The organism is Sphingomonas sp. P3_C6 (assembly GCF_056402595.1).
This window is the reverse complement of the sequence record NZ_JBFUHB010000001.1, coordinates 171876-228123: the sequence shown is the minus strand read 5'-3', so window position 1 is coordinate 228123 and position 56248 is coordinate 171876. Positions and strand designations below refer to the sequence as shown.

General features: G+C 65.6%; 52 protein-coding genes, 1 tRNA gene and 1 pseudogene (2 of these 54 only partly in view). 28 read left to right on the top strand and 26 right to left on the bottom strand.

Translation table 11 applies throughout. The features are described 5' to 3' along the window. Nucleotides 1-299 carry the 3' portion of a SpoIIAA family protein gene (locus tag AC1DT7_RS01020; RefSeq protein WP_478033616.1) on the top strand. Its footprint begins 118 nt before the window's first position, so 299 of the gene's 417 nt are visible here — the last part of the coding sequence; its start codon lies off the left edge, out of view; the stop codon is at nucleotides 297-299. A gap of 27 nt (nucleotides 300-326) precedes the next feature. Here the strand turns inward: AC1DT7_RS01020 and AC1DT7_RS01015 are convergent, their stop codons facing one another. Beyond that, nucleotides 327-1325, bottom strand: a complete 999-nt coding sequence (locus AC1DT7_RS01015; RefSeq protein ID WP_478033615.1) for a ligase-associated DNA damage response exonuclease — start codon at nucleotides 1323-1325, stop codon at nucleotides 327-329. A 35-nt stretch (nucleotides 1326-1360) separates the two neighbouring features. Between AC1DT7_RS01015 and AC1DT7_RS01010 the strand changes: the two genes are divergently transcribed. The 4 genes from AC1DT7_RS01010 (at nucleotide 1361) to AC1DT7_RS00995 (ending at nucleotide 7198) form a co-directional block, all read left to right on the top strand. Further along, nucleotides 1361-3769: a ligase-associated DNA damage response DEXH box helicase gene (locus AC1DT7_RS01010; RefSeq protein WP_478033614.1), complete on the top strand. Its 2409-nt coding sequence runs from the start codon at nucleotides 1361-1363 to the stop codon at nucleotides 3767-3769. 79 nt (nucleotides 3770-3848) lie between these two features. Next, nucleotides 3849-4775 carry an aspartyl protease family protein gene (locus tag AC1DT7_RS01005; RefSeq protein WP_478033613.1) on the top strand — a complete coding sequence of 309 codons (927 nt, stop codon included), beginning with the start codon at nucleotides 3849-3851 and terminating at the stop codon, nucleotides 4773-4775. Next, nucleotides 4765-5763 carry an aspartyl protease family protein gene (locus AC1DT7_RS01000; RefSeq protein WP_478033612.1) on the top strand — a complete coding sequence of 333 codons (999 nt, stop codon included), beginning with the start codon at nucleotides 4765-4767 and terminating at the stop codon, nucleotides 5761-5763. The genes AC1DT7_RS01005 and AC1DT7_RS01000 overlap by 11 nt, the downstream gene beginning before the upstream one ends. 52 nt (nucleotides 5764-5815) lie before the next feature. Continuing rightward, on the top strand, nucleotides 5816-7198 hold the full coding sequence (locus tag AC1DT7_RS00995) for a M20/M25/M40 family metallo-hydrolase (RefSeq protein ID WP_478033611.1): 1383 nt from the start codon (nucleotides 5816-5818) through the stop codon (nucleotides 7196-7198). A gap of 110 nt (nucleotides 7199-7308) precedes the next feature. On the opposite strand, the gene gltX is transcribed toward AC1DT7_RS00995, so the two are convergent. Next, a complete protein-coding gene (gene gltX / locus AC1DT7_RS00990) occupies nucleotides 7309-8634 on the bottom strand; it encodes a glutamate--tRNA ligase (RefSeq protein ID WP_478033609.1) in 1326 nt (441 codons plus the stop codon). 67 nt (nucleotides 8635-8701) lie between these two features. After that, nucleotides 8702-9232, bottom strand: coding sequence for a YcxB family protein (locus tag AC1DT7_RS00985; RefSeq protein ID WP_478033608.1), 531 nt, complete (start codon nucleotides 9230-9232; stop codon nucleotides 8702-8704). A 128-nt stretch (nucleotides 9233-9360) separates the two neighbouring features. Between AC1DT7_RS00985 and AC1DT7_RS00980 the strand changes: the two genes are divergently transcribed. Together AC1DT7_RS00980 and AC1DT7_RS00975 are read left to right on the top strand one after the other, a co-directional pair. Then, a complete protein-coding gene (locus AC1DT7_RS00980) occupies nucleotides 9361-9870 on the top strand; it encodes a hypothetical protein (protein WP_478033607.1) in 510 nt (169 codons plus the stop codon). Next, nucleotides 9867-10802 (top strand): ribose-phosphate pyrophosphokinase, encoded by a 936-nt coding sequence (locus tag AC1DT7_RS00975; RefSeq protein WP_478033606.1) that lies wholly within the window; start codon nucleotides 9867-9869, stop codon nucleotides 10800-10802. Before AC1DT7_RS00980 ends, AC1DT7_RS00975 begins: the two co-directional genes overlap by 4 nt. A 224-nt stretch (nucleotides 10803-11026) precedes the next feature. Here AC1DT7_RS00975 and AC1DT7_RS00970 read toward each other — a convergent pair whose 3' ends face one another. From AC1DT7_RS00970 to AC1DT7_RS00955, 4 genes are all read right to left on the bottom strand, one after another. Beyond that, entirely contained in the window at nucleotides 11027-11164 is a 138-nt protein-coding gene (locus AC1DT7_RS00970; RefSeq protein ID WP_478033604.1) for a hypothetical protein, read from the bottom strand. 500 nt (nucleotides 11165-11664) lie between these two features. After that, nucleotides 11665-12381, bottom strand: a complete 717-nt coding sequence (locus tag AC1DT7_RS00965) for a sulfite exporter TauE/SafE family protein (protein WP_478033603.1) — start codon at nucleotides 12379-12381, stop codon at nucleotides 11665-11667. Between the two features lie 33 nt (nucleotides 12382-12414). Next, entirely contained in the window at nucleotides 12415-12810 is a 396-nt protein-coding gene (locus AC1DT7_RS00960) for a hypothetical protein (RefSeq protein WP_478033601.1), read from the bottom strand. Then, nucleotides 12811-13323 (bottom strand): sterol desaturase family protein, encoded by a 513-nt coding sequence (locus AC1DT7_RS00955; protein ID WP_478033600.1) that lies wholly within the window; start codon nucleotides 13321-13323, stop codon nucleotides 12811-12813. Between the two features lie 289 nt (nucleotides 13324-13612). Between AC1DT7_RS00955 and sucC the strand changes: the two genes are divergently transcribed. The 4 genes from sucC (at nucleotide 13613) to AC1DT7_RS00935 (ending at nucleotide 17223) form a co-directional block, all read left to right on the top strand. Further along, a complete protein-coding gene (sucC, locus tag AC1DT7_RS00950; protein WP_478033599.1) occupies nucleotides 13613-14812 on the top strand; it encodes an ADP-forming succinate--CoA ligase subunit beta in 1200 nt (399 codons plus the stop codon). Between the two features lie 47 nt (nucleotides 14813-14859). Next, entirely contained in the window at nucleotides 14860-15606 is a 747-nt protein-coding gene (locus AC1DT7_RS00945) for an electron transfer flavoprotein subunit beta/FixA family protein (protein WP_478033598.1), read from the top strand. Beyond that, a complete protein-coding gene (locus tag AC1DT7_RS00940; RefSeq protein WP_478033596.1) occupies nucleotides 15603-16535 on the top strand; it encodes an electron transfer flavoprotein subunit alpha/FixB family protein in 933 nt (310 codons plus the stop codon). The genes AC1DT7_RS00945 and AC1DT7_RS00940 overlap by 4 nt, the downstream gene beginning before the upstream one ends. 142 nt (nucleotides 16536-16677) lie before the next feature. Then, on the top strand, nucleotides 16678-17223 hold the full coding sequence (locus AC1DT7_RS00935; protein ID WP_478033595.1) for an AAA family ATPase: 546 nt from the start codon (nucleotides 16678-16680) through the stop codon (nucleotides 17221-17223). A 57-nt stretch (nucleotides 17224-17280) separates the two neighbouring features. Here the strand turns inward: AC1DT7_RS00935 and AC1DT7_RS00930 are convergent, their stop codons facing one another. The 5 genes from AC1DT7_RS00930 to AC1DT7_RS00910 all read right to left on the bottom strand — a co-directional run bounded on the left by AC1DT7_RS00930 (nucleotide 17281) and on the right by AC1DT7_RS00910 (nucleotide 23508). Then, nucleotides 17281-18036, bottom strand: a complete 756-nt coding sequence (locus AC1DT7_RS00930; protein WP_478033594.1) for a class I SAM-dependent methyltransferase — start codon at nucleotides 18034-18036, stop codon at nucleotides 17281-17283. A 32-nt stretch (nucleotides 18037-18068) separates the two neighbouring features. Beyond that, nucleotides 18069-18818 (bottom strand): class I SAM-dependent methyltransferase, encoded by a 750-nt coding sequence (locus AC1DT7_RS00925; protein ID WP_478033592.1) that lies wholly within the window; start codon nucleotides 18816-18818, stop codon nucleotides 18069-18071. Between the two features lie 23 nt (nucleotides 18819-18841). Beyond that, nucleotides 18842-21331 (bottom strand): DNA topoisomerase (ATP-hydrolyzing) subunit B, encoded by a 2490-nt coding sequence (gene gyrB / locus AC1DT7_RS00920; protein WP_478033591.1) that lies wholly within the window; start codon nucleotides 21329-21331, stop codon nucleotides 18842-18844. A gap of 107 nt (nucleotides 21332-21438) precedes the next feature. Next, on the bottom strand, nucleotides 21439-22200 hold the full coding sequence (locus AC1DT7_RS00915; RefSeq protein ID WP_478033589.1) for an OmpA family protein: 762 nt from the start codon (nucleotides 22198-22200) through the stop codon (nucleotides 21439-21441). Between the two features lie 123 nt (nucleotides 22201-22323). Next, the gene (locus AC1DT7_RS00910; RefSeq protein ID WP_478033587.1) at nucleotides 22324-23508 is read right to left on the bottom strand and encodes a DNA replication/repair protein RecF; all 1185 of its coding nucleotides are present in this window, start codon (nucleotides 23506-23508) and stop codon (nucleotides 22324-22326) included. A 118-nt stretch (nucleotides 23509-23626) separates the two neighbouring features. On the opposite strand from AC1DT7_RS00910, the gene AC1DT7_RS00905 reads away from it, so the two are divergent. After that, entirely contained in the window at nucleotides 23627-24193 is a 567-nt protein-coding gene (locus AC1DT7_RS00905; RefSeq protein WP_478033585.1) for a carboxymuconolactone decarboxylase family protein, read from the top strand. Between the two features lie 27 nt (nucleotides 24194-24220). On the opposite strand, the gene AC1DT7_RS00900 is transcribed toward AC1DT7_RS00905, so the two are convergent. Then, complete coding sequence (locus tag AC1DT7_RS00900; protein ID WP_478033584.1) at nucleotides 24221-25012, bottom strand: Coq4 family protein; 792 nt, start codon at nucleotides 25010-25012, stop codon at nucleotides 24221-24223. A gap of 98 nt (nucleotides 25013-25110) precedes the next feature. On the opposite strand from AC1DT7_RS00900, the gene AC1DT7_RS00895 reads away from it, so the two are divergent. Then, nucleotides 25111-26772: a M20/M25/M40 family metallo-hydrolase gene (locus AC1DT7_RS00895; protein WP_478033583.1), complete on the top strand. Its 1662-nt coding sequence runs from the start codon at nucleotides 25111-25113 to the stop codon at nucleotides 26770-26772. 73 nt (nucleotides 26773-26845) lie between these two features. Here the strand turns inward: AC1DT7_RS00895 and dnaN are convergent, their stop codons facing one another. Further along, nucleotides 26846-27958, bottom strand: coding sequence for a DNA polymerase III subunit beta (gene dnaN / locus AC1DT7_RS00890; protein WP_478033581.1), 1113 nt, complete (start codon nucleotides 27956-27958; stop codon nucleotides 26846-26848). A 144-nt stretch (nucleotides 27959-28102) separates the two neighbouring features. Continuing rightward, complete coding sequence (locus AC1DT7_RS00885) at nucleotides 28103-28714, bottom strand: outer membrane protein (protein WP_478033579.1); 612 nt, start codon at nucleotides 28712-28714, stop codon at nucleotides 28103-28105. A gap of 142 nt (nucleotides 28715-28856) precedes the next feature. On the opposite strand from AC1DT7_RS00885, the gene AC1DT7_RS00880 reads away from it, so the two are divergent. Both AC1DT7_RS00880 and AC1DT7_RS00875 read left to right on the top strand, forming a co-directional pair. Beyond that, nucleotides 28857-29513, top strand: a complete 657-nt coding sequence (locus tag AC1DT7_RS00880; protein ID WP_478034233.1) for a histidine phosphatase family protein — start codon at nucleotides 28857-28859, stop codon at nucleotides 29511-29513. After that, nucleotides 29510-30001: a hypothetical protein gene (locus tag AC1DT7_RS00875; protein ID WP_478033578.1), complete on the top strand. Its 492-nt coding sequence runs from the start codon at nucleotides 29510-29512 to the stop codon at nucleotides 29999-30001. The genes AC1DT7_RS00880 and AC1DT7_RS00875 overlap by 4 nt, the downstream gene beginning before the upstream one ends. 230 nt (nucleotides 30002-30231) lie before the next feature. On the opposite strand, the pseudogene AC1DT7_RS00870 reads toward AC1DT7_RS00875, so the two are convergent. The 3 genes and pseudogenes from AC1DT7_RS00870 to AC1DT7_RS00860 form a co-directional block, all read right to left on the bottom strand. After that, nucleotides 30232-30685, bottom strand: a pseudogene (locus tag AC1DT7_RS00870) (transposase); the annotation flags it as partial. A 333-nt stretch (nucleotides 30686-31018) separates the two neighbouring features. Continuing rightward, nucleotides 31019-31636 carry an FMN-dependent NADH-azoreductase gene (locus AC1DT7_RS00865; protein ID WP_478033577.1) on the bottom strand — a complete coding sequence of 206 codons (618 nt, stop codon included), beginning with the start codon at nucleotides 31634-31636 and terminating at the stop codon, nucleotides 31019-31021. A 22-nt stretch (nucleotides 31637-31658) separates the two neighbouring features. Continuing rightward, on the bottom strand, nucleotides 31659-32453 hold the full coding sequence (locus tag AC1DT7_RS00860) for a DODA-type extradiol aromatic ring-opening family dioxygenase (protein WP_478033576.1): 795 nt from the start codon (nucleotides 32451-32453) through the stop codon (nucleotides 31659-31661). 78 nt (nucleotides 32454-32531) lie between these two features. Between AC1DT7_RS00860 and AC1DT7_RS00855 the strand changes: the two genes are divergently transcribed. After that, nucleotides 32532-33458 carry a LysR family transcriptional regulator gene (locus AC1DT7_RS00855; RefSeq protein WP_478033574.1) on the top strand — a complete coding sequence of 309 codons (927 nt, stop codon included), beginning with the start codon at nucleotides 32532-32534 and terminating at the stop codon, nucleotides 33456-33458. Nucleotides 33459-33747: 289 nt separating this feature from the next. Here the strand turns inward: AC1DT7_RS00855 and AC1DT7_RS00850 are convergent. Then, nucleotides 33748-33834: transfer RNA gene (locus AC1DT7_RS00850), tRNA-Leu, on the bottom strand. Between the two features lie 99 nt (nucleotides 33835-33933). Between AC1DT7_RS00850 and AC1DT7_RS00845 the strand changes: the two genes are divergently transcribed. The 5 genes from AC1DT7_RS00845 to gltB all read left to right on the top strand — a co-directional run bounded on the left by AC1DT7_RS00845 (nucleotide 33934) and on the right by gltB (nucleotide 42422). After that, on the top strand, nucleotides 33934-34866 hold the full coding sequence (locus tag AC1DT7_RS00845) for a complex I NDUFA9 subunit family protein (RefSeq protein WP_478033572.1): 933 nt from the start codon (nucleotides 33934-33936) through the stop codon (nucleotides 34864-34866). Nucleotides 34867-34919: 53 nt separating this feature from the next. Continuing rightward, nucleotides 34920-35723 carry an undecaprenyl-diphosphate phosphatase gene (locus AC1DT7_RS00840; protein WP_478033570.1) on the top strand — a complete coding sequence of 268 codons (804 nt, stop codon included), beginning with the start codon at nucleotides 34920-34922 and terminating at the stop codon, nucleotides 35721-35723. A gap of 162 nt (nucleotides 35724-35885) precedes the next feature. Beyond that, entirely contained in the window at nucleotides 35886-37328 is a 1443-nt protein-coding gene (locus AC1DT7_RS00835) for an NAD(P)-dependent oxidoreductase (protein ID WP_478033569.1), read from the top strand. A 170-nt stretch (nucleotides 37329-37498) separates the two neighbouring features. Beyond that, entirely contained in the window at nucleotides 37499-37915 is a 417-nt protein-coding gene (locus AC1DT7_RS00830; protein WP_478033567.1) for a DUF2059 domain-containing protein, read from the top strand. Continuing rightward, nucleotides 37905-42422: a glutamate synthase large subunit gene (gene gltB / locus AC1DT7_RS00825; RefSeq protein ID WP_478033565.1), complete on the top strand. Its 4518-nt coding sequence runs from the start codon at nucleotides 37905-37907 to the stop codon at nucleotides 42420-42422. Before AC1DT7_RS00830 ends, gltB begins: the two co-directional genes overlap by 11 nt. A 66-nt stretch (nucleotides 42423-42488) precedes the next feature. Here the strand turns inward: gltB and AC1DT7_RS00820 are convergent, their stop codons facing one another. Then, nucleotides 42489-42845 carry a hypothetical protein gene (locus AC1DT7_RS00820; protein WP_478033564.1) on the bottom strand — a complete coding sequence of 119 codons (357 nt, stop codon included), beginning with the start codon at nucleotides 42843-42845 and terminating at the stop codon, nucleotides 42489-42491. Between the two features lie 44 nt (nucleotides 42846-42889). On the opposite strand from AC1DT7_RS00820, the gene AC1DT7_RS00815 reads away from it, so the two are divergent. Both AC1DT7_RS00815 and AC1DT7_RS00810 read left to right on the top strand, forming a co-directional pair. Beyond that, a complete protein-coding gene (locus tag AC1DT7_RS00815) occupies nucleotides 42890-43567 on the top strand; it encodes a glutathione S-transferase family protein (RefSeq protein ID WP_478033563.1) in 678 nt (225 codons plus the stop codon). Between the two features lie 47 nt (nucleotides 43568-43614). Beyond that, nucleotides 43615-44358: a DUF72 domain-containing protein gene (locus tag AC1DT7_RS00810; protein WP_478033562.1), complete on the top strand. Its 744-nt coding sequence runs from the start codon at nucleotides 43615-43617 to the stop codon at nucleotides 44356-44358. Nucleotides 44359-44361: 3 nt separating this feature from the next. Here the strand turns inward: AC1DT7_RS00810 and pepN are convergent, their stop codons facing one another. Next, nucleotides 44362-46959 (bottom strand): aminopeptidase N, encoded by a 2598-nt coding sequence (gene pepN, locus AC1DT7_RS00805; RefSeq protein WP_478033561.1) that lies wholly within the window; start codon nucleotides 46957-46959, stop codon nucleotides 44362-44364. Between the two features lie 125 nt (nucleotides 46960-47084). Between pepN and AC1DT7_RS00800 the strand changes: the two genes are divergently transcribed. Both AC1DT7_RS00800 and AC1DT7_RS00795 read left to right on the top strand, forming a co-directional pair. Then, entirely contained in the window at nucleotides 47085-48737 is a 1653-nt protein-coding gene (locus AC1DT7_RS00800; RefSeq protein ID WP_478033560.1) for a M28 family metallopeptidase, read from the top strand. Further along, on the top strand, nucleotides 48734-49573 hold the full coding sequence (locus tag AC1DT7_RS00795) for a Rossmann-fold NAD(P)-binding domain-containing protein (protein WP_478034232.1): 840 nt from the start codon (nucleotides 48734-48736) through the stop codon (nucleotides 49571-49573). The genes AC1DT7_RS00800 and AC1DT7_RS00795 overlap by 4 nt, the downstream gene beginning before the upstream one ends. Here the strand turns inward: AC1DT7_RS00795 and AC1DT7_RS00790 are convergent. Both AC1DT7_RS00790 and AC1DT7_RS00785 read right to left on the bottom strand, forming a co-directional pair. After that, entirely contained in the window at nucleotides 49483-50400 is a 918-nt protein-coding gene (locus tag AC1DT7_RS00790; protein WP_478033558.1) for a DMT family transporter, read from the bottom strand. The two genes, AC1DT7_RS00795 and AC1DT7_RS00790, sit on opposite strands and share 91 nt — an antisense overlap. 71 nt (nucleotides 50401-50471) lie before the next feature. Then, nucleotides 50472-51473: a threonine aldolase family protein gene (locus tag AC1DT7_RS00785; RefSeq protein WP_478033557.1), complete on the bottom strand. Its 1002-nt coding sequence runs from the start codon at nucleotides 51471-51473 to the stop codon at nucleotides 50472-50474. A 296-nt stretch (nucleotides 51474-51769) separates the two neighbouring features. On the opposite strand from AC1DT7_RS00785, the gene AC1DT7_RS00780 reads away from it, so the two are divergent. Further along, nucleotides 51770-52225 (top strand): DUF1003 domain-containing protein, encoded by a 456-nt coding sequence (locus AC1DT7_RS00780; protein ID WP_478033555.1) that lies wholly within the window; start codon nucleotides 51770-51772, stop codon nucleotides 52223-52225. Nucleotides 52226-52235: 10 nt separating this feature from the next. On the opposite strand, the gene AC1DT7_RS00775 is transcribed toward AC1DT7_RS00780, so the two are convergent. Together AC1DT7_RS00775 and AC1DT7_RS00770 are read right to left on the bottom strand one after the other, a co-directional pair. Beyond that, the gene (locus AC1DT7_RS00775) at nucleotides 52236-52787 is read right to left on the bottom strand and encodes a WG repeat-containing protein (protein ID WP_478033553.1); all 552 of its coding nucleotides are present in this window, start codon (nucleotides 52785-52787) and stop codon (nucleotides 52236-52238) included. A 3-nt stretch (nucleotides 52788-52790) separates the two neighbouring features. Then, entirely contained in the window at nucleotides 52791-54890 is a 2100-nt protein-coding gene (locus tag AC1DT7_RS00770; protein ID WP_478033551.1) for a transglycosylase domain-containing protein, read from the bottom strand. 196 nt (nucleotides 54891-55086) lie between these two features. Here AC1DT7_RS00770 and AC1DT7_RS00765 point away from each other — a divergent pair, with 196 nt between their 5' ends. Both AC1DT7_RS00765 and AC1DT7_RS00760 read left to right on the top strand, forming a co-directional pair. After that, nucleotides 55087-55674: an NADPH-dependent FMN reductase gene (locus AC1DT7_RS00765; RefSeq protein ID WP_478033550.1), complete on the top strand. Its 588-nt coding sequence runs from the start codon at nucleotides 55087-55089 to the stop codon at nucleotides 55672-55674. Continuing rightward, nucleotides 55667-56122, top strand: coding sequence for an SRPBCC family protein (locus AC1DT7_RS00760; protein WP_478033549.1), 456 nt, complete (start codon nucleotides 55667-55669; stop codon nucleotides 56120-56122). The genes AC1DT7_RS00765 and AC1DT7_RS00760 overlap by 8 nt, the downstream gene beginning before the upstream one ends. A 31-nt stretch (nucleotides 56123-56153) precedes the next feature. Here AC1DT7_RS00760 and AC1DT7_RS00755 read toward each other — a convergent pair whose 3' ends face one another. Continuing rightward, nucleotides 56154-56248, bottom strand: the 3' portion of a protein-coding gene (locus AC1DT7_RS00755) for a 3-hydroxybutyryl-CoA dehydrogenase (protein WP_478034231.1). It continues 814 nt past the right edge of the window; 95 of the gene's 909 nt are visible here — the last part of the coding sequence; its start codon lies beyond the right edge, outside the window — the gene reads right to left on this strand; its stop codon occupies nucleotides 56154-56156.

Sequence of the window (56248 nt, the reverse complement as noted above, 5' to 3'; positions counted from 1 at the left end):
ACGCGCAACTGCGCTGTGGCCGGAACCAGCACCTGACGATCAACGACGTGACAGGCATGAAAATCCAGTCGCAGGAGATCGTCGCCGCGTTCCGCGACATGCTTTCGGCTCCCGAATATCAGTCGCGCCGGCTAGCGTTCGTCACCGGGCCGACGCTTGCGCGGTCGCAACTGATGCGGACGCTGGTGAACCGCAACGCGCAGTGCTTCGACGACTATGCGGCCGCCGAGGCGTGGCTGTTTTCCGCAGATGCGGGCGAGGTGCCCGTTTCGCCGCGCAGGGCCAGCCGGGCGGCCTGAGGCTGCCACCAGCCCTGCTTTGGGCGCTCAGTCGTCCTCGTCCTCATAGCCCAGCAGCGCCAGCGCGCGAGCCTTGATCTGGCGGGTCATGCACCAGTGCACCAGCGCCTCCTCGCGGCCATGGGTCACCCAGACCTCCTTCGGCGCGATCTCGGTCAGGGTGTCGGTCAGTTCGTCCCAGTCGGCATGGTCGGACAGGATCAGCGGCAGCTCGACATTGCGCTGGACCGCGCGCTGGCGAACGCGCATCCAGCCGGAGGCCATGGCGGTGATCGGATCGGGCAGGCGGCGCGACCAGCGATCGTTGAGCGCGCCCGGCGGCGCCATCACGATCCGCCCCTTCAGCTCGGCCTTGGGCACGCCGGTCGCCGGGCGCAGTTCGCCGAGAGCGACGCCGTGTTCGATATAGAGGTCACACAACCGCTGCAGCGCGCCATGGAGATAGATCGGATCGTCGAAGCCCCGCGCGCGCAGTTCCGCGATCACCCGTTGCGCCTTCCCCAGCGCATAGGCACCGACCAGCACGCAGCGATCGGGATTGGCGTGGAGCGCCGCGGTCAGCTTGTCGATCTCGTCGCCGGTGTCGGGGTGGCGGAACACCGGCAGGCCGAAGGTCGCCTCGGTAACGAACACATCGCAGGCGACCGGCTCGAACGGCGCGCAGGTCGGATCGGGCCGGCGCTTGTAATCGCCCGAGACCACGATGGTCTCGCCGCGATGCGCAAGCACGATCTGCGCCGAGCCGAGCACATGGCCGGCGGGCACGAAGCGGATATCGACATCGCCCATGCGCATCGCGGCGCCATAGGCGACCGGATGACCTTGCTGCGGACCGTAACGCGTTTCCATGATCGCAAGCGTCTCGGGCGTGGCCCAGACCGCATCATGGCCACCGCGCGCATGATCGGCATGGCCATGGGTGACGAGCGCCCTGGGCGATGGGCGCGAGGGATCGATCCACGCGTCCGCGGGTCTTACATAGATGCCATGGGGCTGAGGATCGATCCAGTCGCCGAGTTTCGCCATGATACCTATATGGATGGGATGACCTTGGGTTCCCAGTGACCGATCTTCCCGCCCCTCTTGCCAACTGGTTCGCGACACGCGGCTGGGCACCGCGGAGCCATCAGCTCGACATGCTCGAGGTCGGGCGCGCGGGCCGGCACGGGTTGCTCGTCGCCACCACCGGCGCAGGCAAGACGCTGGCCGGCTTCCTGCCGACCCTGACCGAGCTGATCGAGGCGCCGACCGAGGGGCTGCACACGCTCTACGTCTCGCCGCTCAAGGCACTGGCGGTCGATGTGCAGCGCAATTTGCTGACCCCGGTCGAGGAGATGGGGCTCGATATCAGGATCGAGACCCGGACGGGCGACACGTCGAGCGACCGCAAGGCGCGCCAGCGGGTGAAGCCCCCCCAGATCCTGCTGACCACGCCCGAATCGCTCAGCCTGTTGCTGTCCTATCCCGACAGCTTGCTGATGTTCGAGGGGCTGAAGACGATCGTGGTGGACGAGGTTCATGCCTTCGCCACCGGCAAGCGCGGCGACCTGCTTTCCCTGTGCATGGCGCGGCTGCAGCGGCTCGCGCCGGGGCTACGGCGGGTCGCGCTCTCGGCGACGGTCGCCGATGCCGACGGCTATCGTGCCTGGCTGGCGCCCGACGGCGATATCGACCAGGTCACCCTGGTGCAGGGCGAACCCGGCGCGGACCCCGACATCGCCATCCTGCTGCCCGAGGGCCGGGTGCCCTGGGCCGGGCATTCGGGGCGCTACGCCGCCGAGCAGGTGATGGCCGAGATCGAGACTCACCGGACGTCGATCGTCTTCTGCAACACGCGCAGCCTTGCCGAGCTGATCTTCCAGGATTTGTGGAAGGTCAACGACATGCAGCTGCCGATCGGCATCCATCATGGCAGCCTGTCGCTGGAGGCGCGGCGCAAGGTCGAGGGGGCGATGGCGGCGGGCAAGCTGCGCGCGCTGGTCGCGACCGCCAGCCTCGACCTGGGGGTCGACTGGGGCGATGTCGACTGCGTGATTCAGATGGGCGCGCCCAAGGGCTCGTCGCGTCTGCTCCAGCGCATCGGGCGGTCGAACCACCGGCTGGACGAAGCATCGGAAGCGGTGATCGTGCCCGGCAACCGCTTCGAATATCTCGAAGCCCGGGCAGCGCTCGACGCCGTGGTAGCGGGCGAGCTCGACCCCGATATCTTCCGCGCCGGGGCGCTAGACGTGCTCGCCCAGCATATCATGGCCTGCGCCTGCGCCGCGCCCTTCCGGCAGGAGGAGATGCTCGACGAGGTGCGGTCCGCCTTGCCCTATTCGGCGCTGGACGCCGAAACCTTCGAGCGCGTGCTCGGCTTCATCCGCGACGGCGGTTACGCGCTGAAGGCATATGAGAAGTTCAAGCGGCTGACCCAGGACCCCGACGGCAGCTGGCGGGTGAGCCATCCGAGCTTCATCGGCCAGCACCGGCTGAACGCCGGCATCATCGTCGAGGCGACGATGCTGACCGTCCGCTTCCGCAACGGCCGAACATTGGGCAAGGTCGAAGAGGCCTTCGCTGCCTCGATGCGCCACGGCGACACCTTCTTCTTCGCCGGCATGAGCCTTGAGGTGGAGAAGATCGACACCGAGGACCTGATCGTTCGGGCGACGACCAGGCCGGCGCGTATTCCGACCTATGGCGGCGCGCGCATGCCGATCTCGACCAACCTGGCAGACCGTGTACGCAACTTCCTGGCCGATCCCGAGGAGTGGCCGCGTTTTCCGGCGGACGTGCGCGAATGGCTCGAGGTGCAGTCCTATCGCTCCAAGCTGCCGACGCCGGGCCAGCTGCTGGTCGAGACCTTCCCACGGGAGGGGCGGCATTACATGGTGGTCTACAGCTTCGAGGGATGGAACGCGCACCAGTCGCTCGGCATGCTGCTGACGCGACGGATGGAGACGCAGGGACTGAGGCCGCTCGGCTTCGTCGCGTCCGATTATTCGATCGCCTGCTATTCGCTCGATCCGGTCACCGACCCTGCCGCCCTGCTCTCGCCCGATATCCTGGAGGACGAGTTCGTCGACTGGGTGCAGAGTTCGGCCCTGCTCAAGCGCGCGTTTCGCGAGGTCGCGGTGATCGGCGGGCTGGTCGAGCGCCAGCATCCCGGCAAACGCAAGACTGGCAAGCAGGTCACCTTCTCGACCGACCTGATCTACGACGTGCTGCGTAAATATGAGCCGGGCCATTTGCTGCTCCAGGCAGCCTGGGCCGATGCCCGCGCCAAGATGACCGATGTCGGGCGCCTAGCCGGTCTGCTCGACCGCGCCGCCGAGACGATGCTGCATGTCGATCTCGACCGCGTCTCGCCCCTCGCCGTGCCGGTGCTGACCCTGATCGGGCGCGAAAGGATCGCCATGGGCCTGGCCGATGATGCGCTACTGATCGAGGCGGAATCTCTGGCTGCGGAGGCGATGCGCCTGGACTGATCCCTTGCCGGGCGACCGTCGCATTTCGCCGGTCGAAAAGTCTCTTGTTGAAGGTCCGCAACGGGCGTAACTTCGTCTCATGCGCGGAATAACCGCCTTTGCCATCATTATCGCGGCCGCCGCCCCCGGGGCGTTGCCTGCGCGGCAAGGCGAGGTTCCGCCGGCCACCACGACCGAGAACACACTTGCCTTCGACGATGCCGCATCGCGCATGACGGTGCCGGTCACCATCGGCAGTACCGGCCCCTATGCCTTCATCATCGATACCGGTGCCGAGCGCACCGTGATCTCGCGCGAGCTTGCTGCGACGCTTGGCCTGTCGCCCGGCCCCGACGTGCGGATGACGGCGATGACCGGCACCAGCAATGTCGGCACGATGGTGATCCCGTCGCTCAATGTCAGCAAGATCACCAGCAAGCCGATCGAGGCGCCGGCGCTGTTCTCGGCCAATCTCGGCGCGCCCGGCATGCTTGGTATCGACGCGCTGAGTGGCCATTCCCTGTCGATCGACTTCGAAACCAACAGCATGACCCTGCGGCCCTCGACGAAACGGGGTCGTGAGTCGATCCACACCGGCGACATCGTCGTCCGTGCGAAAAGCGTCTATGGCCAGCTCATCGTCACCCAGGCCTATTACAAGGGCCGGCGGATCAGTGTGATCATCGACACCGGAGCCTCGGTCAGCATGGGCAATTCGGCCCTGCGCGCCCGGATGCGCAGCGAGCTGAAGACACCGATGCCGATCACCCTGACCAGCGTGACGGGCGATTCGATGGTCGCCGACTATACCCAGGTCACTCAGCTCGACATTGGCGGCGTATCGTTCAAGAACCTGCCCATCGCCTTTTCGGACGTCGCACCGTTCAAACGGTTCGGCCTGGCCAAGGAACCCGCCCTGATGCTCGGCATGGATGCGCTACGCATGTTCCGGAAGGTCGATGTCGATTTCGCCAACCGCGAGGTTCGCTTCGCCCTGCCGCGGGGGTTTCGTCCCGATGCCTTCTGACCCGGACGGGGCATATCCGGGGACGCCGCGCCGGCTGATCCTCCTCTCGCTCGTCCTTGCCGCCGCCGCGGCCGCGCCGGGGGCCTCGGTCGCGCAGGATCCCGATCTGCCGCCGCCACCGTCGATCGTGCTCGACATCGGCACTGCCGACGACCGGATGACCGTTCCCGTGTCGATCGGCACCAAGGGCCCCTTCGCGTTCGTCGTCGATACAGGGGCGCAGCGCACAGTCATCTCGCGCGAGCTGGCCGGGACTCTCGGCCTCGCCGCCGGCAGGAATGTGCGGCTGACCGCAATGACCGGCACCACCAATGTCGAGACGGTGGTCATCCCGAAGATCAGCGTCAGCACGATCGGCGCATCGAGCATCGAGGCGCCTTCGCTCGAGTCGCGCAACCTAGGCGCGCCAGGTATGCTCGGGCTCGACACGCTGCAGGGCCATGCCCTGACGATCGATTTCGGCAAGCAGACGATGACCCTGACCCCGTCGGTCAAGCGGCAACACTATATAAGCCCGATGCGCGACGAGATCGTCGTCCATGGCAAGAATATCTACGGCCAGCTCATCGTGAGCGACGCAAGCTATCGCGGGCGGAGGATCCGCGTGATCCTCGATACCGGATCGGGTGTCACCATGGGCAATCTGGCGCTGAAGCAACAGGTTGCGCGCGGTACGAAGAAGGTGCGGCCGATCGCCTTATGGGGCGTTACCGGCGAATCGATGCAGGTGGAATATACCCAGATCGACCAGGTGCAGTTCGCCGGCGTCACCTTTTCGCAATTGCCGGTGGCGTTTTCCGACGCGGAGCCATTCCGCCATTTCGGCCTGACCAAGCAGCCGGCCCTGCTCCTCGGCATGGACGCGCTGCGCCTGTTCCAGCGGGTGAGGATCGATTTCCCGAATCGCGAAGTCCGGCTTATGCTCGACAAGGGCAGGGCCGGCACTCCGCCGTCCTTGCCGGCGGGGTCGATTCCGTTCGGGCACTGATCTTACCAGCAATCTTCAATCAGGGGTGAAGGCTATAATTCGAGCTCTATCCGTGTGCGCGGCGACGGCGATCGCCATCCTTCCCTTCTCCACCGCCTCGGCACAGGCGCTTCGCCCCGACCAGCAACAGTTTTTCGGGCTCTACAAGGAGCTGATCGAGACCAACACGACCCTGTCGTCGGGCAGTTGCACCCAGGCGGCGGCGCAAATCGGTGCGCGGCTGAAGGCGGCGGGCTTCGCCGATGGCGACATCACCTATTTCTCGGTGCCCGAACATCCGAAAGACGGCGGCATCGTCGCGGTGCTGGCCGGATCGGACAAAAAGGCCAAGCCGATGCTGCTGCTCGGGCATCTCGACGTGGTCGAGGCCAAGCGTGAGGACTGGGTGCGCGACCCGTTCAAGCTCGTCGAGGAAGACGGCTATTATTACGCGCGCGGCACCGTCGACGACAAGGCGATGGCGGCCGTGTGGGCCGACAGCATGATCCGCTTCAAGACCAGCGGCTACAAGCCGAAGCGCACGATCAAGCTGGCCTTGACCTGCGGCGAGGAGACGACCTTCGCGTTCAACGGCGCGCAGTGGCTGGCGGCGAACAAGCCCGACCTGATCGCGGCGGAGTTCGCGCTGAACGAGGGCGGCGGCGGCCGGTACGATCCGGCCGGCAAACCACAGCTTCTCGCCATCCAGGTCGGCGAGAAGGCGGCGCAGAACTATACCTTCGAGACGACCAATGCCGGTGGCCACAGCTCCCAGCCCACGCCCGACAACGCGATCTACGAGTTGGCCGACGCGCTCGAAGCGGTGCGCGCCTATGAATTCCCGATCAAGTTCACCGACACCACCCGCGCCTTTTTCAGCGCAACCGCCACGGCGATGCCGGTGGGCGATGCGATCACCCGGCTGCTCGCCAATCCGCAGGACAAGGCGGCCGATGCGCTGATCAGCCGCGACAAGGCGATGCATTCGACCCTGCGCACCACCTGCGTCGCCACGCTGGTCAATGCCGGCCATGCCGAGAACGCGCTGCCGCAGCGCGCGACCGCCAACGTCAATTGCCGCATCTTCCCCGGCGAGACGGTCGACGAAACCTTTGCCAAGCTGAAGGAATTGGCCGGCCCCAAGGTGAAGGTAACGATCAACCAGCCGATCCGCCCGACCGCGATCCCACCGACGCTCGACCCGAAGATCGTCGGCCCGGCCAAGACGGTCGCCGCGAAATATTTCCCCGGCCTGCCCATGCTGCCGCTGATGTCGACCGGCGCGACCGACGGCATCTTTTTCCAGGCGATCGGCATCCCGGTCTATGGCGCGCCGGGCATCTTCGTCGATTCCGACCTCAACGGCATCCATGGCCTGAACGAGCGAATCCGCACCAGATCGCTCTATGAGGGCCGAGACTATCTGTACGATCTGGTGAAGGCCTATGCCGGCTGACGGCCAGATGGAAAAACACAAGTCCGAGGTGACGATTCAAATAAGGCGAGTCGGACTCCAGATCCCACCTTCGCCGGGAAAGAAGCCAGAGCGGGTACCGTTCGAAAACCTCAGGCCCTCAGCCGTGCCACCGCCCGCTCGCGTCCGATCAGCGGCAGCAGCGCCTTCATGTCCGGCCCATGGTCGAGCCCGGTCAGTGCCCGCCGCAGCGGCAGGAACAGCGTCTTGCCGCTCCGCCCGCTCGAAGCCTTGAGCGCCGAGGTTAGCGCATGCCAGGGGTCGGCCGACCAGTCGATCGTCTCCGCCACCTGCGCCGCCTCGGCCAGGAAGTCCGCATCGGCCGGATCGGCAGCCGATTCGACCGGCCCTTCGATCACCCGCCACCAGTCGGCCGACTCGGCGACGATGGTCAGGTTCGGCCGCACCGCGTCCCATTCGGCCCGTCCCATGCCAGCGGGCAGCCGTGCAGAAACGGAGTCGAAATCGAGCTGATGCACGATGCGCGTGTTGACCGCGCTCAGCTCGGCCTCGTCGAACCGCGCCGGGGCGCGCCCGAATCGCGCGAAGTCGAAGGTCTCGATCAGCCTGCCGGTATCGACCAGCGGCTCGACCGGGTCGCTCGTCCCGATCCTTGCGAGCAGCGCGCGCACCGCTTCCGGTTCGATCCCCGCCTCGCGGAACTGGTCGACGCCGACCGACCCCAGCCGCTTCGACAACTTGCCCTCGCTGCCGACCAGCAAAGCCTCATGCGCAAAGGCCGGCGGCGTGCTGCCGAGTGCGGCGAACATCTGGAGCTGGAGCGCGGTGTTGGACACATGGTCCTCCCCGCGCACCACATGGGTCACGCCCATCTCGGCATCGTCGATCGCCGAGGGCAGCATATAGAGCCAGGAGCCGTCGGCGCGGCGGATCACCGGATCGCTCATCGTGGCCGGGTCGAACCGCTGATGCCCGCGGATCAGATCGTCCCATTCGATCGCGGCGCCGTGATCGAGCCTGAAGCGCCAGTGCGGCGTACGCCCCTCCGCCTCGAACGCAGCCCGATCGGCCTCGCTCAGCCTGAGCGCCGCGCGGTCATAGACCGGCGGCAGCCCGCGCCCCGCGGCGATCTTGCGCTTCAGGTCGAGCTCCTGTTGGGTTTCGTACGCCGGATAGACATGCCCGGCCTCATGAAGCGCGGCAAAGCGCGCCTCGTACAGCGCGAACCGCGCCGACTGCCGTGCCTCGCCATCCGGGTCCAGCCCGAGCCAGGCGAGGTCGGCCCGGATCGAGTCCACGAAATCCTCCCGGCTGCGCTCGGCATCGGTATCGTCGATGCGCAGCATGAAGCGCCCGCCGCGCTTTTTCGCCCATAGCCAGTTGTGGAGCGCCGTGCGGATATTGCCGACATGCAGCCGGCCGGTCGGGCTCGGCGCGAAACGGGTAAGGACAGTCATGAACGCGGCCTAGAGCGCGGCGTCACCCGCGACAACCCGGTCGAGCGGGAGGCGGCCTGTACCGAGCCTAGAATAATGGCGGGCCGGACCGGATCATCGTAGCACGCAGGTCCTCCGCCTGCTCCCCGGTCATCGCGCGCAGCGGCAGGAACTCGAACATCTGGGTATTGTGATAGATGAGGAAGGCCGAAGGGACCCTGCGCCAGCCATGGAACTCGTCCCATCCTCGCCGGATGTTCCCCAGGTCGGAGGACGCTTCGAGACCTTCGTCAGACCAGCCGTACTCGAACCGGCGGTGGATCGATCGCTGCTGCGCGAACAGCTTCTTGGTCCGTCGGGGCAGCAGGAGGAGGGTGATGCCCATTATGAGCGAGAGCAACAGGGCCGCATACAGGCCGGCTCCAGCGGCAACGATCAGGGTGGGGACGATCTCACGTTCGGTGTACCATCCGAACGCCGCACCCAGTACCGTGAACACGCCGACGACGATGGCGAACCGCCTGAGCACCAGCGGTCGCCGCCACGCCACCAGGAAATTGGCCCGGCACGCTGCGACATAATCATCCGCGTCGGGCGTGAAGCTGATCTTGCCGCTCATATCGCCTCATCCGTCCGCCCTACCAACGGCTGCGCCGTACAGGCGCGCTGCCGGGGGGGCAACAACCGGTGACGCTGGATCGGATCATGGACCAAGTGCCCGTCAGGAGAGGTCACGGGGAAGATGCGATGCACCAGATCAACGTCATCGCCGCAATCGCCGCCGGTATCCTCGGCTATTTCCCGGGTGGCCTCTGGTATTCGAAGGCGATGTTCCTGCATCGCTGGGCGCGCGAGTCGGGCATCGACATCGACACGCAACCGGCGGGTGGCCTGGGCCCCAGGATCGCGATCGGGGTCGCCACCTCGATCGTCGCGGCGATCGTCTTCGCGCTGATCGCGGGCCCCGCGCCCGGCCTGTGCCACGCCCTGCTGCTCGGGCTCGCCTGTGGCAGGTTGATCGCCGCCGCCTTCTCGATTCAACTCGATTCAATATGTGTTCGAAGCCCGCAGCCTGGCTTTCTGGGCGATCAATGCCGGCTATCATATCGTGCAATTTGCCCTGTTCGGGCTGGTTATCGGACTGTGGCCATGAAGACGCACTCGCGACCCGGGTCGCAACGGGCCTTTCCCCTGGGCGAAGTGGTGGCTAAGAGCGCCGGGCAACGGCCACGTCGGCTGGTGGGGATACGCGTATGAAATTGATGACGGGCAATTCGAACCTGCCGCTGGCACGCGCCATCTCGGACTATCTCGAAATCCCGCTCACCAACGCGAGCGTTCGTCGCTTCGCCGATGAAGAAGTGTTCGTCGAGATCCAGGAGAATGTCCGCGGCGAGGACGTGTTCGTGCTCCAGTCGACCGGCTACCCGGCCAACGACAATCTCATGGAGCTGCTGATCTGCATCGACGCGCTGCGCCGCGCCTCGGCCAAGCGTATCACCGCGGTCATCCCCTATTTCGGCTATGCCCGGCAGGACCGCAAGCCCGGCCCGCGCACCCCGATCTCGGCCAAGCTGGTCGCCAACCTGATCACCGTCGCCGGTGCCGACCGCGTGCTCTCGGTCGATCTCCATGCCGGTCAGATCCAGGGCTTTTTCGATATCCCGACCGACAATCTCTACGGCGCGCCGGTGATGTCGGCCGACATCCTTACCCGCTTCGGCGACCGCAACCTGATGGTCGTCTCGCCTGATGTCGGCGGCGTTGTCCGTGCCCGTGCGCTGGCCAAGCGCCTCGACAACGCCCCGCTCGCCATCGTCGACAAGCGCCGCGAGCGCGCCGGCGAATCCGAGGTGATGAACATCATCGGTGAGGTCGAGGGTCGTTTCTGCATCCTTATCGACGATATCGTCGATTCGGCCGGCACGCTCTGCAACGCCGCCGCCGCGCTGAAGGAAGCCGGTGCAGAGGGCGTGGTCGCCTATGTCACCCACGGCGTCCTGTCGGGCGGCGCCGTCGCCCGGGTCGAGGGGTCGGCGCTCGAGGAACTGGTGATCACCGATTCGATCGGCAGCCATGAAGTGGTGGAAAACGCAAAGCGCATCCGCCACCTAACCATCGCGCCCCTGATCGCCGAGGCGATCAAGCGGATCGCCGATGAAACCTCCGTTTCGTCGCTGTTCGACTGAGCTTCGAAGGGTAGCCCGGACGCGCTCCGGAGGTTGCCACGGCACGTACCGACGACTTCGGCCCTTTTTGCTTCCCCGGCGAAGGCCGGGGCCCAGTTGGGAAGGCAGGGGTAACGGAGCGCGACGGCAGTTACTACCTCCCCCGACTGGACCCCGGCCGCGCGGAGGAAGCAAAGAAGGAACGGGATCGCGCTCGCCGTCGGCCAGATTGATGCATTGACGGTCTAGGCAAAATTGCCTTCGAATGGCTCGCCGATTTCCTCGATGTTTTCGGCATCGTGGCTCGTGTCGGGCAGGTCGTTCTCTGGAGTCGACGTATCGGGATCGGGCTCGTTACCGGGCTTTTTCGGGTGGTTCGACATGATGCTCTCCTCGCGCGGTCAAACGCATCGCAAGCTGGAATGGGTGCGGCGCCGCTGAAGCCCATAGCGCAGAGCGAATCGCCATCCTCGATTCACATGCCGGCACGATATGGTGAACTATGCCGGACGCGCCGCGGCGAGCGGATCGCGGGCGACACGGCGCCGCCGCTCTTTGACCTGGTAAAGAATGTTTCGCGCGGCGTGCCGCCGTGCCGATATGGTCGCCAAGTAAAGCCGCATGAAATTCCGATAGGGGTCGCATAAATACGGAAGTTGCTGGCCACGTCATGGGCCGTAATGGTGACAGGTCGCTGCCGTTATGTCGTGCCTTGCGCCACGAAGTCGCTTGGTATCCATGTTGGAGTGGCGCGCACTCCAACAGTAAGGCCCGGATTCGGCTCACAGGCGATTGGCTCGCGAAATTCGATCTGTTCTTGATGGTCGTGGCGTGAAGACATGGTCCCCGAGCCGTCTCGATTTGGCGGCTCGCCGTCTTTACCTCACGCCACCCCGTCCCAGACGAGTTTTACGCCGACCAGCACCATCAGCACATAGATCGCGGTATAGAATCGCGCCGGCGACACCCGCCGCACCAGCCACACGCCCGCCAGGGTCGAGGCGATCGCCACCGGCAGCAAGGTTGCCGCCGCCAGCAGATTTTCCCGGCTGAACTGGCCGAGCGCCCAATAGGCCGGCACCTTCAGCCAGTTGGTAACGGCGAAGAAGATCGCGGTGGTGCCGACCAGCACGTCGCGCTCCAGCTTCTTCGGCAATACCCATATCTGGAAGGGCGGCTGCCCGGCATGGGCGATCTGGCTGGTGAAGCCCGAGGCGATGCCACACAGGGTGCCGACCCAGCCTGGCGACCGCGCCGGCGCCGCGATCACCCCGCGGCGGTCGAGCCAGAGGCGGTAGAGCCCGAACAGGATCGAGATCGCGCCGACCACGCCGAGCACCGCGCTTTCCGATACCCGGGCTGCGAAGAACCAGCCGAGCGCGATGCCGATGACCGACCCGGGCAGCATCCAGCCCAGGATGCGCCCGTCCCATTGCTTGCGGAATGCCCAGACGCCGACCACGTCCTGAACGATCAGGATCGGTAGCAGGATCGCGGCGGCGCGCACCGGGGAGATCGCCAGCGCCAGGATCGGCAGCGACAAGGCTCCCATGCCGACGAAACCGCCCTTCGACAGGCCGATCAGCGTGACGGCAGGCACCGCCAGGGCGTAGAAATACCAGTCGGGAATGGCTCAGCTCCGCCCGGCGATGCGGGCGAGATGCGCGGTGATGCGCAGCAGCACGATCAGGATCGCCGCCGCGAACCCGGCAAGCGCCAGCACCGCGTAGGTCAGTGCCTCGAGCAATTGCGCCACGCCCGTGTCCTGGACGGGCGCTGCGCCCGGCACCGCCACGCGCTGCCCGGCCTGGCCGCCGGGCATGGGCGCCGGCTTCGGGTCGCCCCCGGGCGCCTGAGCCTCGCCTGTCGAATCCGGCGTCGCGCGCTGGTCGGACGCGGCTTCCGTCGATGGCATGCCGCTGCGCAGGGTGCCGTTGCCGCGGGAGGTCGATTCGAGCGAGGCGATGATCGCGAAGGTGGCGAGCCCGCTCAGGACCAGCAACAAGGTGCGGCCGATCCAGTCGAACATCTATCGCGCCCCGCCATCACCCGTCGGCGCACGCACCCCGGCATGGCCGCGCCGCTTGAGCTCGGCCTTCAGCGCCTCGGGTTTCGGCGCCCAGAGGAAGCCGAAACTCACCGTGCCCGCCTTGGTCTCGACCACATGGTGAAGCCGGTGTGCCTGGATGATCCGTTTCATATAGGCCGATTTCGGCAGATAGCGGTGGTTCAGCCGCTTGTGCACGATGACGTCATGGAAGCCGAAATAGATCGCGCCATAGGCGGCGACGCCCGCCCCGATCCAGGTGAAACCGGGCCACCAGCCGAGCTGGACCCCGCCGAGCAGCAGCACGATCGACGGCACCGCGAAGATCACCGCATAGAGATCGTTCAGTTCCCAATGGCCAGTGCGCGGCCGGTGATGGCTTTCATGCAGGAACCAGCCCGGCCCATGCATGATCCAGCGGTGCGCGACATAGGCAAAGCCTTCCATGCCCATCACGGTCAGCGCGAACAGGATAAGGCCGGTTGTCCAGTGCATCCCCGGCGATATAGCCGCGCGGCGCCTGTTAAACGAGTGGGGTTTAAACGAATGGGGTCAAAGGAGGGGATGGTCGAATGCGGATGATGCTGGCGCGGGGGGCTTTGCCTGGCGGTGCGTTGCTGATGCTGGCTGCCCGATCTCGCAGGCCGGATGTCGAGCGGCCGTCATGGCCGGAATCCTATACGATCGAGCTCAAGCCCGGACATGCCACCCAAGGGGTGGATTCCCCGTCCACCCTGTGCTTAAGGCTCCTGCATCCCCGATCTTCGAAAGGCAAGTGAGCCCCATGAACATCCACGAATACCAGGCCAAAGAGCTTCTCGCGAAATTCGGCGTGCCCGTACCGGCAGGCTTTGCGGCGCTCAGCGTGGATGAGGCGGTGGCCGCATCGGCCAAGCTGCCCGGGCCGCTTTATGTCGTGAAGGCGCAGATCCATGCCGGTGGCCGCGGCAAGGGCAAGTTCAAGGAACTCGGCCCCGACGCCAAGGGCGGTGTCCGTCTCGCCAGGACCGCCGACGAAGTTCGCGCGGCGGCGACCGACATGCTCGGCAACACGCTGGTGACGATCCAGACCGGCGAGCATGGCAAGCAGGTCAACCGCCTGTATGTCACCGACGGCGTCGACATCGCCAAGGAATTCTACCTCGCGCTCCTCGTCGATCGCGCCACCGGCCGAGTCGCCTTCGTGGTGTCGACCGAGGGTGGCATGGACATCGAGACCGTCGCGCACGACACGCCGGAAAAGATCCAGACCTTCGACGTTGACCCCGCGACCGGCTTCATGCCGCATCACGGCCGCGCCGTGGCGAATGCGCTCGGCCTGAAAGGCGATCTCGCCAAGCAGGCGGCCAATGTCGCGTCGAAGCTGTTCGATGCCTTTATGGGCACCGACGCCTCGCAGATCGAGATCAACCCGCTCGCCGTCACCGACGACAACAAGCTGCTGGTGCTCGACGCGAAGGTCGGCTTCGACACCAACGCGCTGTTCCGCCACAAGGATCTGCTCGCGCTGCGCGACGAGACCGAGGAGGATCCTTCGGAGCTCGAAGCGTCGAAGTACGACCTCGCTTACATCAAGCTCGACGGCGACATCGGCTGCATGGTCAACGGCGCCGGCCTCGCCATGGCGACGATGGACATCATCAAATTGAACGGCATGTTTCCGGCCAACTTCCTCGATGTCGGTGGCGGCGCCAACAAGGAGAAGGTGACCGCGGCGTTCAAGATCATCCTCGCCGATCCCGCCGTGAAGGGCATCCTTGTCAACATCTTCGGCGGCATCATGAAGTGCGACATCATCGCCGAGGGCATCGTCGCCGCGGCGAAGGAAGTGAACCTCTCGGTCCCGCTGGTCGTTCGTCTCGAAGGCACCAATGTCGAGGAGGGCAAGAAGATCCTTTCGACGTCCGGTCTCGCGATCGTCCCCGCCAATGATCTGGGCGACGCCGCCCGCAAGATCGTGGCAGAGGTGAAGGCAGCCGCCTGAGCTCTTTTCCTCCCCGGGAAGAGTTTCGGTTACAGGAGTGGATTGCAATGAAGGTGCTGGTCCCGGTCAAGCGTGTGCTTGACTATAACGTAAAGCCGCGGGTGAAGGCCGACGGGACGGGGGTCGACCTCGCCAACGTCAAGATGAGCATGAACCCGTTCGACGAAATCGCGGTCGAAGAGGCGATACGCCTCAAGGACAAGGGCGTCACGGAGATCGTGGTCGTCTCGATCGGCGAGCAGAAGGCCCAGGAAACGCTGCGTACCGCGCTCGCCATGGGTGCTGACCGCGCGATCCTGGTCGTGTCGGACGAGAAGGTGGAGCCGCTCGGTGTCGCCAAGCTGCTCGCCAAGATCGTCGAGGAGGAAAAGCCCGATCTGGTCATCCTCGGCAAGCAGGCGATCGATGACGACAATAACCAGACCGGCCAGATGCTTGCCGGCCTGCTGGGCGTCGGCCAGGCGACCTTCGCCTCGAAGGTCGATCTGACCAGCGACTCGGTCACCGTCACGCGCGAAGTCGATGGCGGCTCGGAGACCGAGACGCTGAAGCTCCCCGCGGTCATCACCACCGATCTTCGCCTCAACGAGCCGCGCTATGCGTCGCTGCCGAACATCATGAAGGCGAAGTCCAAGCCGCTCGCGCAGAAGACGCCCGCCGATTACGGCGTCGATGTCGCGCCGCGCCTGACCACGCTGAAGGTGGTCGAGCCGGCCAAGCGCTCGGCCGGCGTCAAGGTCGCCGATGTCGATGAACTCGTGGCCAAGCTCAAGGCGATGGGAGTCGCGAAATGAAGACGCTCGTCTGGGTCGAACATGACGGTGCAGCCGTCAAGGACGCAACGCTCGCCGTGGTCACCGCCGCGTCGGGGCTTGGCGAGGTCCATCTGCTCGTCGCCGGCCAGGGTGTCGACGGCGTCGCGGCCGAAGCCGCCAAGATTGCCGGCGTGGGCAAGGTCCATGTCGCCGACGACGCCGCGTTCGCGCATGCGCTCGCCGAGAATGTCGCGCCGCTCATCGTGGAGCTGATGGGGCATCATGACGCGGTGCTGTTCCCGGCTACCTCGAACGGCAAGAACATCGCGCCGCGCGTCGCCGCGCTGCTCGACGTGATGCAGATCAGCGACATCCTCTCGGTCGAGAGCGCGGATACCTTCACCCGGCCGATCTATGCCGGCAACGCCATTGCCACGGTCCAGACCAAGGATGCGAAGCTCGTCCTCACCGTGCGCGGCACGGCGTTCGACAAGGCGGCGGCCGAAGGCGGTTCGGGTACGATCGAGGCAGTCGCCTCGACCGGAGACAAGGGTCTGTCGACTTTCGCGGGTGCGGAGATCGCCAAGTCCGAGCGTCCCGAGCTGACCAGCGCGAAGATCATCGTGTCGGGCGGCCGCGCGCTGCAGAACAGCGAGAACTTCCACTCGATCATCGAGCCGCTCGCCGACAAGCTCGGCGCCGGTGTCGGCGCCTCGCGGGCGGCGGTGGACGCCGGTTATGTTCCGAACGACTATCAGGTCGGCCAGACCGGCAAGATCGTCGCCCCGGAAGTCTATATCGCGATCGGCATCTCCGGTGCGATCCAGCATCTGGCGGGCATGAAGGACTCCAAGACGATCATCGCGATCAACAAGGACGAGGACGCCCCGATCTTCCAGGTGGCGGACATCGGCCTGGTCGGCGACCTGTTCAAGATCGTGCCGGAGCTGACCGAGAAGCTGGCCTGAAGCGAGGCGCGCAGCGCAAGCTGCGCGCCGATGCGAACGGCGAAGCCAGTTCGCACGCGAAAGGCCGGCCGGCGCGGCCATAGCCCCGACCGACGAGACGCGGGATTTACTCCCGCGTTGCTGGCCCGGTAAGACTCGGTCCATGGATACCGATCGCCTCCACATTCTCACCGGCGGTCCGGGCTCGGGCAAGACGACCCTGATCGAGGCGCTCGCCGCCGCCGGCGTGGCCACCAGCCCGGAAGTCGGCAGGGCCGTGATCCGAGAGCAACTGGCAGCCGGCGGCGACGCTTTGCCCTGGGCCGACCAGCAGGCCTTTGCCGATCTGATGCTTATCCGCGACGTTGCGGCGCACCGGGAGGCGCTGGCGACAGGAGCCCTCACCTTGCTTGATCGCGGCGTGCCCGATGTGGCGGGTTTCCTGCGCGTCTCCTGCCTGCCGGTCCCGCCGCGCATCGATGAAGCCGCCCGCACCTGTCGCTACAACCCGCGGGTCTTCATCGCCCCTTTCTGGGCGGAGATCTTCACCGGTAACGCCGAACGCAAACAGTCGCCGGAGGTCGCGGAGGCGACCTTCGCGGTCATGGTCGAGACCTATCGCGACTATGGCTACGAGTTGATCGAACTGCCCAAAGTCTCCGTCGCCGACCGCGTGACGTTCGTACGGCAGCGGACCGGCGCCAGGTAGCACGGCCTCAGGCGAGCCGGGAACCGCTATGGTTCCCGCCGGATCGACCGGACATCCTCAAACGGGTTTCCGAAATTTGTAGATGAACTGGTCGGTCTTCCCGCGCACCGCCTTGTCGAACACCGCGAGCTTATGGTCGTCAGCAGGATTGGCGAGCAGCCTGCTCTCCCCGACGAACTCGAATCCAGCCGCCGTCACCTGCTGCTTCACTATAGCGGGGTCGATCCGGTGAAGCGTGTCCGTATCCCGCATGCCCGATCCGGCCTCCGCGACATGGTCAATGATCAGCAGGATGCCGCCAGGCTTAAGCGCGGCGAACGCGGCCTTGTTGAACACCGCCGGGTCGAGCGGGCCCATGAACTTGTCGGGATAATCGTGATAATTCTGCGAGGTGAAGACGAGGTCGACCGGCTTCGGCGCGCTGATCTCGGTCGCTGGTTTGACCGACCCGCTGACATTGGCGAAGTCGGAAGACGCGGCGAGCTTGCCATAGGCTACCACGTCGCCCCGTGCCTCCATCGCATAGGGCCGGGGCCAGAGGCCGTAGACATGGCCCTCAGGCCCAACCGCCCGTGCGAACAGCCGGGTCCAGTATCCGCCGCCTGGGATCAGGTCGATCACCACCCCGCCCTTGGGCAGGCCGGAAAAGGCCAGGATCTCCGGCCCGTGCCGACGCGCGTCCTGCGTCACATCCTGTGCCCTCGCCGGATCGGCGGCTGCCGCCGCCGCATCGACCGGTTTGGGAGGACTGCCCTGCCCGCAGCTGCCGAGCATGCTTGCCGCCAGCAGCAAGGCAATCGATCGAGCGATCATGCCGTCCTCCCCTTATCGGTCCGCGTGCAGGATCAGCCCGGCTTGCGGAACTTGTAGATGAACTGGTCGGTGTGCCCGCGAATCTTCTCGTCGAACACGCCGAGGCTGTGGTCGTCGGCCGGGTTGCGCAGTACGTCGCTCTCGCCGACGAACTTGAAGCCGGCGGCGATCACCTGTGCCTTCACCGCCGCGCCCTCGATGCGGTGAAGCGTCTTGGTGGTGGTGACCCCGGTGCCGGCTGCGCTGGCATGGTCGATCACGATATAGGTGCCGCCCGGCTTCAGCAGGCCGAACACGCCCTTGTTCACCGCCGCGAGCGCAGCCTCGCCGCCCGAATTGGCGACGTCGTGATAATTCTCGACCGTCATGAACAGGTCGACCGGCTTGTCGCTGGTCGGGATGTCGGTCGTGCCGACCACCGGCGTGACGTTCGCCAGATTCTTGGCCTTCAGCGCGTCGATCGTCGCCGTGGCGCGTGTGCCAGCCCCCGCCGGCCACATCGGATAGACATGGCCCTTGGGCCCGACCACGCCGGTCAGGATCCGGGTCCAGTATCCGCGGCCCGGCAGGTAATCGATCACCGTGTCGCCCGGGCCGACGCCAGCGAAGATCAGCGTCTCGGCCGCCTTGCGCCGGGCATCGTCGACCGCCTGGTCGGCACGCGCCGGATCGGCAAGGGCGGCGGTGACGGCCTTTTTCGTCTCGGCGGCGGGATGATCCTTCGCGATCGCCGCCGTCGCCATCAGCGCCACCATCGCGACGCCTGTCAGTGCAACCCTCATGCCCGTCTCCCTAGATTGGTCTTCTATACGTCCAGATTCACAACGCTCAGCGCATTGTCCTGAATGAACTCCCTGCGGGGCTCAACGACATCGCCCATCAGCCGGGTGAAGATCTCATCGGCCACATCGGCCTGCTCGATCTCGACGCGGAGCATCGACCGGTTCTGCGGATCGAGCGTGGTTTCCCACAGCTGCTCGGCGTTCATCTCGCCCAGGCCCTTGTAGCGGGAGATCGCCAGCCCCTTGCGGCCGGCGAGCAGGATCGCGTCGAGCAACTGGCTCGGCCGCGCGACCATCGTCTCGCCCTTGCCGAGCGCGACCGGTGCGTCATCCTCTTCCTCGGCCGCATCGGCTTCGGCCTGGGCGGCGGCGGCCGCCTTGGTCGAGACCAGCTTGGCGGTGTTTACAAAGGCATCACCCTGTTCGGCTGCCAGCGCGTGCAGCTTGCGTGCTTCGGCCGAGCCGAGGAACGCCGCCTCGATGATGTGGTGATCGGTCACGCCGCGCCAGATCCGCTTGAACTGGATGCTGCCTTCCTCCGTGACCGAGGCCGACCAGCGCGCATCCGCATCCGCCGCGTCGAGCCCGCGCACCACCGTTTCGAGCAGGACGCCGCGCGCCTCGTTGGACAGGGACGGATCGAGCACGCCGCTCATCGCCAGCGCCTCGACCATGGTCGGGTCGTAGCGGCGCGGGACGTAGCGCATCAGCGTGCGCATGCGTCGCGCGTGATCGACCAGGCTGCGAAGGTCGGCCCCGCTGCGGGCACCGCCCGCGCCTTCCAGCACGCTCGACGCGACGCCGTTCTCGACGAGATATTCGTCGAGCGCATTGTCGTCCTTCAGATACACTTCGGAACGGCCGCGCGTCGCCTTGTACAGCGGCGGCTGCGCGATGAAGAGGTGTCCGTTGGTGATGATCTCAGGCATCTGCCGGTAGAAGAAGGTCAGCAACAGGGTGCGGATATGGGCGCCGTCCACGTCTGCGTCGGTCATGATGACGATCTTGTGGTAGCGCAGCTTCTCGACATTGAAGTCGTCGCGACCGATGCCGGTGCCCATCGCCTGGATGAGCGTGCCGATCTCGCGGCTGGACAGCATCCGGTCGAAGCGCGCGCGCTCGACATTGAGGATCTTGCCGCGCAGCGGGAGGATCGCCTGGAAATGCCGGTCGCGGCCCTGCTTGGCCGAACCGCCTGCCGAGTCACCCTCGACCAGGAACAGCTCGGACTTGGCGGGATCACGTTCCTGGCAGTCGGCGAGCTTGCCGGGCAGCGAGGCGATGTCCATCACGCCCTTGCGCCGGGTCAGCTCGCGCGCCTTCTTGGCGGCTTCGCGCGCGGCGGCGGCGTCGATCACCTTGGCGACGATCGCGCGGCCATGCGCCGGATTCTCCTCGAGCCATTCGACCAGCTTGTCCGCCATCAGGCTTTCGAGCGGCTGGCGCACCTCGGACGAGACCAGCTTGTCCTTGGTCTGCGAGCTGAATTTCGGATCGGGCAGCTTTACCGAGACGATCGCGGTCAGGCCTTCGCGCATGTCGTCGCCGGTCAGCGTCACCTTCTCCTTTTTCAGGAGACCCGACTTCTCGGCATAATTGTTGAGCGTGCGCGTCAGCGCTGCGCGGAACGCCGCGAGGTGGGTACCGCCGTCACGCTGCGGGATGTTGTTGGTGAAGCAGAGGACGTTCTCGTAATAGGAGTCGTTCCATTCCAGCGCGACATCGATCGTCACGTCGTCGCGGGTGCCGGAGATCGCGACCGGATCCGGCATCAGCGGCACCTTGTTGCGGTCGAGATATTTCACGAACGCGGCGATGCCGCCCTCATAATAAAGCTCGATCGTCTTGGTCTCTTCATGCCGCGCGTCGCTCAGGAACAGGCGCACGCCGGAGTTGAGGAAGGCCAGCTCGCGATAGCGATGCTCGAGCTTCTCGAAATCGAATTCGGTGATCTTGAAGGTGGCCGGCGACGGGAAAAAGGTCACGCGCGTGCCCTTCTTGCCCTCGGCCGCGCCGACGACCTTCAGCGGTGCGACGGCATCGCCGAACGCGAAGCGCATGTAATGTTCTTCATTGTCGCGCCAGATCGTCAGGTCGAGCCATTCGCTGAGCGCGTTGACCACCGAGACGCCAACGCCGTGCAGGCCGCCGGAAACCTTGTAGGCATTGTCGTCGGACGTGTTCTCGAACTTACCGCCGGCATGGAGCTGGGTCATGATGACCTCGGCCGCCGAAACACCTTCCTCGGTGTGGATGCCTGTAGGGATGCCGCGGCCATTGTCGGTCACCGAGACAGAACCGTCGGGATTCAGGGTGATGTCGATGCGGTCGCAATGGCCGGCCAGTGCCTCGTCGATCGCGTTGTCGGAAACCTCGAACACCATGTGGTGGAGGCCCGAGCCATCGTCGGTATCGCCGATATACATGCCGGGGCGTTTGCGGACCGCGTCGAGGCCCTTCAGCACCTTGATTGAATCGGCGCCATAGTCGTTCTTGTTGGGATCTTCTGCCATGCCAAGCATATAGGGATTCAGGCACGGAAACGGAAGCAAAATGCCGTGTTTGGACGGCCGCCTGCGCTCGGCGGACGACCGTCCCGGAATGGCCGATTGTCAGGTACTTAGTCGGCGCGGGCGAACCGGTCGGCACGCTGGCCGAGCAGGGTCACCTCGACACGGCGGTTCTGCCGCATTCCGGCCGGGGTCGCGTTGGTCGCAACCGGGTCAGCCTCGCCATGTCCAACCACGGCAAATCGCGCGCGCGTCACGCCAAGCTCGTCGAACGCAGTGCGCACGCTGGCGGCACGCCGCTCGGACAGATCCTGGTTGTGCGCATCGGTGCCGCGGCTGTCGGTATAGCCGTCGATCGCCACCCGCACACCCGGTTCAGCGCGCAGATAGGAGGCGAGCGGCCGCAGTTTCTCGATCGCGCCGGGGCGCAGCACCGCGCTGTCGGTCTTGAACAGCACATCCTCCTGCAGCCTCAGGGTCGCGCCGCGTGAAGTCTGGCGGAAGCCATAGCCGCGCATCGCGCCGCGATCCCATCCGCTGCCGCGCTCCTCGACCACGACCGTCCGGTCACGTGAACTCCAGTCGAACCGGTCACGGCGCTGGCCGGCGACTTGGGCGAAGGCGCGGTTGGCGGCGTTCGCCTCGCGCGGGCTGACCCGACCGTCACGATTGAAATCGAAATTGCGCATCACGAAGGCGCGGCCACGATTCGTCGTGCGTAACTCGCGGTAGAGGATCGGCACGCCGGCGCCGACCAGGCCGTATTCACGGTCGCCGGGGCGTCCGCCGCCCCAGTCCCAGCGGTCCTGCGCCATCGCCGGCGTGGCACCGGCCGTCAGGGCGATCGCTATGGCTATCATCGGTGTCTTCATTGTTCTTCTCCATGGCCCCCGCCATGGAGTGCTTCCTGCCGCCCGGCGTTTGAACGCGGTGTGAGCCGGTCCGACAGCGGAGGTTCAGGGGCAAGGTTCAGGGCCAAGGTTCGGGGGCAGGGCTCAGCGCGCGCCCTGGCCGATCGTCAGGCGGAAGGCGTCGGCACCGACCTCGTCGAACAGCGCGGATTCGGTACCCGTCATCCACACCTGCCCCTTGCCGGCGAGCCGTTCGAACAGCGCGGCGCGTCGGAACGGGTCGAGGTGCGCTGCTACTTCGTCGAGCAGCAGGATCGGCGTCTGACCAGTGCGTTCGGCCACCAGATCGGCATGGGCGAGCACTACACCGAGTAGCAATGCCTTCTGTTCCCCGGTCGAGCACAAGGCGGCCGCCTGCCCCTTGCCGAGATGGGTAACGGCGAGATCGGTGCGATGCGGGCCGACCAGCGTGCGACCGGCCGCAGTGTCCCGACGCCGGCCCCTGGCGAGTTCGACGGCCAGCGTGTCGCCGGCGCCCGTCCACCCCTCCAGTGTGAGGCCGGCTCGGGCGAACGGACCTTCGGGCTGATCGGTGAGCCGTTCGGTCAGCGCCGCGACCGCATCGCGCCGCGCCATGTCGATCGCTGCGCCATGCTCGGCCATCTGGGCTTCGAGCGCGCCCAGCCATTCCGGATCGGCGGGGCGCAGGCCCTCGCTCGCTTCGGCCAGCAGCCGGTTGCGCGCACGCATCGCCGCCTCATAGCGGTTGGAATGGACCGCGTGTCCGGGGTTCAGCGCCAGGGTCAGCCGGTCGAGGAAACGACGCCGCTCGCTCGCGGGCTCGACGAACAGCCGGTCCATCGCCGGGGTCAGCCACAGCACGGTGAGCCATTCGGCGAGCGCGGTCGCCGCGGCGGCGGCGCCCTGGATACGGACGATACGCCGCTCCGGCGCGGTAGGCTGGGTGCCGGTCGCGACCTGAATCTCCCCTCCCACTTGCGGGAGGGGCTGTCCATGATCGACGTCGCCGGAAGTTTGCCAGGACAGTCCCTCCCCCGACCCCTCTCGCAAGCCGGAGGGGGGCAATGAAGATGAAGAAACAGGCAGCAGGGTCGCCGCCACCCCGAAACCGCCGCTGCCGCCCTGTCGCGCCATCTCGCCGAGCGGCGCGCGGCGCAGCCCCCGCCCCGGCGCAAGCAGCGACACCGCCTCGAGGATATTGGTCTTGCCCGCGCCATTCTCGCCGGTCAACACGACGAAACCCGGCCCGGGTTCGATCGCGGCATCGGCGTGATTGCGGAAATCGGTGAGGACGAGACGCGAGAGCATTGCGGCAGCCTTAGCGCGTTTCCCGGGCTGTCGCGCCGTTTTCGCGAAGAGTCGATATACGAAGCCTCGGGCAAGGCGTTCGTCCTGAGCCCGAGTCGTTTCGCAAAGGAAATTGCCCATGCGCCTGCCGCTGATCGCTCCTGCCGACCTGACCGATGCCCAGAAGCCGCTTTATGCCGATATGAAACAAGGGATCGCGTCGAACTTCAGCGATTTCGAGACGGTGGCGGACAATGGCGCATTGATGGGCCCCTGGAATCCGTGGCTGCACGAACCGGTGATCGGCAAGGCGGTGTGGGATCTGACCAAGGCAATGTCGATGCAGGCGACCCTGCCCGATCCCGCCCGCCAGGTCGCGATCCTGGTGACGGGCGCGCATTTCGATGCCGCCTATGAGCTTTATGCGCATATCGCGGTCGCGGAGCGCGAAGGCATGTCGGCCAGGCGCCTGTCGGAGCTGTGCGCGAATGTGAAGCCTGCGGACCTCGATCCGGAGGAAAGCGCCGCCTATGATGTGGCGTTCGCGCTGGTCAACGGCGGCGTGCTGCCCGAGCCCTGCTACCGGCTGGCGGTGGACACCTTCGGCCAGCACGGCGCGAACGAGCTGATCTACCTTGTCGGCCTGTATGCGCTCGTTTCGATGACGCTCAACGGCTTCAACGTGCCGGTGCCCGAACGCGAATAGGCCCGAACCCTAGATGCCGGCAAAGGCTCAGGCGGCGAGTCGTTCCGGTGCTGCTTCGGCCTTCGCCTTGCCTGCGCTGAGATAGGACGCAAGCTCGGCCCCCAGCTCGCGCTGCGCATGCAGATAGGCGGTCGGCGTCACGATGCCGAGCCGGGCCCGCGCCGCGTCGAGCGGTTCGTGCATCAGCGTGAGATAGTCCTCGCCGGAGATCCATTTCGCCTTGCGGCCGTTGCGATACCCCTCGATCACCGCCCGGGCGAACAAGGTGCCGCCGGTGACGCGCAGGCTCTTCAGCGCCGCCGCCCCGCCGATGAACGCCCAGCCGAGCCCGCCGACCTGAGCATAGCTGAACGCGACCAGCGCCGCCTCGCCCATGCTCTCATCGGCCTTGTAGCCAGTCAGCACATGCCAGATGTCGTGCGTGTCGCGCGTCCGCCGCCCGAACCAGGCATAGGGATGGAGCATGTCCTCTTCCCGGTTGATCTTGCTGATGTCAGCCAGGCCATCGGCCGAATATCCCGTCGACTCGAGGAAATGGCGATAGGCGGCGCCGACCGTGCCCGGCGCGAAGGACGCGACATAGGCCTTGTCCACGAAGCGCTCGGCCAGCTCGACCCGCTCATAGGCCATGCGCCCGCCCTCTTCGGTGGCGATGAACCGGCCAAAATTGGCGGCGGTGCTGCCGACATTGAGCGCCCGCATGATGCGGAACACCTGGGTGGTATCATCGCCATTGGCGAGCAGCTTGCGGATCGCATCGAACGCAGTCCGCCAATCGCGCCGCCCGGTCGTTCCGGGAAAGGGAGGAAGTTTTGCCATCGAATCATTCCTTGCTGACATTAGTGTCAGTAATGGGTTGCCCGCGAGAATGCAAGGCGGGGTTGCTCGAATTGTCGTGCGATCTAGAGTGCGCCTCCATGAAAAACAGCAGCTTCGCATTCGCGGCCGCGCTTCTCGCCGGCTCCGCACAACCCGCCCTGGCCAGGGTCGATGTCGATCCGGCCCGGCTTACCGAGACGGTGAAGACCCTCGCCTCTGACACGTTCGAGGGTCGCGCCCCCGGAACGCCGGGCGAGGATCGCACCATAGCCTATCTCACTGCGCGCTTTCAGGATCTCGGGCTCGAACCGGCCGGATCGGATGGGACCTGGGTGCAGAAGGTGCCTCTGCTGCACACCCGGCTCGGTACGCCGAAAACGCTCGCATTCGCCACACCGAAAGGCGCGATGCCGGTCGAGCCCGCACGCGACCTCTATATCTCGACCCTCCGACCCGACGATAACGCGAGGATCGCCAACGCGCCGGTCGTCTTCGTCGGCTATGGCGTGAAGGCACCCGAACGCGGCTGGGATGATTTCAAGGGGGTCGATCTCAAGGGCAAACTGGTCGTTTTCCTGGTCAATGACCCCGATTTCGCGGCGAAACCCGGTGAAGCGGCAGCAGGCAAGTTCGGCGATCGGGCGATGACCTATTACGGGCGCTGGACCTACAAGTTCGAGGAAGCCGCGCGACAGGGCGCGGTGGGCGCGTTGATCGTCCATGAAAGCCAGGCCGCGGGCTATGGCTGGAATGTGGTGATCAGCCCCGGCGGCGAGAATTACGATATCGCGCGCAGACCCGACGCGCTCACCAGCCTGGCGTTGCAGGGTTGGCTATCGGGCGATGCGGGGAGCAGGCTTTTCGCGGCGGCGGGCCTGGATCTTGCGAAGTTGGAGGTTGCCGCACGCTCCCCGAAGTTCAAGCCGGTGCAGTTGAAGGGGGTGACCTTCGACGCCGATGTCCCCGTGACTCATGACCTGGTCGAAAGCCACAATGTGCTGGCGCGCATTCCGGGCACGAAGCGCCCCGATGAAGTGGTCATGTACGGCGCGCATTGGGATGCCTATGGCGCGGGCAAGCCGGATGATCAGGGCCGAATCTACCGCGCCGGGGCCAATGACGATGCGCTGGGCATCGCCGGAATCCTCGAAATCGCCCGCGCGATGAAGGCGGGCCCCGCGCCGGAGCGCAGCGTGGTGTTTGCGGCGTGGACGGCCGAAGAGCGCGGGCTGCTCGGCTCCGAATATTATGCCGCGAACCCGCTATTCCCGCTCGACAGGACCGTTGCCAACCTCGCCATCGACATTCTCCAGACCGCCGGCGCATCCAACAACGTCGTGCTGGTCGGCAAGGGGCAGGGCACGCTCGAGGACGACATGGCGCGCGTTGCCGCGGTGCAAGGCCGCAGGGTGACGCCCGAGAGCCTGAGCGAGCGCGGCCTGTTCTACCGCGCCGACCATTTCTCCATGGCCAAACGTGGTGTTCCGGTATTGCTGCTGATGGGCATCGCCGGCCCCGCGAACCTCAAGCAGGGCGGCACCGCGGCCGGACAGGCCTGGATCGATGCCTATACCGGCAAATGCTACCACCAGGCCTGCGACCAATGGAGTGCGGACTGGGACCTTGCCGGGGCGGTGCAGGATATCGATCTGATCGGCAAGATCGGCGAGGAACTCGCGCATTCGAACGCCTGGCCGCAATGGAAGGCCGGATCTGAGTTCAAGGCGGTGCGCGAAAAGAGCGCTGCTGCGCGCCGCTAAGAGCCCGAACCGAGCCCTCAGCGAGAGTGAATGGGCAGCTTCCGGTCCGACGATCGAACCGGCGAATCCGATCTCACACGCGCATCGGCATCAATACATAGAGCGCGGACGACTTGTCGTTCTCGCGAATCAGGGTCGGCGCGGCGGCATCGGCGAGATGGACCTCGATCGTGTCGCCGTCGAGCTGGCCGAGAATGTCGAGCAGGTACCGGCTGTTGAAGCCGATCTCGAACGGCAGCGCGACATATTCGCCCGGCACTTCTTCGGCGGCGGTGCCGTTTTCGGGGCTCGTCACCGACAGGATGATCTTGTCGCGGTCGAGCGCCATCTTAACCGCGCGCGTCTTCTCGGTCGCGATGGTCGACACGCGGTCGACGCCTTCCTCGAAGCTGCGTGGATCGATCTTCAGGATCTTGTCGTTGCCGGTCGGGATAACGCGGCTGTAATCCGGGAAGGTGCCGTCGATCAGCTTGGACGTAAGCAGCGCCTGGCCCAGGTCGAAGCGGATCTTGGTCGGCGACAGCGACACGCCGACCGAACCGTCGATCTCGTCGAGCAGCTTGCGCAGCTCGGCCACGCATTTCCGCGGGATGATCACATCCGGCATGCCCTCGGCGCCGTCGGGGCGGGGCATCGTCACGCGKGCGAGGCGATGGCCGTCGGTCGCAGCCGCCTTGAGCACGGGCAGGGGATCATCTGAGACGTGCCAGAATATACCGTTGAGATAATAGCGTGTCTCTTCGGTAGAGATGGCGAAACGTGTCTTGTCGATGATCTGCTTCAGCGTTTCGGCCGGCAGCTCGAACGACACGGGCAGCTCGCCCTCGGCGATCACCGGGAAATCGTCGCGCGGCAGGGTGCCGAGCTGGAACTTGGCGCGGCCGGCCATGATCGTCATCTTGCCGTCTGCGGCGGCGAGCGAAACCTGGCTACCTTCGGGCAGCTTGCGCGCGATGTCGAACAGGGTGTGGGCCGAAACGGTGGTCGCGCCCGGCTGGTCCACGGCAGCGGCGATGGTCTCGTTGATCTGCAGGTCCAGGTCGGTCGCCATCAGCTTCAGACCGCCGTCGGACGTCGCCTCGATCAGGACGTTGGACAGGATAGGGATCGTATTCCGGCGCTCGACCACTGATTGGACGTGGCTGAGACCCTTCAACAATGTCGCGCGTTCGATCGTCGCCTTCATCTCATTCCCCCGGGCCGCCGCCCATTTCTTTCCCTCCGAGCATGCGCACCGGGGGCAATTCGCCGTCTCCTTTCCTTAAACATAAAAGGGGCCGGGGCAAGCGCCCCGACCCCCTGTTTTACGCCTGTAAACAGGTGTTTTGCGTCAGAAACGATAGCCGACGCCGGCCAGAACCTGATTGCGGTTGGCGTCGATGTCGTAATCGTCGGCCTGGCCGTAATGCGAATAGCGGTATTCAGCCTTCACATAGGCCTGCGGCGTGACGTTGTATTCGATACCGGCACCGACGCGATAGCCGTCGAGATTGGCATGATCCTCGATGCGTGCCGTGCCGACGGCATAATCGACGTTGACGCGGGCGTTGGTGTAGCCGGCCTTGGCGTAGATCAGCGTGCGTGGCGTCGCGACGAAGCCGAGTCGGCCACCGACATAGAGATCGCGACCAGCGCCGATGCGAATGCGGTCGCCCGCGGTCAGGACGTCGGTGGCGCGAACCTTGGTGGTCGACCCGGTGATCTCACCGTCGACGCCGAGCACGACACCGCCGACCTGCGCATCATAGCCGAGCGCGCCGCCATAGACGAAACCGCTCTTGCCGGTCGAATTGTCGTCGCCGCTGCTGAGATGGTCGTAACCGCCAAGGGCTTCGACGCGCACGCCGGTGAAAGGCGCCTTTTCCGAATCCTGCGCAAAGGCGGGGGCTGCGAGGCCGAGACCGAGGGCTGCGGTGGCGGCGGTGAGAACAAGCTTACGCATAACGATACTCCGTTGGACAGTCCGGCGGGTGTTTTCTGTGGCCGGGAGGCGGGAGATAGGTCGTCGCGACCGAGTTTGCATGAACCTCAGATAAACAAGGAAAACCGTTGCTTTTGCGCCACACGGGGTTGAAATGCGGTCCATGGATTCCAAGGCAACGGGCGCGCCGAGACGGCAGGGCAGGGATTTTATCGCGCGACACGGCGAGACCGTGTTCAACATCGCCGGAAGATTGCAGGGCGATCATCTCCATACTCCCCTGACCCGCGCCGGATTCGCCCAGGCTGACGAAATGGGGCGGGCTTTGCGTGCTGCGCTCGGCGCGAAACCGGCGCTGACGCTATGGGCCTCCTCGACCGGCCGGGCGCTGCAGACGCTTGCAGTGATCTGCGAGCATCTCGAACTCGACTGGCATCAGGCGAAGACCGATCCGCGCCTGGTCGAGATCGGGATGGGGAGCTGGGGCGGGCGCTATTACGCCGATATCGTCGGCGAGGTGGGGCCGGTGTTCGATCCCGTGCACCAGATGCTGACATCGTCGCCCGATGGCGAAGTCTATCCCCAGATCGTCGAGCGCGTATCGGGCTGGCTTGCCGATACCCATGACGATCCGGGCGACCGGCTGGTGATCATGCACGGCATCTCGAGCCGGGTGATGCGCGGCGTGATGACCGGCGCGTCGGAGATTCCCGCCCTTGGCGCGCCTGCCGCACCGGGCCTGCCGCAAGGCTCGGTGGTGAGGATCGAAGGAGGCGTGGAGACTGTCGTCCATCTCGGCACTGGATATGCCCCGGCATGACAAGGGCGGTGCTTCTTCTCCTGCTCGCCGCCTCGCCCGCCGCCTCGCCCGCCGCCGCGCGCGATTCGCTGGGCATCTTCGATAGCTGGGGTGCGTTCAGCGATGCATCGCCACGGCGCTGTTTCGCCATCGTCGAGCCGGTCCGGTCTGGCCGCGCATCGGGCTGGCGCCCCTTTGCCAGCATCGCGACCTGGCCGGGCCAGGCGGCGCGCAACCAGCTTCATATCCGACTCAGCCGCGCCCGCGATTCGCGTGCCAAGGTAACCTTGTCGGTCGGGGAACGGCGTTTCGAGCTGGTCGCGGGCAATGCCGATGCCTGGGCGCCGGATTCGCGGACCGACGCGGCGGTGGTCGCCGCGATCCGATCCGGCCGGAGCATGAGTGTCGAGACCCTGGGCAAGGGCGGCCAGCCCTTTGCCGATGTCTATCCGCTACGCGGCGCCGCGACGGCGATCGATGCCGCGACGCTGGGCTGCGCACGGCGATAGGCTTCGGTCCGGGGAAATCTTTGCGACGACCTCCACCGGCTCATGCAGGACTTGTTCCGGTATCCATCGAGCCGCAAGCGCCGTCCTCGCATGCTGAGAGATGGACCCCTTTGAGTCGGTATGTACGCGGCTTCGTGTTCCTGCACGCGAGCGCCGCCGTCGTCGTCACCGCGCGCACGGCTCCGAAGACACCGACATCCTCGTCAGGTCGCGACCTTCACTTTGGCATGGAGCCTTTGGCCAACCGGCGCCCAGCCGCGCAACGGCGCCATGTTGGTCTTCGCCCAGGTCTCGTCGATGAAGACGAGGCGCGCTGGATCAAGCCGGCCTTGATACTTCTTCCACTGCTCGCGGCGCCGGGCCACCTGCGGCCGGAGCTGTTCGGCGGGCAGAACGCTTTTTTTTGAAGCTCAGTCCCTTGGCATGAACAAAGCGCCAGACCTGAACATAGTCGACCTTCACCCCGCGTTCGGCCAGCTCGACCACCAAGCCGCGGAGCGTGAAGTCCGTGGCGGCTCGTTCCAACAGCCAGTCGCGATTGGGGCCAGACAGAATATTGGGCTTGTGACCGCCCATCTGACCGGGGGCTGCGCTGCCCGTCTCTCGGACACGCTGCACCCATTTGATCGCTGAACTCGCCGCGACCCCAAAGCGCTTCGCTGCTGCGTGTGACCTGCTCCCCAGAAATCATGCCATTGGTAAGTTAGCTCGTCAGATGGAGACGAGTGATGCGGCGAAGCCGATTTAACGAAGACCAGATCATTGGCGTGCTGCGCGAGCATGATGCTTGGCGGCCATGGGATCGTCGCCTTCGACCGGGACCCGGCGTCAGTCGCGACGCTCGCCAGTTAAGGCGCCACCGGAGCGAATTCGCTTGAGGAAGTCGCAGCGACCGGAATTGGGGCGCATTCCGGACAGGCCGGTTAACCCGACAGCAGCGCGGCAACTCCTGGGCGGATGCAGTAAGTCCGCTTCACCCAATATTGGAGTGAAGCGGACCTTCATGAGCCGCCAGCCTCAGCCGGCCGCAGCCTGACCAATTTCATGGTCGAACCTGCCGATGAACGCGCCCATCGTCTGCTCTCCCATGTCCACGGCTTTTGCGCCGCCGCCCGAAATGACGGTCACGTCGGTAATCCCGATGACACCGAGGATGAGTCGGAGATATTGGGTCGCGATATCGCGGTCCCGGATAGGGGATCCTTCCGTGTAGACCCCGCCCGACGCAATCAGCACCGTCGCCTTCTTGCCGAGGACGAGCCCCGCGCCGTCGAACCCGAGCGTCATCCCCTTGCGCACGATATGGTCGACCCACGCCTTAAGCGCAGCTGGCACGTTGTAGTTGTAGACGGGCGTCGCGATCACGATGTGATCCGCCGCCAGTATCTCGGCGACCAGCTCGTCCGAGAGGCGGAGTGCACTCGCCATCTCCGGCGAATGCTGCTCGGCCGGCGTAAAATAGGCATGCAGCCAGGGTGCGGTGACGAAGGGCAGATCGGTCTCCGCCAGATCGCGAATGGTGACGCCGCCATTCGGGTGGGCCGCCTTCCACTCGGATACGAACCGCATCGTCATTTGCCGAGAGATGGAAGAGTCGCCGCGGGGGCTGGTCTCGACCACGAGTAACTTGGACATCAGATTTCTCCTAAGTGTGTGTTCATCCGAAGCGGAAGCCGGAGATCGGCTTACCGAGGGCGTGACCGTGAAAGGCGACTTGGCCCGGCTCGCCCGTGGCGGCGCCGGCTGCCACCATCAGCGGCAGCAAATGATCCTCGCGCGGCTGGGCCTGGCGGGCGCCCGGCGCATTCTCCCATTGGAGCAGGGCGCGGTCTCGCGCCTTACTATCGATCATGGCCTCGCGCAGCCACGAGTCGAAGGCCTCGGCTGCGGGGTCGGCGCGACCGCCGCCTCCCATGAAACCGCGCATATTGTGGTAACTCTGGCCGCTGGCGACGATCAGGACGCCTTCTTCGCGCAGTGGCTTCAGCGCGCGTCCGGTCTCCAGATGCCGCGCAGGATCAAGTCCATGCTGGAGCGAGAGCTGGACGACCGGAATGTCGGCCGCCGGGAACATCACCTTCATCGGCACGAACACGCCGTGATCCCAGCCGCGCGTCGTATCGACGCCGGTGTCGATCCCGGCCGAACCCAGCAGTTCGCAGACCCGGGCGGCGATCTCCGGTGAACCGGGTGCAGGCCACGTCAGCTGATACGTGTGCTCAGGGAAGCCGCCGTAATCAAACAGCAGCGCCGGCGCGGCGCCCGCGTTGACGGTTGGGCGATCCTCTTCCCAATGGCCAGATATGACGAGAATGGCGCGAGGCCGCTGCGTGAGCGTCCCGGCAAAGTCCCCGAGATAGGTTTCGAGTTCGCTCCAGGCGGTGCGCATGGGCCCCGGCTCGAGAAAGAAGCAGGGGCCGCCCCCGTGATTTATGAAATAGGTTGGTTGCATCACGCCAATCTAGGTGACGGGGTCGCCTTGCAGGAGCGATGAAATTATGATCAAGTCCATCAGTATGAGTGATAGATCGTGATCGGCAACCTCAGCCTCGATCAGCTTCGAGTTCTCGTGACGATCGCAGATACGGGCAGCTTTTCAGCCACCGGACGCAAACTCGGCAGAGCTCAATCGGCAATCAGCCAAATCGTCGCGGCGCTTGAGGGCGCGCAGGGCGTCGTCTTGTTCGACCGGAGCGGTCATCGACCGAAGCTGACCGAAATCGGCAATGTGCTCGTCGCCCAGGCGCGACTGGTGCTCGAGAGCGCGGCGCGATTCGAAGCGGTTGCCGCTAATACGAGGGCGGGCCTAGAGCCGGAGCTTGCGCTGGCAATCGACCCGCTGGTGCCGACGGCTCCGCTGATCGACAGTTTGCGAGCCTTGGGTGGCATGTTCCCGAACCTCCCGGTCAGCTTTTCGACCGAGGGACTCGGCGGATCGCTGCGGCGGCTGCGGAGCGGTTCTGCCGCAGTCGCCATATGCGTGCTGCTCCCCGCCGTTCCCGACGATATCGCCGCCTTCCCGCTGTTGCGCATCCGCATGCGCGCGGTCTGCGCACCAGGACACCCCTTGGCCAAACTGGGACGACCCGCCAAGCACGACGATCTGGTGCCGCACATCCAACTGGTCCTGTCGGATCCGGTCGAGCCAGACGGGCCGAATTATGGGCTGTCGAGCGCGCGCTTGTGGCGTTTCGTCGATCTCGCGCGCCGGCTCGATTTCCTACTGGCCGGCTTCGGTTGGTGCCGCATGCCCGAACATCTGGTCGCAGACGCGATCTCCGAGGGGCGGCTCGTCTGGCTCGACGTTGAGGACGATCCCACACCGCAAGACGGTTTGCCGATCTATGCGGCGCACCGCCGTGATCGGCGCCTTGGCACGGCCGGGCGTTGGCTGCTCGACGACCTGCGGCAGCGGCTAGTTTCAGCCTCGGACACTCGCCCCTGCGGGAGCGGGTGATCGCGCACCCGACGCGCGCGCGTGCTCGGTCGCTCGGGTCGATCACGCCGCTTGTTCGGCCGTTTCGCAGGTGCGCGCTGACGCTGCTCGAATGCGCGTGGGACGACCGCAGCGCCGCCCGACCGAAGCTCGCCATCCGCGGCGTCGGGCCGGTCGGCGAGTTGACGAAGCGCGTCGTGGTTTGGTCGTAGAGTATACCGTCGGCGACGGTGGCAGGTAGCTTATGCCAGAAAACCGTGGTTTTTTCAATAGTTCGGGGATCGTTTGGGGGCCCCTGAGAAGGGGGCCCTGGTGCCCAGAAGAGGACTCGAACCTCCACGGCCTTGCGACCGCCAGCACCTGAAGCTGGTGCGTCTACCAATTCCGCCATCTGGGCACGGGGTAGGGGGCGGCCCTTAGGGGACGCTTGAGCGGCTTGTCAACACGCACGTCGCGCGGCAAGGGGTCGGTTCACGTTAGGCAGGGCTTTCTAGGCATGAAGAACAGGCTGGTTACGCTGATCGGTGGCGGTGGTTTTCTCGGCCGCTATGTCGCTCAGGAATTGCTCGCGGCCGGTGCGCGCCTTCGGATCGCGCAACGCGATCCGCGCGAGGCGTTGTATCTCAAGCCGCTCGGCGGCCTGGGCCAGACCCAGTTCGTCGCGGCTGACGTACGCAAGCCGGACAGTGTTGCCCGGGCCATCCAGGGCGCCGATGCAGTCGTGAATCTGGTCGGCGTGCTCAAGGGCGATTTCCAGGCGATGCATGTCGACGGCGCGCGGACGATCGCCAAGGCCGCGTCGGCGGCAGGCGTGCCGACGCTGGTGCACATCTCCGCGATCGGTGCCGATCCGCAGAGCCAATCTGCCTATGGCCGCTCCAAGGGCGAAGGCGAGGCGGCGGTGCGCGGGGCCTTCCCAGGGGCGACGATCCTGCGGCCGTCGATCATATTCGGGCGTGAGGACCAGTTCGTGAACCGATTCGCCGGTATGATCGCGTCGATGCCGGTGGTGCCGGTGCTGCGCGCACCTGCGAAGTTCCAGCCGGTCTATGTAGCCGATGTCGCTCAGGCGGTGGTGAAAGCACTGGCCGACGAGAATGCCCAGGGCCGGACCTTCGAACTGGGTGGCCCCGACATCCTGTCGATGGGCGAGCTGATTCGCTGGATCGCCGGCGCGATCGGCCGCGGGCCCTCGATCGTCGAGATTCCGGACTTTGTCGGCGGGCTGATCGCGATGGGCGGTTTCCTGCCCGGCGCACCGATCACGCGCGACCAGTGGCAGATGCTGCAAAAGGACAATGTCGTTTCAGCCGGCGCCGATGGTCTTGCCGCATTGGGCCTGTCGCCTACGCCGATGGATGCGGTCGCGCCGGGCTGGCTGGTCCAGTATCGCCGCCATGGCCGTTTCGGAACGCGCGCCGCGGCGTGATGTCGTCGACCATGTAGTCAGTAGCGGCAGGTCGCCGCAAAAGGGGAACGCGTGTGGACCTGATCATCATCATCCTGCTCGGCATCGTCGAGGGGGTGACCGAATTCCTTCCCGTCTCGTCGACCGGGCACCTCATTCTCGCCGGGCGGCTGTTCGGCCTGCCGCAGGCCGATGCGACCTTCGACATCGTGATTCAGCTCGGGGCGATCCTGGCGGTGGTGGTGCTGTTCTGGGGCCGCTTCATGGGGGTGCTCCAGGGCCTGCTGAAGCGCGATCCGGATGCGATCCATTTCACCCGCAACGTGTTGCTCGGTTTCCTGCCCTCGGCGGCGGTCGGCGCGCTTGCGTATGGCGCGATCAAGGCAGTGCTCGAAGCACCGGTGATCGCACCGATCGTGGTGTGCCTGGCGCTGATCGTCGGGGGGGTGGCGATCCTGATAATCGAGCGGCTGTCGAAGCACGTCACGGCCGCGTCGGTCGAGGCGATGACCTGGCGGACCGCGCTCGGCATCGGCATCATCCAGTGCGTGGCGATGATCCCCGGGGTCAGCCGCTCCGGCGCCACGATCATGGGCGCGCTGATGCTCGGCGTCGATCGTGAGACGGCGGCAGAATACAGCTTCTTCCTCGCGATTCCGACCATGCTCGGCGCGACTACCTTAGCGTTGTACAAGAGCAGGCATGAACTGGGCGATGCGCATCTGACCGCAATCGCGATCGGGTTCGTCGTGTCGTTCATCGTCGCGTTGCTGGTGATCCGCTGGTTCGTCGCCTTTGTCGGAAAGCACGGATTCGCGCCCTTCGCTTGGTATCGAATCATCGTTGGCTCGGCCGTTCTCGCATGGCTGCTATTTTAAGGCCGATACGGAACCAATAACGCTCTTTCCGCTGTGCCTGCCGATAAGCACACCGATAATGGCGATGAAATATGACAGTAAAGCTTACCTATATGGTAGAATCGACGTGACATTTGCCGTCGAAGACGATAGCTCAGCCTCGATTTTACGAGGCGGGCAACGATGGCTGACGGCAACACGCTGAAATTTGTGGATCGGGCACAGGCTTATCCGGGCAAGCGTCCGGCCAAGCCGCGTGCTGAGGATTTCCGCGAGATCGCCGATCGCTACGCGCCGGTCGCCGCCGAGGAGCAGGCCGGCCGATGCTCACAATGCGGCGTGCCTTATTGCTCCGTGCACTGCCCGCTGCACAATCACATCCCGGACTGGCTTCGCCTGACCGCCGACGGCCGCCTGCGCGAGGCCTATGAGCTGAGCAACGCTACCTCGACCATGCCCGAGATCTGCGGTCGCATCTGCCCGCAGGACCGGTTGTGCGAAGGCAATTGCGTCATCGAATTCTCCGGCCACGGCGCGGTGACGATCGGGTCGGTCGAGAAGTTCATCACCGACACTGCGTGGGAGGAGGGCTGGGTGGAGCCGCTGGTGCCCGGCGCGCCGCGCGGCCAGTCGGTGGCGGTGATCGGGGCGGGGCCTGCCGGCCTGTCCGCCGCCGAATATTGCCGCGTCATGGGTTATGACGTGCATGTCTATGACCGTTACGATCGTGCCGGCGGCCTGCTGACCTATGGCATTCCCGGTTTCAAGCTGGAGAAATATGTCGTCACCCGCCGGGTCGATCGGCTCAAAGCCGGCGGCATCGTGTTCCACGAGAATTTCGAGGTCGGCCGCGACGCGACGCTCGACGAGTTGCGCCAGCGCCATGACGCGGTGCTGATCGCGACCGGGGTCTACAAGCCTCGGGCGATCAAGGCGCCAGGCGTCGGCAGCGAGGGCGTCGTCGATGCGCTCGACTACCTCACTGCCTCCAACCGCAAGAGCTTCGGCGATGCGGTGCCCGACTTCGATAGTGGCAAGCTGAACGCGGCCGGCAAGAATGTCGTGGTCATCGGCGGGGGCGATACCGCGATGGATTGCGTGCGCACGGCAGTCCGCCAGGGGGCGACCTCGGTGAAGTGCCTCTATCGCCGCGATCGGGCCAACATGCCGGGTTCGCAGCGCGAGGTGGCCAATGCCGAGGAGGAAGGCGTCGAGTTCGTCTGGCTTTCCGCCCCCAAGGCGTTCGACGCCGGTGAGGCGGTGACGGGTGTTCACGCAACGAAGATGCGGCTCGGTGCCCCCGATGCCAGCGGCCGCCGCGCGCCCGAGGCTGAGCCCGACAGTGGTTTCCAGCTTCCGGCGGACCTGGTGATCAAGGCGCTCGGATTCGATGCCGAGGAACTGCCGGTGCTATTCGGCGCGCCGGAGCTTGGTGTGACTCGCTGGGGCACGTTGCTGGTCGACAACAAGACGTTGATGACGTCGCTCGACGGTGTGTTCGCGGCTGGTGACATCGTGCGCGGTGCGAGTCTGGTCGTCTGGGCGATCCGCGACGGCCGCGATGTCGCGGCAACGATGCACAGCTGGCTGAAGGCGAAGGCCAAGGCTGGGAAGAAGGCAGCGTGAGGAAGTATCTTTTCCTGGCGGCCGCTGCTGCTGTGTCGCCGACGCTCGTATTGGCCCAGTCGGCAGCGCCGGTCGCAGCGCCTGCCGTCGATCCTGTACGCCTCGCCGAGGCGCGTACGCTGATGGGCCAGATCATGCCTCCCAGGAGCCGGGATCAGATGGTGTCTTCGATGATGGCATCGATCACGCAAACCATGGTGCAGAGCCTGAAACAGACCCCGGGTCTTTCGGCTGCGCTGGAAAAAAATCCCGACGCCCGGCCGGTGTTCGACCGCTTTTTGAAACGCCAGCAGGAAATTGCGACCGAGCAGCTTAAGGCCGGCGTGCCGAGCATGCTCGAGGCCATGGCGCATGCCTATGCGCGCCGTTTCACTCTCCAGCAGCTACGGGACATGGCGACCTTTTTCGCCACGCCTACGGGCCAGGTATATCTGGCCGAGGCGCCGACAATCATGGGTGATCCCGATGTCGCTGCCTGGATGGGCGATCTCATGAAGAAATCAATGGGCCGAACCGACGATGAGCTCGCCAAACTGACGGCTGAACTCAAGGCTCTCGACAAGAAGGGCGCTTCCCATGGCGACTGACTCCGAACGCACCCGCCTCGCTGCGGAGGGCATGTACCGCCCCGAATTCGAATCCGATGCCTGCGGTGTCGGCCTGGTCGCCGCGACCGACGGCACGCCGTCGCGTCGCGTCGTCCAGTCGGCGATCGATGCGCTGAAGGCGGTGTGGCATCGCGGCGCGGTGGACGCCGATGGCAAGACCGGCGACGGTGCCGGCCTGCATGTCGACCTGCCGGTCAAGTTCTTCGACGATGCGATCAGCGCCTCGGGCCACAAGACCATGCCCAACAGGCTCGCGGTCGGCATGATCTTTCTCCCGCGCACCGATCTGGGGGCGCAGGAGGATTGCCGTACGATCGTCGAGAGCGCGATCATCGAGGAAGGCTATACCATCTATGGATGGCGCCAGGTGCCGGTCGACGTCTCGGTGATCGGGCAGAAGGCACAGGCCACGCGCCCCGAGATCGAGCAGATCATGATCGCCGGCCCGCTGCCCGAGGAGCAGAGTGCGGCCGAATTCGAGAAGAATCTCTATCTCGTTCGCCGCCGGATCGAAAAGCGCGTCATCGCAGCGCAGATCCAGGGCTTCTATATCTGCTCGCTGAGCTGCCGCTCGATCATCTACAAGGGCCTGTTCCTTGCTGAGAGCCTGTCGGTCTTCTATCCCGACCTGACCGACCAGCGGTTCGAGAGCCGCGTCGCGATCTTCCATCAGCGCTACTCGACCAACACCTTCCCGCAATGGTGGCTGGCCCAGCCGTTCCGCTGCCTCGCCCATAATGGCGAGATCAACACGATTCGCGGCAACAAGAACTGGATGATCAGCCATGAGATCAAGATGGCGAGCCTGGCGTTCGGCGAATATTCGGAGGACATCAAGCCGGTGATCCCGGCCGGTGCGTCCGACACCGCCGCGCTCGACGCCACCTTCGAGGCGATCTGCCGCTCGGGCCGCGATGCGCCGACCGCCAAGCTGATGCTCGTCCCCGAAGCCTGGGGCCCGAAGGGCGAGATGCCCAAGACGCATCTCGACATGTACAAATATCTGGCGAGCGTGATGGAGCCGTGGGACGGTCCCGCCGCGCTGGCGATGACCGATGGCCGCTGGGCAGTGGCTGGTATGGATCGCAACGCGCTCCGCCCGCTGCGCTACACGCGCACCTCTGACGGCCTGCTGATCGTCGGTTCGGAGAGCGGCATGGTCGTGGTGCCCGAATCGACCATCATCGAAAAGGGCCGGCTCGGGCCGGGCCAGATGATCGCGGTCGATCTGGACAAGGGTGTCCTCTTCAAGGACCGCGAGATCAAGGATCAGATCGCGGGTGAGGCCGACTATGCGACGATGATCGGCAACTTCCTGGGCGTGAACGACCTGCCGGCGGCACCGGCCGACGCCACCGTGCGCTTCGAGCGTGCCGAGTTGACCCGCCGCCAGGTCGCGGCCGGCCAGACGCTCGAGGACATGGAACTGATCCTGTCGCCGATGGTCGAAGGTGCCAAGGAAGCGATCGGCTCGATGGGCGACGATACGCCGCTCGCCGTCATCTCGGACAAGCCCCGGCTGATCAGCCAGTTCTTCCGCCAGAATTTCAGCCAGGTGACCAACCCGCCGATCGATCCCCTGCGCGAACGGCATGTGATGTCGCTCAAGACGCGCTTCGGCAACCTCGCCAACATCCTCGATACCGAGGATCGGCGTGATGGCGTGCTGGTGCTCGATTCGCCGGTGCTGACCGGGGCCGACTGGGCGCGGCTCAGGGCCTATTTCGGCTCCAAGGTCGCCGATATCGACTGCACGTTCGAAAGCGGTGGCGGGCCGGAGACGCTGCGCGCTGCGATCACGCGCATTCGGGCAGAGGCCGAACAGGCAGTGCGCGAGGGCAAGAGCGAGATCTTCCTCAGCGATACTAACATCGGCCCCGACCGGGTCGGCATCGCAGGCGTGCTCGCGGCGGCGGCGGTGCACACGCATCTCGTCCGGCGCGGCCTGCGTTCCTATGCCAGCATCAACATCCGGACCGCCGAATGCCTCGACACGCATTATTATGCGGTGCTGATCGGCGTCGGCGCGACCACGGTGCACGCCTATCTGTCCGAAGCGTCGATCGTCGACCGGCACCAGCGCGGGCTGTTCGGAGATCTGAGCATCGAGCAATGCCTTGCCAACCATCGTCATGCGATCGACGAGGGCCTGCTCAAGATCATGTCGAAGATGGGGATCGCCGTGATCTCCAGCTATCGCGGCGGCTATAATTTCGAGGCGGTCGGCCTGTCGCGCAGCCTGGTCAACGATCTTTTCCCCGGCATGCCGGCAAAGATCTCGGGTGAGGGCTATGCCTCGCTCCACCTCAATGCGACGCTTCGGCACGAATATGCCTATGACGAGGTCGTGGTAAACCTGCCGATCGGCGGCTTTTATCGCCAGCGTCACACCGGCGAGACCCATGCCTATTCGGCGCAGCTGATGCATCTGTTGCAGACGGCGGTCGCGACCGACAGCTATTCGACCTATCTGCAATTCTCGCGTGGGGTGGAGGMGCTGCCTCCCGTTTATCTGCGCGACCTGTTCCAGTTCAACTATCCGAACGAAGGCGTGGCGATCGACCAGGTCGAGGCGATCACCGAGATTCGCAAGCGCTTCGTGACGCCGGGCATGTCGCTCGGCGCACTCAGCCCCGAGGCGCACGAGACGCTGGCGATCGCGATGAACCGCATCGGCGCCAAGGCTGTGTCGGGCGAGGGCGGCGAGGACAAGGCGCGCTATGCGCCCTATCCGAACGGCGACAACGCCAATTCGGGCGTGAAGCAGATCGCCTCTGGCCGGTTCGGCGTGACGGCCGAATATCTCAACGCCTGCGACGAGATCGAGATCAAGGTCGCGCAGGGCGCCAAGCCTGGCGAAGGCGGGCAGCTGCCCGGCTTCAAGGTGACCGAGTTCATCGCGAAGTTGCGCCACGCAACTCCGGGCGTGATGCTCATCTCGCCGCCGCCGCATCACGACATCTATTCGATCGAGGATCTGGCGCAGCTCATCTATGATCTGAAGCAGATCAACCCGGTTGCGCGAGTGTGCGTGAAGCTCGTCTCCTCGGCCGGCATCGGTACGGTCGCGGCTGGCGTCGCCAAGGCGCATGCCGACGTCATCCTCGTCTCAGGTCATGTCGGCGGCACCGGCGCCTCGCCCCAGACCAGCATCAAATATGCCGGCACGCCGTGGGAAATGGGCCTGTCGGAGGTCAACCAGACGCTGACGCTCAACGGCCTGCGCGGCCGCATCAAGCTGCGCACCGACGGCGGGCTCAAGACCGGGCGCGACATCGTCATCGCCGCGATCCTCGGCGCCGAGGAATTCGGCATCGGCACGCTCAGCCTGGTTGCGATGGGCTGCATCATGGTGCGGCAATGCCATTCCAACACCTGCCCGGTCGGCGTGTGTGTGCAGGACGAGCGGCTGCGCGCCAAGTTCACCGGCACCCCGGAAAAGGTCATCAACCTGATGACCTTCATCGCCGAGGAAGTGCGCGACATCCTGGCCCGGCTCGGATTCAAGAGCCTGGACGAGGTGATCGGGCGCACCGAGCTGCTGCGCCAGGTCAGCCGCGGCGCCGAGCATCTCGACGATCTCGATCTCAACCCGATCCTCGCCAAGGTCGATGCGGACGATGCGGAACGACGTTTCAGCCTGTCGACATGGCGCAACGAAGTGCCGGACAGCCTCGACGCGCAGATGATCAAGGATGCGGCCGCTGTGTTCTCGCGTGGCGAGAAGATGCAGCTGACCTATTCGGTGCGCAACACGCACCGCGCGGTCGGCACGCGGCTGTCGAGCGAGATCACGCGCACCTTCGGCATGTCGAAGCTGGCCGATGGGCACGTCCATGTCCGCTTGCGCGGCGCGGCCGGCCAGTCGCTTGGTGCGTTCCTGTGCAAGGGCATCACGCTCGAAGTGTTCGGCGACGCCAACGACTATGTCGGCAAGGGCCTGTCCGGCGGCATCATCGCGGTTCGTCCGGTGGTGAGCTCGCCGCTCGCGAGCCAGGACAACACGATCATCGGCAACACGGTGCTCTACGGGGCGACGTCGGGCAGCCTGTTCGCGGCTGGGCAGGCGGGCGAGCGTTTCGCCGTGCGTAACTCGGGCGCGACCGTGGTGGTCGAAGGCTGCGGCGCGAATGGCTGCGAATATATGACTGGCGGCACCGCCGTGGTGCTCGGACCGGTCGGCGCGAACTTCGGCGCGGGCATGACCGGCGGCATGGCCTTCGTCTATGACGCCGACGGCAGCTTCGAACGCCGCGCCAACCCAGAGAACATCGTCTGGCAGCGCCTGTCCTCGATGCATTGGGAGGCGGTGCTGCTCAACCTGGTGCGGGCGCATCATGCCGCGACCGACAGCAAATGGTCGGCTGCGTTGCTCGACGACTGGGGCCGGGTGATCGACCATTTCTGGCAGGTCGTGCCGAAAGAGATGCTGACCCGTCTGGCACATCCGCTCGACGACCGGTCGGAGATGGTCGCGGCTGAATAGGTGCGCGACAAGCCGTATCACCGTCATGCCGGCCCGTTCCGGCGTGACGGTGGATATGGAGCTGCGCTAGCCCTTATCGTCAAGAAAGAATGTCGATCCCGCGCGGGTTGGCGGGATCACACCCGTCAGGCAGCAGAAGAGCGTCAGGATCAGGCCGTTCAGCACCGCATTGTCGATCAATCGCGGACGCACCGCTTGTGGCCGCTCAGCCACCTCGGCCAATAGCGTCCGCGCTTCACTGACCGCCCAGACCGGCACACGGATCGAAATGCCGCCCAGCGCAACCGTCAGGTTCGGCGCGCTCTGGCTATGGTTGAGCCCTACCGGCATGGCAGGGATTCCGTAAAAGGCGAACATCGAGAGCATCACGGCCGTCTCGGGGTGACTGTAGGTGATGGCCACCGTCTCGAACGAATCGCTCATCAACATGCCTTCCCCCGCTCGCCCGGTCGTCCTAACAGAGCCTTATGTGGCAGCTTTATCAATTCGCTCTGTGCCCCTTTTCGCGCAAAGTCCGCCTCCTGCTCGGGGAGAAGGGCGTCGGCTATGACCTGGTGAAGGAGAATCCCTGGGACCGGCGCGACGAGTTCCTCGACATGAATCCAGCCGGCCAGGTGCCGGTGATGGCCGATCCAAAGCGCAACATCCTGCTGATGGATTCGATGGCGATCTGCGAATATCTCGAGGAGACGGTCGAAAAGTCGGCGATGATCAACGGCACCGCGGTCAACCGCGCCGAGATTCGCCGGATGGTCGCGTGGTTCGACACGCAATTCTTCCAGGACGTGACTGCGCCGCTGCTCGGCGAGCGGATGATGAAGCGGATCGTGACCAGGGATTCGCCCGACGCGAAGGTGCTGCGCGAGGCGATGAAGGCGGCGGAACGCCATCTCGACTATACCGATTACCTGCTCGACCATCATAACTGGATCGCCGGCACGACGATGAGTCTCGCCGATCTCGCTGCCGCCGCGCAAATCTCGGTCGCCGACTATCTCGGTGGGATCGATTGGAAAGGACATGAGCAGACCGCACGCTGGTATCGCGGTTTCAAGAGCCGGCCCAGCTTTCGCCCGCTGCTTTCCGAACGAATGAGCGGGATCACCCCGCCCAAGGAATATGACGACGTCGATTTCGATTTCTGACGCCGGTTTTCGCTGAGCCGCTCCGAGGGTTCGCGCGTTCCCGTCAGATGACGGCAGGCTCTTCCAAACGGATTCGCATCGGCACGGCCGGCTGGTCGCTGTACAAGCCGCCTTCCGGGCGCTTTCCGGACGAAGGCAGTCACCTCGAGCGTTATGCAGCGACACTCGACGCCGTTGAGATCAACTCAAGCTTCTATCGTCCGCACAAGCCCGCAATCTATGCGCGCTGGGCGGCCAGCGTGCCGGCTGCATTCCGCTTTGCGGTTAAGCTGCCCAAAGCGATCACGCACGAGCGCCGGTTGACCGACTGCAGGGAGTTGCTGGAACGCTTCGCCGGAGAAGTCGCCGGCCTTGGCGAGAAGCGGGGGCCGATCCTGATCCAGCTACCGCCGAAGCTCGGTTTCGATGCGGTGGTTGTCGGACGCTTCCTCGATCACGCTCGAGATACGCTGGGCGGCCAGATGGTGTGCGAGCCGCGCCATGCCGGATGGTTCGGGCTGGAGGCCGACGCGATGCTCGCAGAACACCGGGTCGCTCGCGCCGCCGCCGATCCGGCACCGGTGCCGGGCGCGGGGGAGCCGGGCGGGTGGCACGGCCTGCGGTACACGCGGCTGCATGGTTCCCCGCGCATCTATTGGTCGGCTTATGATGCGACGGCGATCGAGGACGAGGCCGTGGCTGCCCGAGCCGCTGCCGCCGAGAACTGGACGATCTTCGACAACACCGCCTCAGGCGCTGCCCTGCGCAACGCGCTCGAGATGCTCGACCTGGTCGCCGACATCCGCGGCTGAGAGTCAGCCGTCCAGGCTGCGAGACGCCTGTTCGAACATATCCTTGGACAGGCCCGGCGTGCCGACGATCCGTTCGAGCTCGGCACGCATCAGGGCGCCGCGCGCCTCGTCGAATCGGCGCCAGCGGCCCAGAGGCGGGATCAGCTTGGCCGCCGTCTGCGGGTTCAGCTTGTCGAGCGCGATGAGCTGGTCGGCGACGAAGCGATAGCCCTCCCCCGAAGCCGTGTTGAACGCGCGCTGGTTGACGCTGAACGCGCCGACCAGCGAGCGGGCGCGGTTCGGGTTGGCGAGGGTGAAGTCGCGGTGGCGAGCCAGTTCCTTGACGCTCGCCAGCGTGTCGTCGCGCGACGACAGGGCCTGGGTCGAGAACCATTTGTCCAGGACCAGGCCATTGTCCGAATAGCGGTTGTAGAAGATGTCGAGCGCGGCGATCCGCCGGTCCGAATTGCCGTTGACCAAGGTGGTCAGCGCGCCCTGGCGGTCGGTCATGTTGTCCGCTGCCTCGAACTGGGCGAAGGCCAATGCCGCCGCCTCGTCTCCGCCATTGGCCGCAATATAGCCGAGCGCGACCGTGCGGAGCCGGCGCTGGCCCTTGGCGATCGGCGAATATTCGAACTTGTCAGCGCGGGCGCCTTCATATTCCGCGCGCCATTTGGCGTCCAGCGTACGGCCGATATCGCGGCGCAGCGCCTCACGGGCAGTGTAGATCGCCTCGGGATCGACCATCTTCATCTGGTCGCCGATGAAGCTTTCCGACGGCAGCAGCACTGCCTCGGCCACGAAGGCGCGATCGAGATTGGGGTCTTCGAGCGTATTGGCGATGGCGGCGATCACCGGTCCGTGATCGGTACGGCCATGGCTGACCGAGCTAACCAATGTGTCGAGCATCAGCTGCTGCATCGCTTCGTACCGGGCGAAGGGGTCGTCGTCATGCGCCGAGAGGAAGGCGAGGTCTGCGGCCGAACGGTCGGTCTCGATGATGACCGGCGCCGTGAAACCGCGGTTGATCGACAGGACCGGGCGTTCGGTGACGGTTTCGAACACGATCCGCTCCTCGGCATCGGTGAACTGGATCAGCTGTTCCTCGCCGATCGGCCTGGCAGTGTCGGCGCCGAACAGTTTCAGCTTGAGCGGCAGCACCATCGGCAACTTGTCGGGCTGGCCCGGCGTCGGGAGCGTGCGCTGCGACAGGGTCAGGGTCGCGCGGCCACTACCGGCTTCATGCGCCAGCGAGGCGATGACGCGCGGCGTGCCGGCCTGGCTGTACCAGCGGCGGAATTGGGTAAGGTCGATGCCGCCGCCTTCTTCCACGCAGGCAACGAAATCCTCGCAGGTCGCGGCCGTGCCGTCGAAACGGTCGAAATAGAGATCGGTGGCGGCGCGGAACCGCTGCGGGCCGAGCATGGTCGCCATCATACGGATGACCTCCGCGCCCTTGTTGTAGATCGTCGCGGTGTAGAAGTTCGAAATCTCCAGATATTCGTCCGGCCGGATCGCATGGGCGAGCGGGCCTGCGTCCTCGGGGAATTGCGCGGCGCGCAGGCCCCGGACGTCCTCGATCCGCTTGACCGCGGCAGAGCCCTGGTCGGCCGAGAAGCTCTGGTCGCGGAAGACGGTGAAACCTTCCTTCAGCGAGAGCTGGAACCAGTCGCGGCAGGTTACCCGATTGCCCGACCAGTTGTGGAAATATTCATGCGCGACGACGGCGGCGATCGCGTCGAAATCATAATCGGTCGCGGTATCGGGATCGGCCAGGATATAGCGCGAGTTGAAGATGTTGAGGCCCTTGTTCTCCATCGCGCCGAAGTTGAAATCATCGACAGCGACGATGTTGAACACGTCGAGATCATATTCGCGGCCATAGACACGCTCGTCCCAGGCCATGCTCGTCTTCAGCGCTTCGAGCGCATGGGCGGTCTTGGCGACATCGGCGGCACGCACCCAGATGCCGAGCGCGACCTCGCGGCCCGACGCCGTGACGAAGGTGCCGCGATTGGCGACCAGGTCGCCGGCAACCATCGCGAAGAGATAGCAGGGCTTGGGGAAGGGATCGTGCCATTCGGCCCAGTGGCGACCGTCGCCCAGATCGCCTGCGCCGACCGGATCGCCATTGGCGAGCAGCACGGGGAACCGTGCCTTGTCCGCCGCCATGCGCACCTTGTAACGGCTGAGCACGTCGGGCCGGTCGGGGAAGAAGGTGATGCGGCGGAAGCCTTCCGCCTCGCACTGGGTGCAGAGATTGCCGCCCGAGGCATAGAGGCCCATCAGCTGGGTGTTGCGGTCGGGTGCGATCTCCACCTCGGTCTCGATCGTGTGGGCCGAGCCGGAGAGCGGGATGACGAGCGTGTCGTCGTCGAGCGTCCAGTCGTTGATCGTCTTGCCATCGACTTTCACCGTCAGCGGCGTCTGGCCGCCGCCGTCGAGGCGAAGCGGCTCGTCATGCGCGCCGTTGCGGATGATGTGCAGCACCGCCTGCACCCGGGTCGCCTCGGGCGACAGGTCGAAATCGAGCGAAATCTCCGGCACCAGCCAGTCGGGTGCCTCATAATCCTCGCGGCGCGTGACATGGGGCAGGGCGGTGGCGGTCTGGACGTCGAGCATGGTGGTGGATGTAGGGCGCGCATTCCGCTCGTGCCACCGAAATCGCTGCCCGGACCGTCGCACTTGCGCGCGCTAATGGCGATGCTAGGCCATCCACCATGGTCCCGATTGCACAAGGAAAAGGCATGTTTCGTTCGGTTGGCGCGATCGCGCTGATGAGTTTCGCGGGCGCCGCGCTGGCGCAGACGGCCCCGGTGCCCGAGGCCGCGAAAGACGCGAAGGCCATCAACACGTTCGTCAATGCCGTGCTCCCCGACGACCAGGCGGCGATGAAGGCACACGTCATGTTCCTTGCGTCGGACGCGATGCGCGGGCGCGAGGCGGGTAGCCCGGAATTCGACATCGCGGCCGAATATGTCGCGGCGCAATTCTATGCGGCCGGCCTGCGCCCGGCTGGCGATGACGGTGGCTATCTGCAGAAGGTACCGCTCGTCACCTATCGCGCCGCCGACAAGGGCGATCTGGTGTCGACCCGCAAGGACACCCCGCCGCAGCGGCTGGTGTTCGGCGACGATTATGTGCCCGGCGCCTATGCCGGTGCCCCGTCGACGGTGATCGATGCGCCGGTGGTGTTCGTCGGCTTCGGCATCGTCGCGTCGCAGTACAAGCGCGACGACTATGCCGGCGTCGATGTGAAGGGAAAGATCGTCGCCTATCTCGGTGGGGCGCCGTCCAGCTTCCAGAGCGAGGAACGCGCGCATTTCTCCAGCTCGACCACCAAGGCGGTCTATGCCCAGTCGCGCGGCGCGGTCGGCACGATCCTGATCCAGCCACGCCCGCTCGCAAACGCGGTGCAGACCTGGGATCGCCCGCGCGTGACCTGGGGCAAGCCTGACGGCACCGGCGATGCGCCGGGCGCACCACAGCTCGCCACGATCAGCGACACGGGTGCGGCCAAGCTGTTCGAAGGTGCGAAGATCCCTTGGGCGACCATCGCGAAGCGCGCGACCAATGCCGAGACCAGCTTCAAGGCGGAGCAGCTTCCCGGCAGCCTGGCGATCGCGGTGAAGACGGCGTTCCAGCAGGGCATGAGCAGCAATGTCGCCGGCATGATCCCGGGCAGCGATCCCAAGCTCGGCTCGGAGGTCGTGGTGCTCTCCGCTCATCTCGACCATCTCGGCGTGCGCCCGGACATGAAGGGCGACAATATCTTCAACGGCGCGGAGGATAATGCCGTCGGCATCGCCTCGCTGATCGAGGAAGCGAAGCGCTTTAAGGCGAGCGGCAAGCCCCCGCGCCGCAGCATCATGTTCCTGGCGGTGACGGGCGAGGAGAAGGGGTTGGTCGGCTCCGACTATTTCTCCAAGCATCCCACGGTCGCGATGAACCGCATCGTCGCCGACGTGAATCTCGACATGCCGATCCTGAGCTACCGGTTCGAGGACATGACCGTGTTCGGCGCTGACCGCTCGACGCTCGGCCCGATCGTCAGCAAGGCGGTCGCGACGCTTGGCGTGACCATGTCGCCCGATCCCGATCCGGCGCAGGGCATCTTCGTCCGATCCGACCATTATCGCTTCGTCCAGCAGGGCGTGCCCTCGGTATTCCTGTGGCCGGGCCAGGCCGGGCCCGGCAAGGCGGCGACGGCCGAGTTCTTCGCCAAGCGCTATCATCAGCCGTCGGACGACATGTCGCAGCCGATCGACTGGAGCCAGGGCATCCGCTTCGTCGACGCGAACTATGCCATCGCGCGCGAGATCGCCGATGGCGACCAGCGGCCGCGCTGGAACAAGGGCGATTTCTTCGGCCTGCTCTATAACGGCTATGGTGCGAAATAACCGCGCTGCTGATCTTCGGCCTTGGCTATTCGGCCCAGGCGCTTGAGGTCCGGCTGGCGGCCAGAGGCTGGCAGGTAACCGGCACGAGCCGAGACGGCCGGCCCGGGACCATCGCGTTCGACGACCGGGAAGCGGTGGAGGCGGCGATCGCCGGGGCCGATTATGTCCTGTCTTCGGTGCCGCCCGAGGGCGACGCCGATCCGGTGCTGGCCAGCTATGGGGCGGCGCTGGCAGCGGCTGATGCCTGGCTCGGCTATCTTTCCTCGACCGGTGTCTATGGCGACGCACGCGGGGCGTGGGTGGACGAAGGCGCGCCGACCGGCGGCGGGCGACGCGGCGCGCGGGCGGCGGCCGATGCGGCCTGGCTGGCGATGGGCGCTCGGGTGTTCCGGTTGCCGGGCATCTATGGCCCCGGCCGGTCGCCGCTCGACCGGATCGCACAGGGGCGGGCGCACCGGATCGACCTGCCGGGCCAGGTGTTCAGCCGCGTCCATGTCGAGGATCTCGTTTCGGGCGTGATCGCCGGGTTCGATGCGCCGGCGGGTGCGTATAATCTGTCCGACGATATGCCGGCGAGCCAGAATGAGGTGATGGAATGCGCGGCGCGCCTGCTTGGTCGTGAACCGCCTGCCTTCGTGCCGATCGATACCCTGTCGCCCCCGGCGCGCGCCTTTTACGATGAGAATCGCCGGGTCGCGAACGGCAAGGCGAAGCGGGTGCTCGGCTGGCGGCCGCTCTATCGCGACTATCGGGCGGGCCTGCGTGCCCTCAGGGCGATGACCAGCCCCGCCATCGCCAGTGCGGCACCAAAGGCGGCGAGCAGCGACCAGCGATAGCCCTCGAAGATCGTCGACAGCAGCATGGCGATCACCGGAACCAGGACGCTCGAATAGGCTGCCTTGGCCGGGCCGATGATGCGCAGCACCCCGAAATAGAGCGTAAAGGCAAGCGCCGACGCGAAAACGCCGAGATAGAGCACACCCGCAATATAGCCGAGGCGCAGCTCGATCACCGGTGGACCGGACGAGACCCAGGCGATGGCCGCATCCATCGCAGCCCCGACCAGCATGGCGATGCCGAGTGTCGGTGCCATCGGATAACGGCGCGCGGTTTCGGTACCCTGCAGGACATTTGCGGTAGAGGCCGACAGCACGGCGAGCAGCGCGACACCGATCCCGTTCAGCGCTGCCGCTGGCCCGTGCGGGCTCGATCGTGCCTCATGCACGAACAACAGGGTCACCCCGGCCATCGCCACCACCGATCCGAGGATCAGCTGCCTGCCCAGTTTCTGGCCGAGGAAGATCCGCCCGAAGATCGCGTTGGGCACCAGCAGCAGGGCGAATACCACTGCGACGAGGCCGGACGTGACGAACGTCTCTGCCCGGTAGACGAAATTGAAGTTGAGGCAGAACTGGGTGAAGGCCAGCGCCATCACGAAGAGCCAGCCGCGCCCGTCCAGCCTGACCGTCTCGCGCTTCCAGGCGGCATAGGCGATCATGGTCAGCCCGCCGGTCGCGAAGCGGTACGCCACCGACCAGCCCAGCGGCACGACCCCGAGCTGATCGGTGATGACGATCCAGGTCGAGCTCCAGATCAGCGTGACGATGCCGAACGGGATCAGCACCGCGAGGCGCGTCGATTGCGGGGCGGTTTGGCCGGACATCGTCCCGCCCTAGCGCCCGGCGGCGGGCGACGGGACGGGCGATCTCCTTGTCAGGTGATAAGCCGGCCCTATCAAAGCGCCGCGATCGCATCGGCGAGCGGCCTGATATCCTCTTCACGCTGGTTCCACGAGATCACCAGCCGGGCCTCGCCGGGCCCCCAATCATAGAAATCGAACCCGAGCGCGCGAAGGCTCGCTGCCTCTTCCGGGGAAACGCGCAGGAACACCTCGTTCGCCTCGACCGGGTTGATCAGCCGGTCGCCGGCGGCGGCGGCGAGCAGAGTCGCACCGGCGTTGGAGGTGCGGGCATTGTCCAGCCAGAGATCGTCGGCGAGCAGCGCGAGGATCTGCGCCGAAAGATAGCGGCCCTTGGACAGCAGCAGCCCGGCGCGCTTGCGGCGAAACAGGGTGGCGGCGGCGAGTTCGGGTTTGAAGAAGATCAGCGCCTCGGCGCTCATCCCGCCATTCTTGACGAAGCCGAAGCTGAGCGCATCGACACCGGCGCGCCAGGTTACGTCGGCCGGCGCGCAGCCCAGATGCGCGATGGCATTGGCGAAACGGGCGCCGTCCATGTGCAGGCCAAGGCTCCGCGACTGCGCAATCTCGCCAATGGCTGCGACATCGTCGGGGGAATAGACCAGGCCATATTCGGTCGCGTTGGTGATGGAAACTGCGTGCGGCTGGACGCCGTGAACGTCGGTGCGCGTGGTCGCCAGGACAGCCTGAAGCGTCTCGGGCGTCATCTTGGCGCCGGCTCCTTCGGCGAGCAGCAGTTTTGCGCCATGCGTGTAGAATTCAGGAGCACCGCATTCGTCATTCTGGATATGCGCGTCGCGGTGGCAGATGATCGCACCGTGCGGTGGACACAGCGCGGCAAGCGCGAGGCTGTTCGCGGAGGTGCCGGATGGTACCCAGAGCGCGCGAACTTCGGTTTCGAACAGGTCCGAGAACAGCCCGTCGAGCTGCTTGCTCCAGGCGTCGCCGTCATAGGCCGTGTCGAGGATGTTCGCCTCGGCCATCGCGGTCATCACGGCCGGGTGGACTGGGGCGGCGTTGTCGGAAAAGAAGCGCATGGCCTTTGCCTTGCGACGGCGCGGGGGTGGCGTCAACGGCGACTATCGCGGCGCCTTCGCCGGATCGTGCGCGGGCTGCGAAAATGACCGTTTCTTCATTTGAAATGTCACGCCGCACCCATCATGTGCGCTGCGCGCGCCAGTACGGCCGTTTTCGATCAACCAGTTGGGACCATCATGCCCGGTAACGACGATAGTAGACCGACCGGACTGTCCGGAGCCGTCGCACTGACCTGATCGCGCGATCGGTTCATTCGCGACCGGCCCCGGGCGGCCGGTCGGCGAGTGAGTTAGCCATGAACAGCACGATCCGTTTTTTCGCCTATCCCTTTCGCCGTGCCTCGGCTGTGCACGATTCGAACGAACTGTTCGAAGCGCGCCTGACCTTCGGGGACCGCCTCGCCGATCGCGTCGCCGCGATCGGCGGCTCCTGGCGCTTCATCATCGGCTTCGGCCTGTTCTTGGCCGCATGGGCGGTCATGAACTCGCTGCTCCTCGCGAGCCGGGCGTTCGATCCCTTTCCCTACATCTTCCTGAACCTGATGCTGTCGATGCTGGCCGCCTTGCAGGCGCCGGTCATCATGATGAGCCAGAATCGCCAGGCGGCGAAGGACAGGCTCGATGCGCGGCTCGACTACGAAACCAACCTGCGATCGGAAAGCGAGATTGCGAGCCTCCATGAAAAGGTCGACGCGCTGCTCGCCGAGGTTGCCCGGCTGAATCGGGTTGCGGCGGGTGAGCGGACGCCGTGATAGCCGGCGGTCAGCAACCCTTCCGGCGGCTCGATGGCGTCAGGGTCCTGCCGCGCCGGTCGATACACGCCGACGTCCCGCCGGCGTACCAGCTGTGCTCGCCATCGGATTGGATCGTGCAGCCGAGACAGACCTGCGCCACACCGTGCGCAAACGGATAGGCGCCGTCATAGCGTGCCGGGATCACCAGCTTCAGGCTGCGATCGATATAGCCGATCTTCCCGCCGACCGGCGACCTGGCGAGGCCGTTCGAAAAGGGCTCGGGACCATTGTCCATGATCATCACCGGCGCGAGCGCGCCGTCACGCCGGACGACATACCATTGGCCGATCAGGATGGTCGCAAGGCCATGGCGATCATAGATCAGGCGGCGAAGATGCTCGGGCGCTATTCTGAGATTTCCGCTGCGGTCGAGCCGCGCGCAATGTGGGAAGCTCTCCATATCGCCGCCGCGCGGCCAATAGGTGCAGCCGCGATCGGCGGACTCGGGCTCCGCCCGGGCAGCCGCAGCTGATCCGCCGGCGGCGAGCAGTAACGCCAGTGCCGCCCAATGCCGTCTCATGCCCTATTGCTCCTCGTCCTCCGGGTCTCGCGGCGGGGCGCGGTCGTCGCGGCGCGGGCGGGGATCGCCATTGTCGCGATTCGACCGGTTGATCTCGATGCTTCCGTCTCGGCCGATATGCAGGTTGAGCCCAAGGCCCTGGAGTTCGCCCTCCAGCGGCAGCGAGACGGCGTCGGGCTCGATCGCATTCTCGGCGTCCGGATCGATCTCCTCGGCTGCCGGCTCGGCCGCATGGGCAGGGCCGACATTCAGCGCCTGCTGCATGAAGTCGCGCCACACCCGCGCTGGGATGCCGCCGCCGGACAGGCCGGGATTGGGCGTATTGTCGTCATTACCGACCCACACGCCGGTGATGAGCCCGCCGGCAAAGCCGAGGAACAGCGCGTCGCGATTGTCCTGGGTTGTGCCGGTCTTGCCGTAGGTGTTCACCGACAGGGCAGCCTGCCGCCCGGTGCCCGATTCCGCCGATGCGGAAAGCAGGTCGAGCATGTCGTCGCGGATACGGCCGGTCAGCGGGCGTGAGCGGGTGGTGAGCGCCGCATACCAGCTCTGGTCATGCACTTCCTCCAGCCCGCGCGCGACGACGGGATAGGATTCGGCCGCGACTGCCGCATAGGCCGAAGTCAGCTCGAGCAACGACATGCTCGACGTGCCGAGCGCGATGGTCGCCTCGTTGGGGATCGCTGTCGTGATGCCCAGGTCCCGCGCCGCCTTGATGACATTGGCGACACCGACCTTCTGGATCAGCCGAGCCGCGGCGACGTTGCTCGACTTGGCAAAGGCCTGGCGCAGCGTGATCTCGCCGAGATAGCGGCCATCCGCATTCTTGGGCGACCAGTCGGCGATGGTGATCGGGGAATCGTCGACCATGGAATCCGGGGTCATGCCGCTGCGCAGCGCCGCCAGATAGACGAACAGTTTGAAGGCCGAGCCGGGCTGGCGCCGCGCCTGGGTGGCGCGGTTGAACGGGCTGTCGCGATAGGATTTGCCACCGACCATCGCGACGACCCGTCCATCGGGGCGCATCGCGACCAGGGCGATCTGGGCCTGGCGCAGGCCCGCGCGCCTGACCGATCGTTCGGCGGCATTTTGCAGGCGGCGGTCGAGCGTCGTCTTGACGGTCGTCTCGGTGGCGATCTCGCCGGCGCGGTCGCGTGCTTCGGGCAGGACCCAGTCGGCGAAATAAGTGCCGTCGGGCAGCGGCTTGATCGGGTCGACGGCTAGGCGCGCTGGACGGACATCCTCCGCCGTCGCCTTGTCGATAAAGCCGGCGGCGGCCATCGCGCCGACGACGAGCTTCTGCCGGTCGCGCGCACCCTTCAGGTTGACGGTAGGGGCAAGCTTCGACGGCGCCTTGACCAGCCCGGCCAGCATCGCCGCCTGGCCGATCGACAGATCTTCCGGATCGCGGTTGAAATAATGCTTCGCCGCGGCGCGCAGGCCGTAAACATTGTCGCCGAAATAGACGTTCGAGAGATAGCGCGAGAGGATCTCGTCCTTCGACAGCCATGCCTCCAGCCAGAAGGCGATCATCACCTCGCGCACCTTGCGCGCCGCCGTCCGGTCCGAATCGAGAAAGGCGTTCTTGGCGAGCTGCTGCGTGATGGTGCTGCCGCCTTCGCGCACGCGGCCGCGGCTCATATTATGGACGAAGGCGCGGACGATACCCTTGGGGTCGATGCCCCAATGCGACCGGAAACGCCGGTCCTCGATCGCGAGAAAGGCGTTGGTGACGTTCTTGGGCAGTTTCGCCGCATCGATCGGCGCGCCGATGATTGCCCCGCGCCGCGCGATCGGCGATCCATCGTCGGCGAGCAGGGTGATGCTCGGCGGGGTCAGGGGTTTCAGCGACTGCGACAGCGGTGCCGTCACCGCGAGCCAGCCGACCGCGAGTACGAACAGGATGATCAGGGCGCCGATGCCGCGGGTGAACCAGCGCCAATAATTGCGCCGATGCACCACCGGCAGGTTGGTAGTGTAGGGCTCGGGCGGATCTGGGGGGTAGTCGAAGCGGCCCGAATAGGCCGGCGGGGGCAATCCCTCGCTCAGGTCGACGGGCGAATTGCCCTGCGACGACGCGGGCTCGAAAGGATAAGGACGCATGGCTCCTGTCAGTCCGTTCCCGGTTACGCCGCCCGGAGGTGTATTAGCGTGATATGACAGTGGTCGCAAGCTTTTGACATGAACGTCTTCTAGCAGGCGCGGTCGCGCCATGCGAGCGTCGACCATAGCGCCATTGAGGCAGTACCGTGCAGCGGCTATCTGCATAACGTGCAGCACCGCATGACAAGGATGCCGAATGACCGATATCGCTCTCGCCGCAACGCCCCTCGTCGTGGGGATAGGCGGTACGATCGGCGGCGTCTCCTCAACCGAGCGGGCGCTGCGCATCGCGCTCGACGCTGCCTGCAAGGAGGGTTTCCGCACCCGCATGTTCGGTGGCGCCGACATGGCGCGGCTGCCGCTCTACGATCCGCGTGCCACCGACCGGACCGAGCATGAGCGCGAATTCGTCGACACGGTGCGCCAGGCATCGGCGCTGATCATTGCCAGCCCGGGCTATCATGGCAGTATCTCGGGCGTCGTGAAGAACGCGCTCGACCTGCTGGAAGAGACGGCGAAGGACGAGCGGCCCTATCTCGCCGACATGCCGGTCGGCCTGATCGCAACCGCTTATGGCTGGCAGGCGACGGGCAGCACGATCGCCGCGCTCCGGTCTATCGTCCATGCGCTGCGTGGCTGGCCGACGCCGTTCGCCGCGGCGATCAACACGCAGCTCACCAAGTTCGACGAAGACGGCGGCAGCAGCGACCCCGCCGTGCATGAGCAGCTCTGCCTGGTCGGCCGCCAGGTCGCGCGCTTCGCCCCGATCGCCCAAAGTGGCTGAGGGAATCATCTGGCTCAAGGGCTTTGCGCCGGACGAGGCGCCGATCCATGTCGTCAACCGCATCGAATCCGCGACCGCGCCGGAGATCGTCTGGCGGCGTCTGATCCACGCGGCCGGGTGGCCGGCGATCTACGCCAATGCCAGCGACGTGGCGATTGAGGGCGGTGGCGCCGACCTGTTTGCCGAGGCGCGTTTTACCTGGAAGACCTTCGGCATCGCGCTCAGGAGCGAGGTGAAGGAGTTTGAGCCCGAGACGCGCATCGCCTGGCTGGCCGAGGGAATAGGCGTCACCGCCTATCACGCGTGGCTGATCACGCCGACCGCGGGCGGCTGCACGATCACCACCGAGGAAACCCAATATGGGCTCATCTCGCGCGTCGGGCGATTGCTGTTCCCGACACGGATGGAGCGCTGGCACCAGAAATGGCTTGAGGCACTGGCCTCCTGAGCGCCTCCCCGTGCCGGGCAGGGGAATGCGCTTACCGGGTAGGCACGGGTTCTTCGCCCGAATAATCATAGAAACCGCGCCCGGTCTTGCGGCCGAACCAGCCGGCTTCGACATATTTCACCAGCA

Coding starts and splice junctions, on each gene's coding strand:
- AC1DT7_RS00985 (WP_478033608.1), bottom strand. CDS start 9,232: ATGAGCGGCAAGATCAGCTTCACGCCCGACGCGGATGATTATGTCGCA.
- AC1DT7_RS00865 (WP_478033577.1), bottom strand. CDS start 31,636: ATGTCCAAGTTACTCGTGGTCGAGACCAGCCCCCGCGGCGACTCTTCC.
- gltX (WP_478033609.1), bottom strand. CDS start 8,634: ATGACTGTCCTTACCCGTTTCGCGCCGAGCCCGACCGGCCGGCTGCAT.
- AC1DT7_RS00885 (WP_478033579.1), bottom strand. CDS start 28,714: ATGCGTAAGCTTGTTCTCACCGCCGCCACCGCAGCCCTCGGTCTCGGC.
- AC1DT7_RS00860 (WP_478033576.1), bottom strand. CDS start 32,453: ATGCAACCAACCTATTTCATAAATCACGGGGGCGGCCCCTGCTTCTTT.
- AC1DT7_RS00900 (WP_478033584.1), bottom strand. CDS start 25,012: ATGGCAAAACTTCCTCCCTTTCCCGGAACGACCGGGCGGCGCGATTGG.
- AC1DT7_RS00935 (WP_478033595.1), top strand. CDS start 16,678: ATGGATACCGATCGCCTCCACATTCTCACCGGCGGTCCGGGCTCGGGC.
- AC1DT7_RS00915 (WP_478033589.1), bottom strand. CDS start 22,200: ATGAAGACACCGATGATAGCCATAGCGATCGCCCTGACGGCCGGTGCC.
- AC1DT7_RS00845 (WP_478033572.1), top strand. CDS start 33,934: ATGAAGAACAGGCTGGTTACGCTGATCGGTGGCGGTGGTTTTCTCGGC.
- AC1DT7_RS00970 (WP_478033604.1), bottom strand. CDS start 11,164: ATGTCGAACCACCCGAAAAAGCCCGGTAACGAGCCCGATCCCGATACG.
- AC1DT7_RS00780 (WP_478033555.1), top strand. CDS start 51,770: ATGAACAGCACGATCCGTTTTTTCGCCTATCCCTTTCGCCGTGCCTCG.
- AC1DT7_RS00785 (WP_478033557.1), bottom strand. CDS start 51,473: ATGCGCTTCTTTTCCGACAACGCCGCCCCAGTCCACCCGGCCGTGATG.
- AC1DT7_RS00955 (WP_478033600.1), bottom strand. CDS start 13,323: ATGCACTGGACAACCGGCCTTATCCTGTTCGCGCTGACCGTGATGGGC.
- AC1DT7_RS00775 (WP_478033553.1), bottom strand. CDS start 52,787: ATGAGACGGCATTGGGCGGCACTGGCGTTACTGCTCGCCGCCGGCGGA.
- AC1DT7_RS00925 (WP_478033592.1), bottom strand. CDS start 18,818: ATGAGGGTTGCACTGACAGGCGTCGCGATGGTGGCGCTGATGGCGACG.
- AC1DT7_RS01005 (WP_478033613.1), top strand. CDS start 3,849: ATGCGCGGAATAACCGCCTTTGCCATCATTATCGCGGCCGCCGCCCCC.
- AC1DT7_RS00770 (WP_478033551.1), bottom strand. CDS start 54,890: ATGCGTCCTTATCCTTTCGAGCCCGCGTCGTCGCAGGGCAATTCGCCC.
- AC1DT7_RS00910 (WP_478033587.1), bottom strand. CDS start 23,508: ATGCTCTCGCGTCTCGTCCTCACCGATTTCCGCAATCACGCCGATGCC.
- AC1DT7_RS00980 (WP_478033607.1), top strand. CDS start 9,361: ATGCACCAGATCAACGTCATCGCCGCAATCGCCGCCGGTATCCTCGGC.
- AC1DT7_RS00820 (WP_478033564.1), bottom strand. CDS start 42,845: ATGAGCGATTCGTTCGAGACGGTGGCCATCACCTACAGTCACCCCGAG.
- AC1DT7_RS00880 (WP_478034233.1), top strand. CDS start 28,857: ATGGATTCCAAGGCAACGGGCGCGCCGAGACGGCAGGGCAGGGATTTT.
- AC1DT7_RS00830 (WP_478033567.1), top strand. CDS start 37,499: ATGATGGCATCGATCACGCAAACCATGGTGCAGAGCCTGAAACAGACC.
- AC1DT7_RS00975 (WP_478033606.1), top strand. CDS start 9,867: ATGAAATTGATGACGGGCAATTCGAACCTGCCGCTGGCACGCGCCATC.
- AC1DT7_RS00960 (WP_478033601.1), bottom strand. CDS start 12,810: ATGTTCGACTGGATCGGCCGCACCTTGTTGCTGGTCCTGAGCGGGCTC.
- AC1DT7_RS00765 (WP_478033550.1), top strand. CDS start 55,087: ATGACCGATATCGCTCTCGCCGCAACGCCCCTCGTCGTGGGGATAGGC.
- AC1DT7_RS00815 (WP_478033563.1), top strand. CDS start 42,890: ATGTGGCAGCTTTATCAATTCGCTCTGTGCCCCTTTTCGCGCAAAGTC.
- AC1DT7_RS00905 (WP_478033585.1), top strand. CDS start 23,627: ATGCGCCTGCCGCTGATCGCTCCTGCCGACCTGACCGATGCCCAGAAG.
- AC1DT7_RS00800 (WP_478033560.1), top strand. CDS start 47,085: ATGTTTCGTTCGGTTGGCGCGATCGCGCTGATGAGTTTCGCGGGCGCC.
- AC1DT7_RS01015 (WP_478033615.1), bottom strand. CDS start 1,325: ATGGCGAAACTCGGCGACTGGATCGATCCTCAGCCCCATGGCATCTAT.
- sucC (WP_478033599.1), top strand. CDS start 13,613: ATGAACATCCACGAATACCAGGCCAAAGAGCTTCTCGCGAAATTCGGC.
- AC1DT7_RS00875 (WP_478033578.1), top strand. CDS start 29,510: ATGACAAGGGCGGTGCTTCTTCTCCTGCTCGCCGCCTCGCCCGCCGCC.
- AC1DT7_RS00895 (WP_478033583.1), top strand. CDS start 25,111: ATGAAAAACAGCAGCTTCGCATTCGCGGCCGCGCTTCTCGCCGGCTCC.
- AC1DT7_RS00835 (WP_478033569.1), top strand. CDS start 35,886: ATGGCTGACGGCAACACGCTGAAATTTGTGGATCGGGCACAGGCTTAT.
- AC1DT7_RS00810 (WP_478033562.1), top strand. CDS start 43,615: ATGACGGCAGGCTCTTCCAAACGGATTCGCATCGGCACGGCCGGCTGG.
- gyrB (WP_478033591.1), bottom strand. CDS start 21,331: ATGGCAGAAGATCCCAACAAGAACGACTATGGCGCCGATTCAATCAAG.
- pepN (WP_478033561.1), bottom strand. CDS start 46,959: ATGCTCGACGTCCAGACCGCCACCGCCCTGCCCCATGTCACGCGCCGC.
- AC1DT7_RS00930 (WP_478033594.1), bottom strand. CDS start 18,036: ATGATCGCTCGATCGATTGCCTTGCTGCTGGCGGCAAGCATGCTCGGC.
- AC1DT7_RS00940 (WP_478033596.1), top strand. CDS start 15,603: ATGAAGACGCTCGTCTGGGTCGAACATGACGGTGCAGCCGTCAAGGAC.
- AC1DT7_RS00790 (WP_478033558.1), bottom strand. CDS start 50,400: ATGTCCGGCCAAACCGCCCCGCAATCGACGCGCCTCGCGGTGCTGATC.
- AC1DT7_RS01000 (WP_478033612.1), top strand. CDS start 4,765: ATGCCTTCTGACCCGGACGGGGCATATCCGGGGACGCCGCGCCGGCTG.
- AC1DT7_RS00945 (WP_478033598.1), top strand. CDS start 14,860: ATGAAGGTGCTGGTCCCGGTCAAGCGTGTGCTTGACTATAACGTAAAG.